General features: G+C 71.8%; 50 protein-coding genes and 1 pseudogene (1 of these 51 cut by a window edge). 36 read left to right on the forward strand and 15 right to left on the reverse strand.

The genetic code is table 11. The annotated features are described in order from the left end of the window. The first annotated feature begins 99 nt into the window (after positions 1 to 99). From ACP4IX_RS31460 to ACP4IX_RS31490, 7 genes are all read left to right on the forward strand, one after another. Positions 100 to 756, forward strand: coding sequence for an HAD family hydrolase (locus tag ACP4IX_RS31460; RefSeq protein WP_426524959.1), 657 nt, complete (start codon positions 100 to 102; stop codon positions 754 to 756). A 67-nt stretch (positions 757 to 823) separates the two neighbouring features. Further along, complete coding sequence (locus ACP4IX_RS31465; RefSeq protein ID WP_426557919.1) at positions 824 to 1996, forward strand: acetoin utilization protein AcuC; 1173 nt, start codon at positions 824 to 826, stop codon at positions 1994 to 1996. Positions 1997 to 2192: 196 nt separating this feature from the next. Further along, positions 2193 to 3008, forward strand: coding sequence for a phosphatase (locus ACP4IX_RS31470; RefSeq protein WP_426524955.1), 816 nt, complete (start codon positions 2193 to 2195; stop codon positions 3006 to 3008). A 130-nt stretch (positions 3009 to 3138) separates the two neighbouring features. Next, positions 3139 to 3351, forward strand: coding sequence for a helix-turn-helix domain-containing protein (locus ACP4IX_RS31475; RefSeq protein ID WP_004984898.1), 213 nt, complete (start codon positions 3139 to 3141; stop codon positions 3349 to 3351). A 171-nt stretch (positions 3352 to 3522) separates the two neighbouring features. Beyond that, complete coding sequence (locus ACP4IX_RS31480) at positions 3523 to 3621, forward strand: 30S ribosomal protein bS22 (RefSeq protein WP_003948845.1); 99 nt, start codon at positions 3523 to 3525, stop codon at positions 3619 to 3621. A 221-nt stretch (positions 3622 to 3842) separates the two neighbouring features. After that, entirely contained in the window at positions 3843 to 4904 is a 1062-nt protein-coding gene (locus ACP4IX_RS31485) for an NAD-dependent epimerase/dehydratase family protein (protein WP_426524952.1), read from the forward strand. Between the two features lie 14 nt (positions 4905 to 4918). Further along, positions 4919 to 6019 carry a lysophospholipid acyltransferase family protein gene (locus ACP4IX_RS31490; RefSeq protein WP_426557921.1) on the forward strand — a complete coding sequence of 367 codons (1101 nt, stop codon included), beginning with the start codon at positions 4919 to 4921 and terminating at the stop codon, positions 6017 to 6019. Between the two features lie 86 nt (positions 6020 to 6105). On the opposite strand, the gene ACP4IX_RS31495 is transcribed toward ACP4IX_RS31490, so the two are convergent. From ACP4IX_RS31495 to ACP4IX_RS31505, 3 genes are all read right to left on the reverse strand, one after another. Continuing rightward, complete coding sequence (locus ACP4IX_RS31495) at positions 6106 to 7350, reverse strand: DUF5667 domain-containing protein (RefSeq protein ID WP_426524948.1); 1245 nt, start codon at positions 7348 to 7350, stop codon at positions 6106 to 6108. Positions 7351 to 7612: 262 nt separating this feature from the next. After that, a complete protein-coding gene (locus ACP4IX_RS31500) occupies positions 7613 to 8407 on the reverse strand; it encodes an ECF subfamily RNA polymerase sigma factor, BldN family (RefSeq protein ID WP_426524946.1) in 795 nt (264 codons plus the stop codon). 348 nt (positions 8408 to 8755) lie between these two features. Beyond that, entirely contained in the window at positions 8756 to 9676 is a 921-nt protein-coding gene (locus ACP4IX_RS31505; protein WP_426524944.1) for an HAD family hydrolase, read from the reverse strand. Positions 9677 to 9910: 234 nt separating this feature from the next. On the opposite strand from ACP4IX_RS31505, the gene ACP4IX_RS31510 reads away from it, so the two are divergent. From ACP4IX_RS31510 to ACP4IX_RS31540, 7 genes are all read left to right on the forward strand, one after another. Continuing rightward, a complete protein-coding gene (locus tag ACP4IX_RS31510) occupies positions 9911 to 10243 on the forward strand; it encodes a glutaredoxin family protein (RefSeq protein ID WP_426524942.1) in 333 nt (110 codons plus the stop codon). Between the two features lie 274 nt (positions 10244 to 10517). Further along, positions 10518 to 11294 carry a redox-sensing transcriptional repressor Rex gene (locus tag ACP4IX_RS31515; protein WP_426524940.1) on the forward strand — a complete coding sequence of 259 codons (777 nt, stop codon included), beginning with the start codon at positions 10518 to 10520 and terminating at the stop codon, positions 11292 to 11294. Next, positions 11291 to 13024 carry a glutamyl-tRNA reductase gene (locus ACP4IX_RS31520; RefSeq protein ID WP_426524938.1) on the forward strand — a complete coding sequence of 578 codons (1734 nt, stop codon included), beginning with the start codon at positions 11291 to 11293 and terminating at the stop codon, positions 13022 to 13024. Before ACP4IX_RS31515 ends, ACP4IX_RS31520 begins: the two co-directional genes overlap by 4 nt. After that, entirely contained in the window at positions 13021 to 13980 is a 960-nt protein-coding gene (gene hemC, locus ACP4IX_RS31525) for a hydroxymethylbilane synthase (protein ID WP_426524936.1), read from the forward strand. Before ACP4IX_RS31520 ends, hemC begins: the two co-directional genes overlap by 4 nt. Then, positions 13977 to 15674 (forward strand): uroporphyrinogen-III synthase, encoded by a 1698-nt coding sequence (locus tag ACP4IX_RS31530; RefSeq protein WP_426557923.1) that lies wholly within the window; start codon positions 13977 to 13979, stop codon positions 15672 to 15674. The genes hemC and ACP4IX_RS31530 overlap by 4 nt, the downstream gene beginning before the upstream one ends. 251 nt (positions 15675 to 15925) lie before the next feature. Continuing rightward, a complete protein-coding gene (locus ACP4IX_RS31535; RefSeq protein ID WP_426557925.1) occupies positions 15926 to 16327 on the forward strand; it encodes a TetR/AcrR family transcriptional regulator C-terminal domain-containing protein in 402 nt (133 codons plus the stop codon). A 496-nt stretch (positions 16328 to 16823) separates the two neighbouring features. Then, the gene (locus tag ACP4IX_RS31540; RefSeq protein ID WP_426524930.1) at positions 16824 to 17618 is read left to right on the forward strand and encodes a hypothetical protein; all 795 of its coding nucleotides are present in this window, start codon (positions 16824 to 16826) and stop codon (positions 17616 to 17618) included. Between the two features lie 136 nt (positions 17619 to 17754). Here the strand turns inward: ACP4IX_RS31540 and ACP4IX_RS31545 are convergent, their stop codons facing one another. Together ACP4IX_RS31545 and ACP4IX_RS31550 are read right to left on the reverse strand one after the other, a co-directional pair. Further along, positions 17755 to 18588, reverse strand: a complete 834-nt coding sequence (locus ACP4IX_RS31545; RefSeq protein ID WP_426524928.1) for an ABC transporter permease — start codon at positions 18586 to 18588, stop codon at positions 17755 to 17757. Further along, entirely contained in the window at positions 18585 to 19559 is a 975-nt protein-coding gene (locus ACP4IX_RS31550; RefSeq protein ID WP_426557927.1) for an ABC transporter ATP-binding protein, read from the reverse strand. Before ACP4IX_RS31550 ends, ACP4IX_RS31545 begins: the two co-directional genes overlap by 4 nt. Before the next feature lie 237 nt (positions 19560 to 19796). Between ACP4IX_RS31550 and ACP4IX_RS31555 the strand changes: the two genes are divergently transcribed. Together ACP4IX_RS31555 and ACP4IX_RS31560 are read left to right on the forward strand one after the other, a co-directional pair. Then, entirely contained in the window at positions 19797 to 20261 is a 465-nt protein-coding gene (locus tag ACP4IX_RS31555) for a hypothetical protein (protein WP_426524925.1), read from the forward strand. Between the two features lie 14 nt (positions 20262 to 20275). Then, positions 20276 to 20608, forward strand: coding sequence for a winged helix-turn-helix domain-containing protein (locus tag ACP4IX_RS31560; protein ID WP_426524923.1), 333 nt, complete (start codon positions 20276 to 20278; stop codon positions 20606 to 20608). A gap of 48 nt (positions 20609 to 20656) precedes the next feature. Here the strand turns inward: ACP4IX_RS31560 and ACP4IX_RS31565 are convergent, their stop codons facing one another. Further along, positions 20657 to 22564 (reverse strand): ABC transporter ATP-binding protein, encoded by a 1908-nt coding sequence (locus tag ACP4IX_RS31565; RefSeq protein ID WP_426557929.1) that lies wholly within the window; start codon positions 22562 to 22564, stop codon positions 20657 to 20659. Further along, positions 22561 to 24297: an ABC transporter ATP-binding protein gene (locus tag ACP4IX_RS31570; RefSeq protein ID WP_426557930.1), complete on the reverse strand. Its 1737-nt coding sequence runs from the start codon at positions 24295 to 24297 to the stop codon at positions 22561 to 22563. The genes ACP4IX_RS31565 and ACP4IX_RS31570 overlap by 4 nt, the downstream gene beginning before the upstream one ends. A 206-nt stretch (positions 24298 to 24503) precedes the next feature. Between ACP4IX_RS31570 and lxmK the strand changes: the two genes are divergently transcribed. The 9 genes and pseudogenes from lxmK to ACP4IX_RS31615 all read left to right on the forward strand — a co-directional run bounded on the left by lxmK (position 24504) and on the right by ACP4IX_RS31615 (position 32652). Continuing rightward, positions 24504 to 25601 carry a class V lanthionine synthetase subunit LxmK gene (gene lxmK, locus ACP4IX_RS31575; protein WP_426524917.1) on the forward strand — a complete coding sequence of 366 codons (1098 nt, stop codon included), beginning with the start codon at positions 24504 to 24506 and terminating at the stop codon, positions 25599 to 25601. A gap of 94 nt (positions 25602 to 25695) precedes the next feature. Further along, positions 25696 to 25956: pseudogene (locus tag ACP4IX_RS31580) on the forward strand (hypothetical protein); the annotation flags it as partial. Further along, complete coding sequence (locus tag ACP4IX_RS31585; protein WP_426557969.1) at positions 25913 to 26698, forward strand: T3SS effector HopA1 family protein; 786 nt, start codon at positions 25913 to 25915, stop codon at positions 26696 to 26698. The pseudogene ACP4IX_RS31580 and the gene ACP4IX_RS31585, both read left to right, overlap by 44 nt. Before the next feature lie 92 nt (positions 26699 to 26790). Beyond that, entirely contained in the window at positions 26791 to 27000 is a 210-nt protein-coding gene (locus ACP4IX_RS31590) for an LxmA leader domain family RiPP (RefSeq protein WP_426524915.1), read from the forward strand. A gap of 74 nt (positions 27001 to 27074) precedes the next feature. Next, on the forward strand, positions 27075 to 27269 hold the full coding sequence (locus ACP4IX_RS31595) for a hypothetical protein (RefSeq protein WP_399878286.1): 195 nt from the start codon (positions 27075 to 27077) through the stop codon (positions 27267 to 27269). A 222-nt stretch (positions 27270 to 27491) separates the two neighbouring features. Beyond that, positions 27492 to 28454 carry an LLM class flavin-dependent oxidoreductase gene (locus ACP4IX_RS31600; protein WP_426524913.1) on the forward strand — a complete coding sequence of 321 codons (963 nt, stop codon included), beginning with the start codon at positions 27492 to 27494 and terminating at the stop codon, positions 28452 to 28454. Then, on the forward strand, positions 28451 to 29047 hold the full coding sequence (locus ACP4IX_RS31605; RefSeq protein WP_426524911.1) for a flavoprotein: 597 nt from the start codon (positions 28451 to 28453) through the stop codon (positions 29045 to 29047). The genes ACP4IX_RS31600 and ACP4IX_RS31605 overlap by 4 nt, the downstream gene beginning before the upstream one ends. Continuing rightward, positions 29044 to 29940, forward strand: a complete 897-nt coding sequence (locus tag ACP4IX_RS31610) for a hypothetical protein (RefSeq protein WP_426557932.1) — start codon at positions 29044 to 29046, stop codon at positions 29938 to 29940. Before ACP4IX_RS31605 ends, ACP4IX_RS31610 begins: the two co-directional genes overlap by 4 nt. Before the next feature lie 21 nt (positions 29941 to 29961). Beyond that, a complete protein-coding gene (locus ACP4IX_RS31615; RefSeq protein ID WP_426557934.1) occupies positions 29962 to 32652 on the forward strand; it encodes an insulinase family protein in 2691 nt (896 codons plus the stop codon). A gap of 166 nt (positions 32653 to 32818) precedes the next feature. Here the strand turns inward: ACP4IX_RS31615 and ACP4IX_RS31620 are convergent, their stop codons facing one another. Further along, the gene (locus tag ACP4IX_RS31620; protein ID WP_426557936.1) at positions 32819 to 34309 is read right to left on the reverse strand and encodes an MFS transporter; all 1491 of its coding nucleotides are present in this window, start codon (positions 34307 to 34309) and stop codon (positions 32819 to 32821) included. Between the two features lie 62 nt (positions 34310 to 34371). Between ACP4IX_RS31620 and ACP4IX_RS31625 the strand changes: the two genes are divergently transcribed. Next, on the forward strand, positions 34372 to 35343 hold the full coding sequence (locus ACP4IX_RS31625) for a helix-turn-helix transcriptional regulator (RefSeq protein ID WP_426524903.1): 972 nt from the start codon (positions 34372 to 34374) through the stop codon (positions 35341 to 35343). A gap of 167 nt (positions 35344 to 35510) precedes the next feature. On the opposite strand, the gene ACP4IX_RS31630 is transcribed toward ACP4IX_RS31625, so the two are convergent. Beyond that, positions 35511 to 35969 (reverse strand): MarR family winged helix-turn-helix transcriptional regulator, encoded by a 459-nt coding sequence (locus ACP4IX_RS31630; RefSeq protein WP_426524901.1) that lies wholly within the window; start codon positions 35967 to 35969, stop codon positions 35511 to 35513. Positions 35970 to 36232: 263 nt separating this feature from the next. On the opposite strand from ACP4IX_RS31630, the gene ACP4IX_RS31635 reads away from it, so the two are divergent. The 4 genes from ACP4IX_RS31635 to ACP4IX_RS31650 all read left to right on the forward strand — a co-directional run bounded on the left by ACP4IX_RS31635 (position 36233) and on the right by ACP4IX_RS31650 (position 42111). Further along, on the forward strand, positions 36233 to 37528 hold the full coding sequence (locus ACP4IX_RS31635; protein WP_426557938.1) for an FG-GAP repeat domain-containing protein: 1296 nt from the start codon (positions 36233 to 36235) through the stop codon (positions 37526 to 37528). A gap of 110 nt (positions 37529 to 37638) precedes the next feature. Next, positions 37639 to 39312: a pyranose oxidase gene (locus ACP4IX_RS31640; RefSeq protein WP_426524897.1), complete on the forward strand. Its 1674-nt coding sequence runs from the start codon at positions 37639 to 37641 to the stop codon at positions 39310 to 39312. After that, on the forward strand, positions 39312 to 40208 hold the full coding sequence (iolE, locus tag ACP4IX_RS31645) for a myo-inosose-2 dehydratase (RefSeq protein WP_426557940.1): 897 nt from the start codon (positions 39312 to 39314) through the stop codon (positions 40206 to 40208). Before ACP4IX_RS31640 ends, iolE begins: the two co-directional genes overlap by 1 nt. A 43-nt stretch (positions 40209 to 40251) precedes the next feature. Next, positions 40252 to 42111 (forward strand): glycoside hydrolase family 15 protein, encoded by a 1860-nt coding sequence (locus ACP4IX_RS31650; protein WP_426524893.1) that lies wholly within the window; start codon positions 40252 to 40254, stop codon positions 42109 to 42111. On the opposite strand, the gene ACP4IX_RS31655 is transcribed toward ACP4IX_RS31650, so the two are convergent. Further along, positions 42053 to 42886 carry a hypothetical protein gene (locus ACP4IX_RS31655; RefSeq protein WP_426524891.1) on the reverse strand — a complete coding sequence of 278 codons (834 nt, stop codon included), beginning with the start codon at positions 42884 to 42886 and terminating at the stop codon, positions 42053 to 42055. The two genes, ACP4IX_RS31650 and ACP4IX_RS31655, sit on opposite strands and share 59 nt — an antisense overlap. A gap of 97 nt (positions 42887 to 42983) precedes the next feature. On the opposite strand from ACP4IX_RS31655, the gene hemB reads away from it, so the two are divergent. Further along, entirely contained in the window at positions 42984 to 43976 is a 993-nt protein-coding gene (gene hemB, locus ACP4IX_RS31660) for a porphobilinogen synthase (RefSeq protein ID WP_426557941.1), read from the forward strand. Between the two features lie 43 nt (positions 43977 to 44019). Here hemB and ACP4IX_RS31665 read toward each other — a convergent pair whose 3' ends face one another. After that, the gene (locus ACP4IX_RS31665) at positions 44020 to 44760 is read right to left on the reverse strand and encodes a DUF4232 domain-containing protein (protein ID WP_426557943.1); all 741 of its coding nucleotides are present in this window, start codon (positions 44758 to 44760) and stop codon (positions 44020 to 44022) included. Positions 44761 to 44970: 210 nt separating this feature from the next. Between ACP4IX_RS31665 and ACP4IX_RS31670 the strand changes: the two genes are divergently transcribed. From ACP4IX_RS31670 to ACP4IX_RS31680, 3 genes are all read left to right on the forward strand, one after another. Further along, complete coding sequence (locus tag ACP4IX_RS31670; protein WP_426557945.1) at positions 44971 to 46488, forward strand: helix-turn-helix domain-containing protein; 1518 nt, start codon at positions 44971 to 44973, stop codon at positions 46486 to 46488. A 377-nt stretch (positions 46489 to 46865) separates the two neighbouring features. Beyond that, positions 46866 to 48107, forward strand: a complete 1242-nt coding sequence (locus ACP4IX_RS31675) for a PLP-dependent aminotransferase family protein (protein ID WP_426557947.1) — start codon at positions 46866 to 46868, stop codon at positions 48105 to 48107. Between the two features lie 60 nt (positions 48108 to 48167). Beyond that, on the forward strand, positions 48168 to 49025 hold the full coding sequence (locus tag ACP4IX_RS31680) for an arylamine N-acetyltransferase family protein (protein ID WP_426557949.1): 858 nt from the start codon (positions 48168 to 48170) through the stop codon (positions 49023 to 49025). A gap of 113 nt (positions 49026 to 49138) precedes the next feature. Here the strand turns inward: ACP4IX_RS31680 and argS are convergent, their stop codons facing one another. After that, positions 49139 to 50896, reverse strand: coding sequence for an arginine--tRNA ligase (argS, locus tag ACP4IX_RS31685; protein WP_426524880.1), 1758 nt, complete (start codon positions 50894 to 50896; stop codon positions 49139 to 49141). Positions 50897 to 51083: 187 nt separating this feature from the next. Between argS and lysS the strand changes: the two genes are divergently transcribed. Further along, a complete protein-coding gene (gene lysS / locus ACP4IX_RS31690) occupies positions 51084 to 52823 on the forward strand; it encodes a lysine--tRNA ligase (protein ID WP_426524878.1) in 1740 nt (579 codons plus the stop codon). A 198-nt stretch (positions 52824 to 53021) separates the two neighbouring features. On the opposite strand, the gene ACP4IX_RS31695 is transcribed toward lysS, so the two are convergent. The 3 genes from ACP4IX_RS31695 to ACP4IX_RS31705 all read right to left on the reverse strand — a co-directional run bounded on the left by ACP4IX_RS31695 (position 53022) and on the right by ACP4IX_RS31705 (position 56411). Continuing rightward, positions 53022 to 54389: a DUF2637 domain-containing protein gene (locus ACP4IX_RS31695; RefSeq protein ID WP_426524876.1), complete on the reverse strand. Its 1368-nt coding sequence runs from the start codon at positions 54387 to 54389 to the stop codon at positions 53022 to 53024. An 89-nt stretch (positions 54390 to 54478) separates the two neighbouring features. Beyond that, complete coding sequence (locus tag ACP4IX_RS31700) at positions 54479 to 55357, reverse strand: DUF3558 family protein (RefSeq protein ID WP_426557951.1); 879 nt, start codon at positions 55355 to 55357, stop codon at positions 54479 to 54481. A 115-nt stretch (positions 55358 to 55472) separates the two neighbouring features. After that, positions 55473 to 56411 (reverse strand): DUF3558 domain-containing protein, encoded by a 939-nt coding sequence (locus tag ACP4IX_RS31705; protein WP_426557953.1) that lies wholly within the window; start codon positions 56409 to 56411, stop codon positions 55473 to 55475. 204 nt (positions 56412 to 56615) lie between these two features. Here ACP4IX_RS31705 and ACP4IX_RS31710 point away from each other — a divergent pair, with 204 nt between their 5' ends. Beyond that, a protein-coding gene (locus ACP4IX_RS31710) for an RtcB family protein (protein ID WP_426524870.1) crosses the window boundary here: on the forward strand, positions 56616 to 56851 show its start. It continues 958 nt past the right edge of the window; 236 of the gene's 1194 nt are visible here — the first part of the coding sequence; the start codon lies at positions 56616 to 56618; the stop codon falls past the right edge of the window.

Here is a 56851-nt window from a genome sequence, read left to right on the forward strand (position 1 = left end):
GGGGGGACCCTGTGGGAGAGTAGGACGCCGCCGAACAATCATTGCGAGAAGACCCCGCACCGGGAACGGTGCGGGGTTTTCTGCGTTTACTGTCTTTGTATGCGCTACGACCTGGTTATCTTCGACAACGACGGCGTCCTCGTCGACAGCGAGCCGATCTCCAATCGGCTCCTGGCCGGCTATCTGACCGAGCTGGGACACCCGACGTCCTACGACGACTCTTTGAGGGACTACATGGGCGCCGCCATGCACCGGGTCCATGACCTCATCCTGGAGCGGACGGGGCGGCGCCTGCCCGCGGACTTCGACGACGTGTTCCACCGGCGGGTGTTCGCGGCCTTCGAACGGGACCTGGAACCCGTGCCCGGCGCTGTCGGCGTGCTGGAGAAGCTCGCGGCGGACGGGGTGGCGTACTGCGTCGCCTCCTCCGGCAGTCATGAACGCATTCGGGTGGGGCACCGGAAGACCGGGCTGGACCGGTGGTTCGACGACGAGCGGATCTTCAGCTCCCAGGACGTGGGGCGAGGAAAACCGGCCCCGGACCTGTTCCTGTACGCGGCCGAGCGAATGGGGGTCGCTCCGGAGCGGTGCGCGGTGATCGAGGACAGCCCGCTCGGCGTGCAGGCGGCAGTCACGGCCGGGATGGATGTGTACGGGTTCGCCGCGATGACACCGGCGGCCAGGCTGACCGGGTCCACTCGGCTCTTCGGCGACATGGCGGAGCTGACCGACCTGCTGATGGGCCGGCAAGGCTGAAAGGCGCCGCTGACGGTCGAGTCCACCGGCTCGTTCCGGGCTCGACCGGGCCGATACGGTGGCGGGCATGAGCGGCCGCGCACAGCTGATGTGGGACGAGGCAGTAACGGGCTACGACTTCGGCCCCGAGCATCCGATGGACCCGGTCCGGCTCGCCCTGACCCGAGGACTGGTCGGTGCCCTGGGGCTCGACCGGGAGGCCGAGGTCGTCGCGGCCCCGGCGGCCGGCGAGTCGACGCTGCGGCTCGTCCACCGGGAGGACTACATCGACGCGGTGAAGGCGGCGTCGGCGGATCCGGGCGCGGCGGACAGCACGTACGGACTCGGGACGATCGACGACCCCGCCTTCGCGGGGATGCACGAGGCGTCCGCGCTGATCGCCGGGCAGTCGGTGGGAGCGGCGGAGGCGGTGTGGCGCGGCGACGCGCTGCACGCCGTGAACTTCGCGGGCGGACTGCACCATGCGATGCCGGGCGCGGCCTCGGGGTTCTGCGTGTACAACGACGCGGCGCTGGCGATCGCGCGGCTCCTGGAGCTGGGAGCCGAACGCGTCGCGTACGTCGACGTCGACGTGCATCACGGGGACGGGGTCCAGGCGGCGTTCTGGGAGGACCCGCGGGTCCTGACCGTGTCGCTGCACGAGCACCCGCGGACGCTGTTCCCGCAGACCGGATGGCCGGAGGAGACCGGTGCGGACCGCGCGCAGGGGTCGGCGGTGAACGTCGCCCTGCCGGCGGGGACCGGGGACGCCGGGTGGCTGCGGGCGTTCCACGCCGTGGTGCCCGAGGTGATCGCGGACTTCCGGCCGCAGGTGCTGGTGACGCAGCACGGCGCCGACACGCACGTCGAGGACCCGCTCGCACACCTGGCGGTGTCGCTGGACGCGCAACGCGCCGTACAGGTGGCGTGTCACGAGCTGGCACACACCTACGCCGAGGGGCGGTGGGTGGCGCTGGGAGGCGGCGGGTACGCCGTGGTGGACGTGGTGCCGCGGTCGTGGACGCACCTGGTGGGGGTCGCGGCGGGGCGGCCGGTGGAACCGGAGACGGTGATCCCCGAGGGATGGCGGCAGGAGGTGTTCGCACGGACGCGGCAGCTCGGGCCGATGCGGATGACCGACGGCCGGTGGCCGGTGTCCTGGGCACCGTGGGAGGCGGGGTACGACCCTGCCGACCGGGTGGACCAGGCGGTGCTGGCGGCTCGACGGGCGGTGTTTCCGCTGCGCGGACTGCTCGCGTGACGGAACCCGCGGAAGCCGGAAGCCGGGAGCCGGAAGCCGGAGTGCGCGTGGTGCCCGCGGCGGGGCCGGCGTACGACTGCCCGCAGCCGAGCGGGGCGGGAACCTCCTCTCGGGTGTCGCGGGACGTTACGCCGACCGTGGGGCGATTCCCGCGTTCCTCGCTCCGCGGGCGGGCGGACGCGGCAGCATCGGTTTCGTGCTGACCCCTGGAGCTCTTCGGGCTCATCTTCTGGACGTTGGTCTCGCCGGACCCGTGGCGACTTCACGGGAGGCGAGTCTGCGGAGTTACCGGTTGTTCGCTGCCCGGGACCCGAGGGCGCTGATCGGAATCGACCCGGAAGGGGACTGGGGACAGCGGGACCTGCTCGGGCTGATGGCGGAGAGATGCGGGGTCTCGGCCGATCCGCACGACACTTCGGGCCAGGATGTGATTGACCCTGATCGGACACTGACGGCTCTGGACGCCTTCGCCGATCGGCTCGCCGTGGTCGCTCAGCGTCGCGGCCCGGTCCTCCTCGGCACCGGGCACCCCCATCGGCTCCTCCGTTTCTACGCCGCCTTGGCCGAGGCGTTGTCGGCGGCGGGATGTGCTGTCCTCACCCCGGCGCAGGGTCGCCGTGTCGACATAACGACCCGGTTCGGTCTACGCACGTACAACCTCGACTACGTCCGGGGAGTCGCGTTGGTGAGGGAACCCGCCGCCGGGCACGCCGGTGGTGAGCCCGGCGCACACACGCATTCACCGCTCCCGGTTCGTACCGCGCTGGCCGCCGCGGCCGAGGCCGGCGGGCCGCTTCCCGAGTTGGTGATCGGGGACCACGGATGGGTCTGCGGAGCAGGTCAGCTGGGGTTCGAGGCCATCGGTCCGGCCGATACGGACGATCCCGCTCTCTTCGTGGGTCAGGCAGAGGGGTCCGTGTCCGTCGTCGTTCCGCTTGATGACGCTGTGCGGTCTGAGTACTACCGGCCGCTTACCCGCTACGTACTCAATCGAGCGTGTCTGTCACGGTAGGGGAGCTGTGGGGTGCACCTCTTCCCCATTCGCATCACCCGCCCCTACATTGGGGAGTGAGCACGCAACGACGAAGAGTCACCGGAAGGGGAAGCCGGTGGCCGTCGAGTGCGGAAGGTTCAGGTGTGTCATGGCTGCAGCAGGCGAAAGGCCTCTGAACGAGGTTCAGTTCCTGACCGTGGCGGAGGTCGCCTCGGTGATGCGCGTGTCCAAGATGACCGTGTACCGGCTGGTGCACAGTGGTCATCTGCCCGCGATCCGGGTGGGACGGTCGTTCCGCGTCCCGGAGCAAGCGGTTCACGAGTACCTCCGTGAAAGCTATGTGGGGGTGGAAACGGCCTGACGGCGGCCCGGGGAGGCTCTCAGGGCTCGTCAGGGCCTCTCCCGGCCTCCGGGACCTCCCTCGGCACCTCGATTACGACCTCAGCGCTCGGGCGGGTAGGCTAGCCCCTCGTAGGTCGTGTGGGCCCATGGCGCCCAACAACCGAGTGATGAGAAGTGAGCGAGGGTAGTCGTGGGCTCTGTTATCAAGAAGCGGCGCAAGCGGATGGCCAAGAAGAAGCACCGCAAGCTGCTCAAGCGCACGCGCGTTCAGCGTCGCAACAAGAAGTAAGCGACGCTGCGCCGTCAGCGTGGTCTGTGGCCCCCCACCGCATCCGGTGGGGGGCCACAGTCGTATCCCGGGTGCGAGGCTCCGGACGTGGGGTACGACCGGGCGTTTTCCGTCACGTGCCGCATCCGGCGGTCATCACAGCGCAACACCGACCGGCTAAGTTGGCCGGCGGGCGGGGAACGCGGCAGGGTACGCAGTAGGGCGGAAGGAAGGCGCTGGTCTTGGGCAAGGTCGTGCTCGTCACCGGAGTGGCCCGTCAGCTGGGGGGCCGGTTCGTGCGGCGCATCCAGCGTGATCCCGACGTGGACCGGGTCGTGGGGGTGGACGCCGTCCCGCCGGAGCACCATCTGGGCGGCGCGGACTTCGTCCAGGCCGACATCCGGCAGTCGGCCATCGGGCGGGTGCTCGCCGAGACGGGCGCCGACACGGTCGTCCACATGGACGTCACGGGTACGCCGCTGGGCGGCGGCAGTCGGACGTCGGTCAAGGAGACCAACGTCATCGGCACGATGCAGCTGCTCGGCGCCTGCCAGAAGTCGCCGACCGTGCGGCGGCTCGTGGTGAAGTCCAGTACGAACGTGTACGGGTCCGCGCCGCGCGACCCGGCCGTCTGCACCGAGACCACTGCGCCCAAGTCCCTGCCCAGCGGCGGCTTCGCCAAGGACGCGGTCGAGGTCGAGGGGTACGTACGGGGCTTCGCGCGCCGTCGGCCGGACGTCGCGGTGACCGTGCTGCGGTTCGCCAACATCCTCGGTCCGGGGGCGGAGACGCCGCTCGCCTCCTACTTCGGGCTGCCGGTGCTGCCGACGGTGTTCGGCTACGACCCGCGGCTGCAGTTCGTGCACGAGGACGACGTGATCGAGGTGCTGCGGCTCTCCTCGCACGAGCCGCGGCGGGGCACGCTGAACAGCGGCACCTTCAACATCGCCGGCGACGGTGTCCTGACGCTTTCCCAGTGCTCGCGCCGGCTGGGCCGCCCGACGGTGCCGCTGCTGCTGCCCGCGGTCACCTGGGCGGGATCGCTCGTGCGTACGCTGGGGATGACGGACTTCTCCCCCGAGCAGATCCGGCTGCTCACCCACGGGCGGGTGGTGGACACCACGCAGATGCGCGAGACCCTGGGATTCCGGCCGAAGTACTCGACGGCCGGGGCGTTCGCGGACTTCGCGCGCGGCCGCGGTGCGGGTCTGCTGCCGCCCGAGGCCCTCGCGGGGGCCGTCGACCGGATCGCGGAGCTGTCCCTGCGGGCCAGTGGCCACCTCCCGACGCAGAGCGCCAACTGAGGAGCGCATCAACGATGGCGGACGCCAAGGTCATTCCGTTCGACGACGACCGGTCGCGGGGGAGCGGCGGGAACGGGGGGAACGCGGCGCAGCGCCCGCCGCGGCGCCGCGGCGGGGGGAGCCGGCGCAAGGGCACGGCGGAGTCCGTGCCGGTACGCGAGGTGCAGCCGCTGCCGGTGCGGGGACCCGCGCCGGACGACGCCCCCGTGACGTCCGAGTCGTCCGGGGCGCCGGAGCCGGCTTCTCAGGGGCCGGGATCGCAGGGGCCGGACGGCGGTGGCCTGGAGCGGCGTATCGCGGGCGGTCTGGCGTTCCTGCGCCGCCGCCTCACCGGCGACTACGAGGTCGACGACTTCGGCTACGACGCCGAGCTCACCGATCAGGTGCTGATGTCCATGCTGCGCCCGGTGTACGAGAAGTACTTCCGGGTCGAGGTGAAGGGCGTGGAGAACATCCCGGCCGAGGGCGGTGCGCTGATCGTCGCCAACCACTCCGGGACACTGCCGCTGGACGGGCTGATGATGCAGGTCGCCGTGCACGACCATCATCCGGCCGGCCGGCATCTGCGCCTGCTGGCGGCGGATCTGGTCTTCGTGCTGCCGGTGGTCAACGAGCTGGCCCGCAAGCTCGGCCACACGCTGGCCTGCGCGGAGGACGCCGAACGGCTGCTCGGTCAGGGCGAGCTGGTCGGGGTGATGCCGGAGGGGTTCAAGGGCATCGGCAAGCCGTTCGGTGAGCGCTACAAGCTCCAGCGCTTCGGGCGCGGCGGTTTCGTGTCCACGGCACTGCGGCAGGGGGCGCCGATCATTCCGTGCTCGATCGTCGGCGCGGAGGAGATCTACCCGATGATCGGCAACGCCAAGACGCTGGCGCGGCTGCTGGGCTTTCCGTACTTCCCGCTGACGCCGACCTTCCCGTGGCTGGGGCCGCTGGGTGCGGTGCCCTTGCCGACGAAGTGGACGATCCAGTTCGGCGAGCCGATCCCGACGGACGGCTATCCGGCGGAGGCCGCCGAGGATCCGATGCTGATGTTCAATCTGACCGACCAGGTGCGGGAGCAGATTCAGCACACGCTCTACAAGCTGCTGGTGCAGCGGCGGTCGGTGTTCTTCTGAGGTACGGCGTTCTTCCGAGGTACTGCGGCACGACAGCGGGGTGCTCCCCTCGAGTGAGGGGAGCACCCCACCGTCGTGCCGCCGGTTCAGTCCTCGTCGTCCGCCTCGATGCCCAGGCCGGGCAGGAGGCCCGGGAGGAGGGGCGGGAGGGTGACGTCCGGCTCGGCGGGCGGGGTGTTGTCGCCCGTCGGCGGGGAGGCGGTGCCGGTGTCCTTCGGCGGGTCGAGCAGGCCGCCCGTGCCGCCGCCGAGCAGGCCGTCGTGCTCGCGGCCGGAGTCGGTCGACTCGCTGGGCCTGCCGCTGTCCGTGTGCTCGCGTTCGGACGTACCGGTGTCACCGGTGCTGGGAGCGGACGAGTGGCCGGAGCCGGGGGTGCCGGTGGTGGCGGACTCGGAGCTGTCCTGCCGGCCGCTGTCTCCGCTGTCGTCGTCCCGGGACGGCTGCTCCGGCAGCATGGACTGCAGCGGGGCCACGTCGTCCTCTATGGCGTCGAAGACCGAGGACACCTGGTCACTGACGTCCCCGAGCTGCACGGGAAGCCGGTCGCGCAGTGCTCCCCAGGTTTCCCGGTGGGAGCGGGAGAAGGTGGAGAGGGCCTGCATGGGGGCGAGTGAGTCGGGGTCGCGGGCGTAGGCGGCGCTGAGCAGGCGGTGGCCCTCGGAGGCGTCGTGCTCCATGCCGGACAGGGCACGGCGGACCTCGCCGAGGGACTCGTGGTCGAGGGGCCCGCCGCGGTCGCGCTCCATCAGCCGGCGTGCTTCGTTGAGCCGGGTCGATGCCAGGTCCAGGTAGGCCCGGCCGCGCTCGTCGTCCCCGTCGGCGAGACCGAGGCGGAAGTCCTCGATGCCGCGCTTGAGACCGTAGAGCGAGTCACCGGGCAGGGCGTCCGAACTGGCGGCGGCGACTCCGCCGAAGGCTCCGGCGGCCACGCTCACGCTCAGTCCGCCCGCGGTGAGGCCCTTGGCCAGCCGCGAGCGTGGCCGGAGCCTGCTCAGTGAGGCCGCCCGGTGGGTGCCGCGCGCCCGGCGTTGCTCCGGTACCGGACTGTCCGTCGCCCCGTCGCCCGCGGTGCCCTCTTGCAGCATGGCCTCGAACGCGGCCACCAGCTGGGCCCGCTGGACGACCTTGACCTCGGGATCCAGCTGGGGCCGGGGCAGCGTCTCCAGGCCGGCGGCGAGGGTCAACAGACGACCCTGCCCGGTCGGTTCCGCGGTGGCCCCGGCGTCGGCCGGTCCTCCGGACTGCTCGGTCGCCGCCCCGGGATCGGACTGCTCCTCCAGAGCCTGGGCGAAGGCGTTCGCCCGCCGGTGCGCCGATACGTTCGCGATCACTGGCGGCACCTCCTCTCGTCATGACGGTCGACTCCCCAGGGGGTCCTGAGGGTTGCACACCCTGATCTGAACCACCCGATGGTGTGATCGGAGTCGGCCAGGGGGTGACCACAGGGAGCCTGCATCCGGCACAACGAGCGGCGCGGCACTTGGGTTACGGACGGTGGATGATCGGACCGCGGGCACAACAGGCTTTCACCGACGGTGATTTGGGGAATGCGGGGAGTTCCGGTGGGTGCGGCGCCTCCGGGGCGCCGGGAGCTCAGCGCGCGTCGTCCGGGAGCAGTCGGGCGAGGGTGCGTACGGCCCGGTACTGGAGCGTCTTGATGGCGCCCTCGTTCTTGCCCATGACGCGGGCGGTCTCGGCGACCGAGAGGCCCTGGAGGAAGCGCAGGGTCACGCACTCCTGCTGCTGCGGGTTGAGCCGTCGTACGGCGTCGAGCAGGGCGGCGTTGGAGAGTGATTCGAGGACGGAGTCCTCGGGGGACCGCTCGACCTCGTTGGCGTCGAGCATCTCGCCGGTGGTGACCTCCAGCCGGAAGCGGCTGGACTTGAAGTGGTCGGCGACGAGGTTGCGGGCGATGGTCACCAGCCAGGCGCCGAAGTCGCGGCCCTGCCAGGTGAAGGTGCCGATGCGCCGCAGGGCGCGCAGGAAGGTCTCACTGGTGAGGTCCTCGGCGGTCGCCTTGCCGCCCACGCGGTAGTAGATGTAGCGGTACACGGTGTCGCTGTACTGGTCGTAGAGCCGCCCGAAGGCGTCGGCCTCGCCGGCCTGAGCCCGCTCGACCAGGTCCATCATGCGGGCGCTGTCGCTGTCCGCCGCGGGGCGGCGGTGGGTGGTGGCGGCGGTCCCGGACGAGGACGACCGCGCGCGTCTGCCGACGGCGGCGCTTCCGTCGGCCAGTGCATAGCACGGGCCTACGGGGGCGGTGGCCGCGGCGAGGGCGGGAAAGGCGTACGCGGTGGGGACGAAGCCGCGCAACAGGTCTTGGGCTGATTTGACCGTTGCGCGCAGCGTAGCCAGGCCCGAGGCGTCAACCCCGACGTGTGGGTACACGGGACTCCCAGAGGCAGAGCTTCCATCACGTGCAGTACGGAACCATTCACCCGTCGTAGCGAAGGTGGGGTGCCGGAATGCGTCTGAGGAGAATAACGCTTCGTACAGGTGCTGCTACGCCCAGTTGCTCAAATCATCGATTACGTCGCTTCTGTGCCCGATTGACGGTCGATCGGTTGCGCCAGAGTGATCGGTTGATGACCGGAACCGTTCAGGTTCGTTGTGACTGCAGAGCGTGTTGTGGTCAATGTGAGAAACGGTGACTGGAGGGGATGCCCCGGGGGTACGTCACATGGATGGCTCGACGAGGACTCGACGGGCGGTCCGGCGGGTGTCTCAGCGGGTGACTCAGCGGCGGCGGCGGTGCAGCGCGATGGCCGCCGCGGTGCCCCCGGCCACGGCGCCGACGCCCGCGGCCGCCGGGATGCCGACCTTGGCAGCCTTGCGGCCCGTGCGGTAGTCGCGCAGCCGCCACTCCAGCTCCCGGGCGTGCTTGCGCAGCTTGCTGTCGGGATTGATCGCGTACGGGTGTCCGACCAGCGACAGCATCGGGATGTCGTTGTGGGAGTCGCTGTAGGCGGCGCAGCGGGACAGGTCCAGGCGCTCCGCCGCCGCCAGCGCGCGCACCGCCTCGGCCTTCGCGGGGCCGTGCAGCGGCTCGCCGACCAGCTTGCCCGTGTAGACGCCGCCGATCGACTCGGCCACGGTGCCCAGTGCGCCGGTCAGGCCCAGGCGGCGGGCGATCACCTGGGCGATCTCCACCGGGGCCGCCGTGACCAGCCACACCTTCTGTCCGGCGTCCAGGTGGGCCTGGGCGAGGGCGCGGGTGCCGGGCCAGATCCGCTCGGCCATGTACTCGTCGTAGATCTCCTCGCCGATCGACTTCAGCTCGGAGACCCGGTGGCCCTTGACGATCGACAGGGCGGAGTCGCGGGCGTCCTGCATGTGCTCCGGGTCCTCGAACCCGGCGAGCCGGAACCACGCCTGCTGCCAGGCGAACCGGGCGAGGTCGCGGGTCTCGAAGAACTTCCGCTTGTACAGGCCCCGGCCGAAGTGGAAGATCGCGGCGCCCTGCATCACGGTGTTGTCGAGGTCGAAGAAGGCGGCTGCCCTGTCGTCACCGTGGACCGGGAACTCGGCTTCCGCGCCCGTGTCGGGTGAGATGTCCTGCGCGGACTTGCGGGCGGCCTCCGCCGAGGCCTCGCCTGCCAACACGCTCCGTGCCGTGGCGGAGCGCCTACGGGGAGTGAGCCATCGAAGAGCGGCCATGTCCGTGAGCATAGCCAGTTTGTTCGGAGGGTTCGGAGCCGAGAGGTTCGGAGGCTGTGAACTCCGGGCGACCGTGTCGTTAAAGGGTGCGGCGGAGGGCCCGGTGACGAGCCGGGTGAAGGCCTCCGTGACGGTCTCGCCGAAGGGCCGGCGCCGCGGGCGCGTCGGCGTGCCGGCCCGGCAGGCGGTCCGGCCGCCGTCGGGGACTCGGCTCGCGCCGTCGTGCGCGCGAGAATGGCCGGCATGAGTCCCCTCTTCCGCCGAAAGTCCTCGCCGACCCCGGGGGCCCCGCAGCCCGCGCAGTCCTCTGAGCACTCCGAGAACCATCTCGTCACCCTCATCCGCAAACCCGGCTGTCACCTGTGTGATGACGCACAGCTCGTCGTCGAGAAGGTCTGTGCCGACCTCGGTGTCCCCTGGGAGGGGAAGGACATCACCGAGGACCGCGAACTCCACGACGCGTACTGGGAGCAGATCCCGGTCGTCCTGGTCGACGGCAGGCAGCACACCTTCTGGCGTGTGAACGAGGAACGCCTGCGCAAGGCACTGACCGACGAGTCCAAGTAGTCCGGATGGTCGCTTAGGATCGATGGTGACTTGGTCTCGGGGGCGTTGATCGTGAGGAGTGTGTGCGGCTTTGCCCCCGATGGGAGAGGAACACGGGTGCGAGTGCGCCGGTTCCCGGTTCGCACGCCGGGCGCGCGTGAGCCCGGTCACGTTGGCCGGGCAAATCGGACACCATCTTTGTGCACGCGTTCACAAAGACATAGCCTGCATTCGACGGGGCGGTCATGTAGGGACGTATGACCGCCTACAGCCCCGCTCTACCCGCAGGAGCACCGTGGCAACTGGCCGAACACACCGACCGGCGACCCGCAGCCGAGGGATTCCCGAGGCCACCGTCGCCAGGCTTCCGCTGTACCTCCGCGCCCTCACCGCACTCTCCGAGCGCTCGGTGCCCACGGTCTCCTCCGAGGAGCTGGCGGCCGCGGCGGGAGTCAACTCCGCGAAGCTGCGCAAGGACTTCTCCTACCTCGGCTCCTACGGGACCCGGGGCGTCGGCTACGACGTCGAGTATCTCGTCTACCAGATCTCCCGCGAGCTGGGGCTCACCCAGGACTGGCCGGTAGTGATCGTCGGTATCGGTAACCTCGGTGCCGCGCTCGCCAACTACGGCGGGTTCGCGTCCCGTGGTTTCCGGGTCGCCGCGCTCATCGACGCCGACCCGGGAATGGCCGGAAAGCCCGTCGCCGGGATCCCCGTGCAGCACACCGACGAGCTGGAGAAGATCATCCAGGACGACGGTGTCTCGATCGGTGTGATCGCGACCCCCGCCGGTGCCGCCCAGCAGGTCTGCGACCGGCTCGTGGCCGCCGGTGTCACCTCCATCCTGAACTTCGCGCCGACCGTGCTGAACGTTCCCGAGGGCGTCGACGTGCGCAAGGTCGACCTCTCCATCGAGCTGCAGATCCTCGCCTTCCACGAGCAGCGCAAGGCGGGCGAGGAGGTCGCGGCCGACGGCGTCGCGCCGCCCGTCGCCGCCCGCCGGCAGCAGCACCCCGCCGACTCCGCCGACAAGGGACCCGACGGGGACGTGCCCGCCGTGATGCCGGCATGAGCCTCCTCGTCGTCGGACTGAGCCACCGCAGCGCCCCCGTCAGTGTCCTGGAGCGGGCCTCGCTGAACGCGGACGCGCAGCTCAAGCTGTTGCAGGACACGGTCGCCGCCGAACCGGCCACCGAGGCCGCGGTGCTGGCCACCTGCAACCGCATCGAGCTGTACGCGGACGTGGACAAGTTCCACGCCGGTGTCGCCGAGCTGTCCACGCTGCTCGCCCAGCACAGCGGGGTCGGCCTGGAGGAGCTCACTCCTTATCTTTATGTGCACTACGAGGACCGGGCCGTCCACCACCTCTTCTCGGTGGCCTGCGGGCTCGACTCGATGGTGGTGGGCGAGGGCCAGATCCTCGGCCAGATAAAGGACTCCCTGGCCAGGGCCCAGGACCTGCACACCGCCGGACGGCTGCTGAACGACCTGTTCCAGCAGGCGCTGCGGGTCGGCAAGCGGGCCCACTCGGAGACCGGCATCGACCGCGCCGGGCAGTCCCTGGTCACCTTCGGCCTGGAGCAGCTGTCCGCCGGAGCCGACGTCCAGGAATGGGCGCGGGGCAAGAAGGCCCTGGTCATCGGCGCCGGTTCGATGTCCTCACTGGCCGCCGCGACGCTGGCACGGGCCGGGGTCGCCGAGATCGTGGTCGCCAACCGCACCTTCGAGCGGGCCGAGCGGCTCGCCCAGATCCTTTCCCAGGGCGACGACACGGACGTGCTGGCCCGCGCGGTACCGATGGACTCGGTGCCGGTCGAGCTGACACGTGCCGACGTGGCCGTCTCCTGCACCGGCGCGACCGGGCTGGTCCTCACGGCCGACGCCGTGGCGGCGGCGCTGGAGGGCCGCACCGGCGCCCCCGCCGTCGAGCCCGGCGCCCGGCGGCCCGTGGCCGAGGCCGGCCCCGAGGGCGTACGGGAGGCAGCTGAAACGCCTCTGCAGGGCGCCGCCGGTGCCGCGACCGACGAGAACTGCCCGCTGGACCTGTCCTCCGTGCCGTCCGGTTTCTCCGTCATGGGGGAGGCCGCGGTGGCCGGCATGGACGCGGCGACGCTGGAGCAGCACGGGGCCTGGGCCGCGGGCGGTGCGACGGTGGAGCGGTCGCGCGAGGCCGGCCGGCCGGGCGCCGAGGCGGACGCCGGGCTGATCACCGCGCTGGCCGCGACGGCCACGCGCGTGGGCCGTGTCCCCGAGCGCCGCCGGCCCGAGCCGGTCGCCGAGGTGCCGCGCCCGCAGCCGGTGCTCTTCCTGCTCGACCTCGCGATGCCGCGCGACGTCGACGCCGCGGTGCACCGGCTGGCCGGGGCCCGCCTGGTGGACATCGAGTCGCTCGCCGACGCCTCGGCCGACGCTCCGATGGCCGCCGACGTCGACATGGTCCGCCGGATCGTCGCCGACGAGGTCGCCGCGTTCGGGGCGGCCCAGCGGGCCGCGCACATCACGCCCACCGTCGTCGCGCTGCGCAGCATGGCCGCCGGCGTCGTGGCGGGCGAGATCGCCCGGCTGGAGGGGCGGCTGCCGGGCCTCGACGACAAACACCGCGCCGAGATCACCCAGACCGTCAAGCGTGTGGTCGACAAGCTGCTGCACGCGCCGACGGTACGGGTCAAGCAGCTCGCCGCCGAGCCCGGCGGCGCCGGGTACGCGGACGCGCTGCGCACCCTGTTCGACCTCGACCCCGAGACGGTGGCCTCCGTCTCCCGCGCCGAGAACAGCACTGAGAAGAACCGAGGGCCGGCATGACTGAGAAGGCACTGAGGCTGGGGACCAGGCGCAGCAAGCTCGCCATGGCCCAGTCCGGGCAGGTGGCGGACGCCGTGAGCCAGGTGACCGGTCGGCCCGTTGAGCTGGTCGAGATCACCACGTACGGCGACGTCTCGCGGGAGCAGCTGGCGCAGATCGGCGGCACGGGCGTGTTCGTGGCCGCGCTGCGCGAGGCGCTGCTGCGGGGTGAGGTGGACTTCGCGGTTCACTCGCTCAAGGACCTCCCCACCGCGGAGCACGAGGGGCTGGTGGTGGCCGCCGTACCGGAGCGCGAGGACCCGCGGGACGTGGTCGTCGCCCGGGACGCGCGCAAGCTCACCGACCTGCCCCGCGGGGCGCGGATAGGGACGGGCGCGCCGCGTCGCATGGCGCAGCTGAACGCGTACGCCCGCACCCACGGGCTGGAGATCGAGACGGTCCCGATCCGGGGCAACGTCGACACCCGCATCGGATACGTCCGCAGCGGTGAGCTCGACGCCGTCGTGCTGGCCGCCGCCGGGCTGAACCGGGTGGGCCGCATCGACGAGGTGACCGACTTCCTGTCGGTCGACACGGTTCTGCCCGCTCCCGGCCAGGGGGCACTGGCGATCGAGTGCACCGCGGACAACGCGGAGCTGATCGCCGCGCTCGCCGAGCTCGACGACCCGTTCACGCGGGTCGCCGTGACGGCCGAGCGGTCACTGCTCGCCGCCCTGGAGGCCGGCTGCAGCGCCCCTGTGGGCGCGCTGGCCGACCTCCTGGCCGACGGGCAGATTGTCAAGGAAATGCGCCTGCGCGGCGTCGTCGGCACGACCGACGGCTCGACGCTGGTGCAGCTGTCCACCACCGGTCCCGTGCCCCAGACGCACGACGCGGCGATGGCACTCGGTCGCGAACTCGCCACCGAGATGCTCGCCCAGGGCGCGGCCGGTCTGATGGGGGAGCGAGCACATTGAGCCCCACCACCTTTCCCACCGGTCCGGAACACGGGCACGTCACCTTCCTGGGTGCCGGACCCGGAGATCCGGGACTGCTGACTCTGCGCGCCGTGGAGGCACTGGCGCACGCGGACGTCCTCGTCGCCGAGCACGAGGTGCTCGACGTCGTACGCACGCACGCGAGGCAGGGCGTGTCGGAAGTGCACACGGACGCCAATCCGTCGGATCCGGGCACAGGCGCGCCCCAGCTGAAGGTTGTTGACGGTGCGTCAACGACCTCGGGCGTCCCCGCCGTGCGGGATGCCGCACATCTTGTCATGGAGGCCGCGCGGGGCGGCAGGCGGGTCGTGCGTGCGGTGACCGGGGACCCCGGGCTCGACACGTACGCCGCCGAGGAGATGCTGGCGTGCGCCGCGGCCGGGGTGCCCTTCGAGGTCGTCCCCGGTATCGCGAACGCCGTCGGCGTTCCCGCGTACGCCGGTGTGCCGCTGCGGGACGCCGAGGGTGCCGACGTGCGGTTCGTGGACGCCCGTACGGCGTCGGACCGCTGCTGGACCGAGGTCGGCGCCTCCGACGGGACGGTCGTCGTGTCGACGACGCTCGACTCGGTGGCCGCGGCCGCCGGTGAGCTGGTGTCGGCGGGCCGCAAGCCGGACACCCCGATGACGGTGACGATCGCCGGTACGACGACGCGGCAGCGGACCTGGGCGGCGACGCTCGGCACGGTCGCGCAGACGCTGAAGCAGGCGAAGGTGCTGCCGTCCCCGGACGGTGGGCGCCCGGTGATAGCCGTGGTCGGCGAGCGTTCCGCCTCTCCCCGGCGCGACCAGTTGTCGTGGTTCGAGTCCAAGCCGCTGTTCGGCTGGAAGGTCCTCGTGCCGCGTACGAAGGAGCAGGCGGCGTCGCTCTCCGACCAGCTGCGGTCGTACGGCGCCGTGCCGAGCGAGGTCCCGACCATCGCGGTGGAGCCGCCGCGCACCCCGCAGCAGATGGAGCGGGCGGTCAAGGGCCTGGTGACGGGGCGCTACGAGTGGATCGCGTTCACGTCGGTCAACGCGGTGAAGGCGGTCCGGGAGAAGTTCGAGGAGTACGGGCTGGACGCCCGTGCCTTCGCGGGCATCAAGGTCGCCGCGGTCGGGGAGCAGACGGCGAAGGCGCTCATCGCCTTCGGAGTGAAGCCGGACCTGGTGCCGAGCGGTGAGCAGTCGGCCGCGGGCCTGCTGGAGGACTGGCCGCCGTACGACCCGGTCTTCGACCCGATCGACCGTGTCTTCCTGCCCCGCGCCGACATCGCCACGGAGACGCTGGTGGCCGGGCTGATCGAGCTGGGCTGGGAGGTCGACGACGTCACCGCCTACCGCACGGTGCGCGCGTCGCCGCCGCCGGCCACGACCCGCGAGGCGATCAAGGGCGGCGGCTTCGACGCGGTGCTCTTCACGTCGTCGTCCACGGTGCGGAACCTGGTCGGCATCGCCGGCAAGCCGCACAACGTCACGGTGATCGCGTGCATCGGTCCGGCGACCGCGAAGACGGCCGAGGAGCACGGTCTGCGGGTGGACGTCATGGCTCCCGAGCCGTCCGTCCACAAGCTGGCGGAGGCCCTGGCCGACTTCGGCCTGCGGCGTCGCGCGGCGGCGGTGGAGGCCGGGGATCCGGTGACGCGGCCGAGCGAGCGGCGGCCGGGGGCGCGCAGGCGGCGGTCGTCGACCTGAGGCCGTAAGGCCGTATGGCCGTATGGCCGTAAGCGCGTACGGCCGGGAGGCCGAGTGCATGTGGTGGCGGGGTGTGCCGTGGGGCGCGCCCCGCCACCGGTGTTCCGCCGCGGCCTTTCGCGGATGACTCCGCGAGGGGCCGCCGGCCCGGCCCCCTGTCCGGGGTCACGCGCGGTTCGTCTTCCGGAGGATGCAGCCGGCAGGGCCCCTCACCGGTCCGTCGGATCGGTGATCCTCTCCGTCGGCGCCGGGTGATTCCGGAATGCCGCCTTCACCGGCAGGGCGACGGAGATGCCCTGGAAGCGGACCTGGCCCGCCTCGCCCGCCAGTTCCTGGCCGCCCTCACCCGGCCCCAGGTCCTTCGGCTGCGGCGTCTGGTCATCGCCGACGCTTTCCCCGGCCTCGGCGCCAGGTGGTACGAGCAGGGCTTCGAACGGGTACGGGCCACGCTGGCGGCCACCGTCCAGCGGCTGACCGGCCAGGGGCTGCTCCGCTGCGACGAACCGCTCCTGGCGGCCGGCCACGTCGCCGGCCTGCTGCTGTGGATCCCCGTGAACAAGGCGATGTTCCACGGCAGCCTCCAGCACACCGAGGCCGGTCTCGACCACTGCGCCACCGCCGGTGTCCGCGTGTTCCTCGCCGCCCACCGCTGACGGACGCCTCGGCGGCGGGCCGCTCGGGCACGCCTGGGGGCGGCGTCCAGCGGGCGCCGCTCCGGGGCAGCCGCAGGGCGGTGTCCATAATCGAAGGGAAATTTCCAAAAGAGAAGACGGCCTTCTTAGTGCCGAGTGGGCAGTGTTATCACGTTGCACTGGCATAGCCGCGGGGTTGCGGCGGGGGCGCCGTGGCAGTCGCCTGCCCCCGCACGGCAAGTGATAAGCGTCACATGTTACTTGCGCGTATCGTGATCTTGGTGCTTGGCCTTGTTCGGGTTTGGCGGGTATGTGAACGCTGTACGTGCATAGGTGTGCTGATGTAAAGCTCGGCGGGGCATGCCGTGTCTTTGCTGTGGTTCTACGATCGGCAGGCGATCGATAACGCAACGCCCCGCGGTGCAACCGAAAACCGGGAGGGCGCGCTCCGGCGGACGCCGCCGGCGGTGCAGTCTGCGCACCCCAGGGGTGGGACCAGCTTCGAACGGGGAAACGCATGAAGATCCGCGACGCGACAACGGCTGACCGGTCCGGGGCGCGGCCGGACGGGGGACAGGCCGGGGTGGAGGTGCTGAGCGGCGCGCAGTCGATCAGAGGGGAGGTCGAGAAGATGGTCTCCCGCACGCGGTACCAGGCCTTCGTCTGTATCGACCCGGGAACGTGGGGACCGGAGGAATTCGACTGCTACCACTACTTGTCCCTCGTGAGCCTGCGCCGGGGTGTCGCTCTGCGACTGCTCGTCTCCCGGACCGCGCTCGACGACTCCGTCACACTGTCCTTCCTGAGCCGCATGAGGAGGGAGGGGGCCGAGATACGGGTCACCGACGGCCCCGACAACGCTCTGCTGCTGTGCGACGGACGAACGGCGATCGTGTCGCACCGCGGAGGCCCGCGGGCCTCGGAGGGCGTCGTCGTGGAGGAACGCGGTGTGGTCGCCAGTCTGTCGGCGCTGTTCCAGCAGGCATGGGAGGGCGCGGCGGACCTGAGGATGTTCGCCGACCGGCAGGTCGGGCTGCAGAAGGAGGACCGGCGGCTGCTCGCCCTCATCATCAGCCCGGGCAAGGATGTCTTCCGGGCCCGCGAACTCGGGGTCTCCGTAAGGACGTTCCACCGCCGGGTCGCTGACCTCTACGAACGGCTCGGCATCGGCAACCGCGCGGAGGCCGCACTCGTGGCCCGCGACTACCGCGTGCCGCCGGCGGACCCCGCCGCGGGCATGAGCGGTGTGCCGCACTCCGCGCCCCAGCGGTGGGACACGCCCAAGACGGGGCACGCCCGCATCGGTACCTAGCCTTCTCCGGCTGACACCACCGGTCTGAGGACCGGGCCTCGGCCCGTGCTCCCGCGGCGACGCGCAGAGCACCGGGCCGAGGCCCGAAGGCTGTCCGGGCGCCGTGCGTCGTGGACCGACACGGCGGGGAACACGGTCAGTACGCCGTTTTGGCCATGCGCTGCTGCTCGCGCGCGGAGAGCCTGCTTCCGGACTCACGGCGGGTCATCCGCTGGAGCAGCCGCGGAGCCAGTACGAGCCCGGCGACGGCCCACAGCGCGAGCACGCCCCCGACGGTCAGGTGCTGCCACGCGCCGGACACCTCCAGTGCCTCGGCGCTGTCGGGCAGCAGGGTGGAACGGATTCCCTGAGCGATCCAGCGCAGCGGGAAGACGGACACCAGGTTCTGCAGCCACTCGGGCAGTTCGCGCAGCGGGAAGAACGTGCCGGAAGCGATCATCAGGCCCATCATGGGCAGCATGTAGATGCCGAGCGCCTCCCGGGCGGCGGGCAGCAGCGACCCGACGGCCGCACCGATCGGTACGACGGCCATGATGCCGAGGGTGACGACCCAGAGGAGCGTGAGCCAGCGCTGGGGCGTGTCGGGGAGTCCGGCCCCCAGGAGCGCCCAGCCGCCCACCAGCAACAGCGCTATGGACACCGCGATGTTCACAAGGACGAAGAGGGTCTTGCCGGTCAGGTAGACGGTCATCGCGCCCGGTACGCCGCGCAGGCGCAGCAGCGTGCCGTCCTCGCGGTCCCCGAAGAGGAACTGAGGGACGGTCAGCAGGCCGAACATGAAGATGGTGGAGGCCATGCCGCCGGCCAGGGAGAGCTGCGCGGTGGCGTCGTCGCCGTCCCGCGACTGCCAGTAGGAGACGGCGAGGAACAGCAGCGGGGTCGAGAGGTAGGAGTAGATGTCCTTGCGGCTGCGCAGTACCTGACGCAGTTCGATGGCTCCGCGGGACAGACCGAGTCGGTAGAGGTTCACGCGGCGGACTCCTCGTGGCGAGCGGCGGACGGTTCGGCGGTGTCCGACCCGTTTTCTTCCGTGGCACCCACCGCTGGTGCGCTGTCCTCCGCGATCATGCGCAGGTAGGTGTCCTCCAGCGTGGGGCGGCGTACCTCCAGGTCGGGGATCGGCCCCTGGAGCTGCTGGTGCAGTTCCCAGACGACCTTCGACGGGTGCGCGGTGAGCCGTCGCTGAGGCAGGCCCTCCGCGTCTGTCCAGAGGACCTCGGAGCGGGTCCTGGCGGCGGCCGAGAGTTCGGCGAGGGTGCCGCAGGCGGTGATGCGGCCGTGCTGCAGGATGCCGATGCGGTCGGCGAGCTGCTGGGCCTCGCTCATGTCGTGGGTGGTGAGCAGCATCGTCGTACCGAGGTTGTCGCGCAGCCCCCGGATGAGGTCGTGGAAGTCGCGGCGTGCTTCGGGGTCGAAACCGGTGGTCGGTTCGTCGAGGAAGAGCAGTTCGGGCCGGCCGACGATGCCGAGGGCGACGTCGAGGCGTCGCCGCTGGCCGCCGGAGAGGGTGCTCACCTGCTGGGTGGTCTGCGGCGTGAGGCCCACCAGCCGGAGCAGTTCGGACGGCTCGAAGGCGCGCGGGTAGAAACGGGCGAAGTGGCCCAGCAGGTCGCCGACCCGCCAGCGGCCGTGGTCGCGGCTGGCCTGGAGGACGATGCCCAGGCGGCCCCGCCACGCGGCGTCCTCGTGCGCGGGGTCGTGTCCCAGGACCTCGGCGTCGCCGCCGGAGCGAGCGCGGTAGCCCTCGAGGATCTCGATGGTGGTGCTCTTTCCCGTGCCGTTGGGGCCGAGCAGGGCGAACAGCTCGCCCCTGCGCACCTCCAGGTCGAGTCCGCTCAGTACATCGCGTGTGCCGTAGCGCATCCGCAGCCCGCGGACGCGGATCGCCGGTTGCGGCGTGGAGGCATGGCCGGCCTCCGGCGCCGTCTCCTGCAAAGTCATCAACTTCCCCCAGGGATCGAAGCGTCGTGGACTGCGCGTCGCAGCCCGAACGTCGTGACACGGCCGCGTGCCGGGACGCGGACCGGATGACGCGTACCCCGGATGGCGCCACAGCCCGAGGGCGGGAGACGCCCTGCCGTGCCGGCCTGTTCTTTCCTTGAAACTAGCACTTGCCAGTGCGGAAAGTAAATGCAAGGATTGCAATCAGATGCCGATCCCGATGCTCTGGAGGACCCGATGCACGACACTCCCGCTCACGGCGCCGTCGACGCCGCTGCCGCGCTGCGTGCCGCCGAGGCCGCACGGGACGCGGCCGCCCGGCCGGGCGCCGCCCTGCCCGCCTGGTACCCGGCCGTGAACGGCGGACTGATGGCCGCCGGGCTCGTCCTGATCGGCCTGCGGTGGGCCGTGGACGGCCCCTCGGCGCTGTCCGTCGCGCTGCTCCTGGCGGGTGCCCTCCTCGTGGCCGCCCAGGTCGTGCTCGCCCGGCGCTTCGAGCACAAGCCCGGCATCGTCCAGGCCTTTCCCCGTCACACCGGCCGCCGGCAGGTGATGCTGACGTACGCCGTCGCGCTCGTGGTGGCCGTGGGCGCGGGTGCGTTCTTCGGGGCGGCAGGCCTCTTCATCGCCGGCGGCGTCGGCGGGGGCCTGGCCAACTGGTGGCTGCTGACCCGGGAGCGCGTGGGAGACCAGCGGTCGTGAACGGCGAGGAAAGGGTGCAACCCGCACTGGACGAGCGCATCCACCACCCCACCCGGCTGACGGTCATGGCGTTCCTCTCCGGGTGCGCCGAGGCCGAGTTCCGTGCCGTGCGGGAGGGATGCCACGTCTCGGACTCGGTGCTGAGCAAGGTGGTCAGCGCTCTGGAGGCCGCCCAGTACATCGAGGTGCGCAAGGGATACGTGGGCAAGCGACCGCGCACCTGGCTGCGGCTGAGCCCGGAAGGCCGCCGGGCCCTGCTCGCCCACCTCGAAGCGCTGCGCGACCTGGCCTCCCAGGCGGCATCGCTGGGCGCGGGGGCCGACGAAGCCCCCACGACGGAACCGTAGTTCCACCCCTTCGCGAGCTGCCGCCGCCCGCGCGAAGCGGGCGGCCGCTCAGCGCGTGCCGGCCACGGGTCCGGTGAACTGGGCCGCGTGCAGTCGCGCGTAGGTGCCCCCGCGGGCCAGCAGCTCCTCGTGCGTGCCCTGTTCGACGACGCGGCCCCCGTCCAGGACCAGGATGACGTCGGCGTCGCGCACCGTCGAGAGCCGGTGGGCGACGATCACGGACGTACGGCCGGAGCGCAGCCGTGCCAGTGCCTCCTGCACGAGGAGTTCGGTGCGTGTGTCCACCGAGCTGGTGGCCTCGTCCAGGACCAGGACGGCCGGATCGGCGAGGAAGGCCCGGGCTGTGGTGACGAGTTGCCTCTCGCCGGAGCTGAGGCCCAGTCCGCCCTCGCCGATCACGGTGTCGTACCCGTCCGGCAGCGTGCGGACGAAGTGGTCCACCCGCACGGCCTTCGCCGCGCGGACGACCGCTTCCCGCGAGGCCCCCGGCACACCGTAGGCGATGTTGTCGGCGATGCTGCCGTCGAAGAGCCAGGGGTCCTGGGCCACCAGACCCATCCGTGAGCGCAGCTCTCCGCGGGGCAGTACGGAGATGTCGGTGCCGTCCAGCACGACGCGGCCCTTCGCCGGCTCGTAGAACCGCATGAGCAGGTTGAGCAGCGTCGTCTTGCCCGCCCCCGAGGGCCCCACCACGGCGACGGTCTGCCCCGGTGCCACGGAGAAGGAGACGCGGTCCATGAGCGGGGCGGACTCGTCGTAGCGGAAGGACACGTCGTCGAAGGTGATCCCGCCGCGGACGTCCGGGAGCGGGACGAGCGGTGCGGCGTCGGGCACCTCCTCCTCCTCGTCCAGGAGCTCCAGGACCCGCTGCGCGGAGGCCGCGCCGGACTGCACAAGGGTCGTCAGCGTCGCCATCTGCGTCAGTGGCTGGCTGAACTGCCGTGCGTACTGAACGAACGCCTGGACGTCGCCCAGCGTGAGCGAGCCGGACGCCACACGGAGACAGCCGACGACGGCCACGAGGACGTAGTTGACGTTGGAGGCGAAGACGGTGGCCGGCTGGATCACCCCGGAGGCGACCTGCGCCTTGAACGCGGCCTTGCTCAGTGCGGCGTTCTCCTCACGGAAGCGGCGCAGTGCGCGTTCCTCCTGGGCGTAGACCTTCACCAGGGCGTGGCCGGTACAGGTTTCCTCGACGTGCGCGCTGAGCCGGCCGGTGCTCTGCCACTGGGCGACGAACTGCGGCTGGGCCCTGCGTCCCGCGTACACCACGATGACCGCGAAGGCGGGAACGACGGTCAGGGCCACGAGCGCGAGGATCCACGAGATCCAGAACATCATCGCCAGCACCCCCGTCACCGTGAGCACGGACGTCAGCAACTGGCTCAGCACCTGCTGCGCACTCTGCTGGATGTTGTCGATGTCGTTCGTGGTCCGGCTCAGGACCTCGCCGCGCGGCTGCCGGTCGAAGTACGCCATCGGCAGCCGGGCCAGTTTGCCGGCGATCCGTTCCCGCAGCGCGAAGACGGAGCGCTGCACGACGGCGGTGACCACGCGGGCCTGGAGCCAGCCCACGACCGCGAGGCCCGCGTAGGCCGCGGTGGCCCACAGCAGGACCGTCGCGACCGCTGAGAAGTCGGTGCCGTGCCCGGGGACGACATCCAGCGCGGACACCATGTCCGCCAAGGAGTCCTGGCCCTGGGCCCGCAGTGCCGCGACCGCCTCGGGCTTGCTGAGGCCGTCGGGCAACCGGCGGCCGATGATTCCCGCCACCACCAGGTCGGTGGACCGGCCCAGCAGCTTCGGTCCGAGCACGGACAGCGCCACCGCCGCCGCGGCGAGGGCCGTCGACGCCAGGACGAGCGTCCGCTGCGGCCGCAGGACCCCCCACAGTTGGCGCGCCGCGCTCCCGAGGTCCTTGGTGGTCTCCTTGGACAGGGATGTGCGCGCGCTCACGCGAGGGCCTCCTTCTCGGACGGGGACAGCGCCAACTGCCGGTAGGCCTCGCAGGAATCCATCAGCTCCGGATGGGTTCCGCCGGCCACGACGGCTCCTTGGTCGAGAAGGACGATCCGGTCGGCGTGCCGGACCGTCGAGACCTGCTGAGTGGTGAGGACGACGGCCGCGTCCGCGGTCTCCTCGGCCAGGGCACCGCGCAGCCGTGCGGCGGTGGAGTAATCCAGGGAGGCGAAGGTGTCGTCGAAGAGGAAGATCCTCGGGCGAGGGACCAGGGCACGGGCGATCGCCAGACGCTGACGCTGGCCGCCGGAGAGATTGGCCCCGCCCTGGCTGACGGCGGCGTCCAGTCCCAGTTCCGCGACGAATTCCCGGGCCTGGGCGACGTCGAGGGCGTGCCACAGCTCCGCGTCGCTCGCCTCCGGATTGCCGTAGCGGAGGTTGGAGGCGATCGTGCCCGAGAAGAGATACGGCTGCTGGGGGACGTAACCGATCAGACGGGCCAGGGAACGGGGCGCCACGTCCCGTACATCCGTGCCGTCCACCACGACCGACCCTGCCGTGGCGTCGTACAGCCGGGCCACGAGCCCGAGGAGCGTGGACTTCCCGCTGCCCGTCGAGCCCACCACCGCGGTGACCTCACCGGCGCCGACCCGCAGGTCCAGATCCCTGAGCACGGGTTCCTGGGCGCCCGGGTACCGGTATCCGGCGCCGCGGACCTCCAGCAGCGCCCTCCCGTCCGACGCCCGGTCGCCGCGCCCGCCGGTACCACCCGGCCGGGCGGCGGGCCGCGTGGCGAGTACCTCCTGTATCCGCTCGGCGCTCACCTCCGCCCGCGGCACGATCATGAAGATGAGCGTGGCCATCATGACCGAGCCCAGGATCTGGGCCAGATACCCCAGGAACGCCGTGAGCGCGCCGATCTGCAGATCGCCGTCGTCGATCCGGTGGCCGCCGAACCAGACGACCGCCACGGAGGACAGGTTCGCGACCAGCATCACGGCGGGAAGCATGAGCGCCGCCAGCCGCCCGGCGTGCAGGGACACGTCACGCAGGTCCGCGCTCGCCCGGCCGAACCGCCGCCGCTCGTCGGCGTCACGCGCGAAGGCCCGTACGGTACGGACCCCCGCGATCTGTTCCCGCACCACACGGTTCAGCTCGTCGACACGGTCCTGCATCCCCCGGAAGACACCGCGCATCCGCTGGCTGATCAGCACCGCCACCACGCCGAGCGCGGGCACGCAGACCAGCAGGAGCGACGACAGCGGCACATCCTGGTCGAGCGCCATCACCACACCGCCGACGCACATCAGCGGCGCCGGCACCAGCAGGGTCGTTCCCATGGCGACGAGCGCCTGGACCTGCTGCACGTCGTTGGTGGTCCGAGTGACCAGCGAGGCCACGCCGAACCGGCCCGACTCCTGTGCGGAGACCGCGAGCACGTGCCCGAAGACCTCCTCCCGCAGCGCGCGTCCCACCTCCGTCGCCAGCCGGGCACCGAGGTACAGGGCACCGAGCGAGCACAGGGCCTGGAGCAGCGTGACCGCGCCCATCACCCCGCCCAGCCGCCCTATCTCCCCGGTGTCGCCGACGAGCAGTCCGTCATCGATGATGGCCGCATTGATGTCCGGCAGATAAAGGGCCGCTGCGGTCTGCGCGCATTGCAGCAGAACGAGCAGTGAAAGGCGGCCGCGGTGCTGCCGCAGATGTCTGAGAAGAATGTGGCGCAGCATGCGTCTTCCTCGGCGTGTTGTAAGGGATGTGCGTGACTGTACGCGACTCGGCTCTTCCGTCTTGGCGGTTGACTGTCAGCGTCCTGGCGACCGGATGCCAGTCGTCTGGCAGTGGAATGTCAGGGGATTCCCTGGCATCCGGCGGCGAACTTGTGCATGATCGTCATCGAGCCGGAACGGGCGGTCACATTCGGGGGGATGCACACATGAGCTCTGTCGCTGCGCAAGACTTGGATGCGTTCCCCGAGGTCGACGGACTTCTCGGCCGTCTGGGCCTGGGGGCCTTCGACCGGGACGCGGTGACCTCGCGCCCGGGACGCAACGAGGCCTGGCTCGGCACCACGGCGAGCGGCGAGCGGGTGTTCGTCAAGCACCTGCGGGGCGGCGCCGACGACACCGGGGCGCGGCTGCGCCGACTCCTGGACTTCCAGGAGTTCGCCGGCCGCGTATCCGCTGGAGAACTGCGGTATCCGCGTCTGCTCGGCCATGACGTGCCGGCGCGGCTCGTCGTCTTCGAAGCGGTGGACGAGGCCCGCAGCGGGGCGGAGCTCATGGTCGACGAGACCTTCGACGACGTCCTGGCGCACACCGCGGGGCGGGCTGTGGGCCGGCTCCACGCGTCGGGCCACGACGGGATGGAGCTCCACGGGGGAGTGCCGCCGTTGCCCTCCCGGGAACTGCTTCGCGGAGTCTCGCAGAGCATGTTCGAGCAATCCAGTTTCGGCCAGCTGTCCGCTCTTTCCCTCATGCAGCGCGACGGTGAATTGGCCCATGGGGTCGACGCACTTCTCCATGCGGAGCAGGAATCCGAGAAAGTCCCCTCCCATTGTGATCTGAGGGTCGATCAATTCCTGGTCCGCGAGGATGGTGTGTTCATTGCCGACTGGGAGGAATTCCGGCTTGCCGATGCGGCTCGGGACATCGGGAGTTTTGCCGGAGAATGGCTCTACAGGTCGGTGCTGGACATTGTTACCCATCGCGGTGACGAGGGTTTCGTCGACTTCGAACTGAGCCACGAGGTCATCGTGTCCCGTGGTGCCGAAAAGCTGGAACGGCTCCGGCCGCGCATCGAGAACTTCTGCCGCGGCTACCGGGAGATCCGCCCGCACACCGACCCGGGACTGTGGGAACGGGCCACCGCGTTCGCGGGCTGGCACGCCCTCGACCGGCTCATCGCCAGTGCGGCCAGGAGCGCCCGGCTGTCCGGCATCGAACGGGCCGCGGCCGGTGTGGGGCGCAACGCCCTGCTCCACCCCGCGAAGTTCGCCCCGGCCCTCGGGATGGAAACGATGGTGACCGCATGACCTCCGTGACGCAGACCTCCGTGACGCAGACCTCCGTGACGCAGACCGCTGCGAGGCGGACCACCGCGGAGCATGCCTCCGTGACGCAGACCTCCGCGGAGCATGCCTCCGTGACGCAGACCTCCGCGGAGCATGCCTCCGTGACACAGGCCGCCGTCCTGCCGGACCGCCTGACCGAGGCGATGCGGCGGACATGGGTGAGCGAGGACCTCCTGGCCGCACGGGTGGGGGGCCGGGAACTCACCGCCGAACACCCCCGCGAACTGCGGCGCCTGCTGTCGATGGCGCTGTACGAGGAACTGCACGCCGGAATGGCACAGAAGCCGCCCGGTGCGGTCCCCTTCCACCTGCGTGACCTGCGCTTCGAAGAGCAGCTGGCCGCGGCGGTCCCGCACCGGACGACGACCCGGTCGGCGACGGTCCGCGCCGTGCCGGCGGACGGTGACGGCCGCGTCCTGGTGGAACGGGAGGGCGTCCGGGTGTGGACGCCGCGGGCGGACGTGCGGGACGAGGGGCCGTTCGCGCTCGGCCAGCGGGTGACCGTGACCGTCGCCGCCGCGCGGCCCGCCCTGTCCCCGGGTTTCTTCCTGGTGGACGGAGCGCGGCCGGCCGAGCCGGAGCCGGGGGCGCTGCTGCGCGTGTACGTGCATCTGACGGGGGCGGAGGCGGCCGTCGACGTCTGGTCGGACGCGCTCCGCTTCCTGGAGGAACGGCACGCGGGCTACCGGGCGAAGGTGCTCTCGGCCCGGTCGCTGTACCCGCGGCGCGACGCGCTGGTCGTCTACCTGCGGCAGGGGTCGTGGGACCTGGCGCACGACCTGGCCCAGGCCCTGCGGGGACATCCCGCGCTCGGGGACACCGTCTCGCTGTTCGCCAGGCGGCTCGTGCCCGGGATCGCGGCGGCCTGGGAGCCCGCGGACCGGCGGCCCGGCATGCGCGGCCTCAGTTTCGGGCAGCACCGGGCCGGCGCCCTCGCCCAGGCCCTGATCGAGCAGCGCAGGACCTCCGGGGATCTGACGGAGATCGTTGCGCACCACTTCGCGGAAGCCGGTATCTCGGCGACCGACCCAGCGGACAACGCCGTCCCGCCGAGTTGAGGCGCTTGCAGGGAGTGAGTGCACGCACTCCCTGTTTTCATCCCAAACCGGCGTGCTGCCGGCCGGCAGCGCACCTTCGACAAGGGGACATCATGAACAACCACACCATCGCCATGGACCTGGTCGCCGGCTACGGCGCCTACGCGGACACCGAGGAGCTCACCGCTTCCGCCGTCTCCGACGCCCCCGCCACCACGTGGGTCTGCGTCACCGTGGTCAGCCTCGAGAGCTCGGCCGGCTGCGCCGCCACGGCGTCGGCCGCCGTCAGCGCCGTCGGCGGCACCATCGCCGAGGGCTGCTGACCCTCCGTCCGTCACCGAACAGCCAGACAGGCCCGGACAACGGGCCCCAGAGAAAAAGGGAGTGTGAGCTCGCCATGTCCCAGCACAAGGTCGCCATGGACCTGGTCGCCGGCTACGGCGCGTACGTCAGCGTCGAGGGCATGACCGTCGACGCGCTGTCCGACGCCCCGGCCACCACGCCGGCGTGCATCATCAGCGCCATCGAGAGCGCCGCGGCCAGCTTCGCCAGCGCCACCGTCGTGTCGGCCACCATCAACGACGGCTGCTGACGTACGACCTGCCGACCGTAACCGCTGACGTACGACAGACGTACGAGAAACACCGGACGTACGACCGATCGTACGAAGCTGCGGCATACGAAGAAGCCGCAGCGGGTGCCGAGAGAAGCGGCACCCGCTGCGGCGGCTCGTGCGCGACCGCATGACCGGCGCGGACCTGAGGGCCCACGCGACGGATCGTGCCGCAGTGCCAGACTACCTGGGAGTGCACCCGTGGCCACAGTGTCCGTCCTCGTCCCCTTTGTTCCGCACCGGCCGGAGCAGATCGTGCCGTTCGCCGCCTATGTCCAGTGGAGCCCGGCTCACCGCCTGTGGCAGGGGCAGGCCACGCTGGTGGACCCGCACCAGTCGTTCTCCTTCGCCGCGGGCGCCGGGTTCCGGGTACCGGCCGGAACCGGAGTCACCCTGATGCCGCTGCGGCATCCCTACGACGCGGCCATGCAGGCACGCTCCCTGGCGGCGGCGACCGGACATCCCGTGGTCGCCGGCCTCGGCCCCGCGGCCAAGTCGTTCCAGGAGGGTCTGCTCGGGGCCCCGTACGCCAGCCAGCTCACCGCCGTCCGCGAGTACGTGCGGGTGGTCCGCAAGCTGCTGGACGGGGACATGGTCGAGGAGCGGGGCGAGTACTTCTCGGTCAGCACCATGCTGAACACCCTGCCAGCGCCCCCCGTCGAGGTGGGCCTCGGCGTGCTGCGCCCCGGCATGGCGCGGGTGGCCGGTGCCCTCGCGGACGTGGCGATCACCTGGCTGACCCCCGCGGACTACCTGCGCGGCCACGTCCTGCCCGCCCTGCGCGAAGGCGCCGAGGCCGAGGGCCGGGCGATGCCCCGCGTGACCGCCATCGTTCCCATGGCACTGAGCAGACCGGAGCGCGACCCGGCCAGGACGGCGCTCGCCAGCAACATCGGGCATCTCAGGCTCCCCCACTACCAGGACATGCTCAGGCGGGCCGGAGTCGACACCGACCCGGGGAACGTCGAGGACGGCGCCAAGGCGCTGGTCGCGGGCGGCGCCTTCCTGTACGGAACGGTCACGGAGCTGGCCGACCGGATCCGTGACTTCTGGGCGGCGGGCGTCGACGAGGTCGTGGTGAACCTGTCCGGCGTCCACCAGCTGCACGGCCTGCAACCCACCCTCGCCGAACTCGACGAGATCGTCCGTGAGGCGGCACGATGACCACTCCGCTTCCCGGCCCTCCGGGGGCAGGCGGCGCCCCCGCGCTCGGCATCGAGCGGCTGCTGCTGGTGATCACCGGATCGGTGTCGGCCGCGCACATGCCGTTCTGGCTCAACTGGCTGGGCATGTGCTACCCCGGCCTGGAGACCCAGGTCGTCCTCACCCGCAGCGCCGGGCGGTTCGTCACCCGGCAGGCCCTGTCCACGGGGCCGGAAGGCCGCGAAGTCCGCACGGACAGCTGGCCGGAGGAGGACACCCACGCCCGGCACGTCGAATGGGGCGAGTGGGCGCAGGCCGTCCTGGTGTACCCGGCCTCCTTCCACTTCCTGGCCCGGCTGGCCCTCGGCATGGCCGACACTCCCGCGCTGCTGGCGGCGCAGTGCACGACCGCTCCCGTGGTCGTGGCGCCCGCCCTGCCCCCGGGAGGGTGGCAGAGCCCCGCGTGCGTCGGTCACGTCACCGCCCTCGAGGCGCGGCCCAACACGGAGGTCCTCACCCCCCTCCAGGGTGTCAGCCGGGCGACGGGCCGCCAGGAGGCATGGGCACCGGCCCTGCTGCCGGACGCCCTGCGAGCCATCGAGCGGCTGCGATGACCGGCCGTGCCCCGACCGCCTGCGTACGCCGCTACGGCACCGGCCTGCTGTCCACGGAGGTGCACACCGCAGGCGCGGGAGCGTACCTGTGGCGCCGGGCCCCCGGACCGTCCGCGCCCTGCCCGTTCACGCCCGTACCCGCCGCCCTGGCGCAAGCGATACGGGACCTGCCGCGGGACGGGCCGGGCCGCTGCGTCCTGGGGCGGGAGGAGGGCGGAACGCGTGTCTACCGCGTGGGCGGCGCAACCTCGGTGGCCGAACGGGTCCTGCGGGAGGGCCCGGGCCGAGGACTCGGCGACACCCTGTACGCCGTCGGCCGTCTGCTCGGCCTGCTCCACGCCCTGCCGGAACAGCCGGCCGCCCGCGGCCTGCCCGTCGGCTCGGCGGGCATGTCCAGACTGTCGGCCTGGTGGTCGGGACGGACCACGAACGACCGGGCCGCAACCGCGGGGGAACTGCTCCGCGCCGAGCTGGGCACGGACACCTGGCAACGGCCGCGGCGGTGGCTCACCGAGGCGCTGGCCGACAGCCGGTCGGCGGTCGTCTCCCACGGAGCACCCACCCTCGGCTCGGTCATCCGCACCGGACCGGACGACGCGGTCGAACTGCTGACGGGTGAGAACCTCTGCCTCGCTCCCTGGTACGCCGACCTCGGCTGGCTGGTGGGCGAGGTCGTCGAACTGGCGTGGCACCACGGCGACGACCACCCCCAGTGGCAAGCCGCGCTCAACGCGCTGTTCGAGGGCTACGGACGGGACCTCGGCACCCACTGGAACCGGGCGGCGGTCCTGCGGATCGCGCTGCACCTGCACGACTACAGCGCCTACGTGGCACTGAACCCCCTCGAGATACGCCGGTACGCGAGCTTCCTTTCGCGCCTCATCACCCTGTGACGGAACGCGGTGACGCAAACAGTGACGACCACGCGGAGACAGGCGCCCAGCGCGACCGCGAACCCCAGCCCGCTGCGCGCGGAACTCCCCAACGGCCTGCGGGTGCTGATGGAGCCCGTCGCGGGCGCCCCCCGGGTCGCGGTCTGCGTCACCTACGGCGTGGGCTTCCGCTCGGAGCGGCCCGGGCAGGAAGGCCTGGCCCACCTCTTCGAGCACCTGATGTTCCGCGGCAGCGAGAACCTGCCACCGGGACGGTTCTACGACCACATCCACCCCCTGGGCGGCGAGGCGAACGGAACGACGCACCAGGACTACACGGACTACTACCAGACCGTGCCGTCGGCGGCACTGGAACCCGCCCTGTTCGCCGAGGCGGACCGCATGCGCGCCCCCCTGCTCACCGAGGCCGTGCTGGCCGAGCAACTGGCCGGCGTGGAGCGGGAGATCAGCGACCGCATCCTCGACCGGCCCCTGGGCGACGTCCCCTGGCCACTGCTCCCGCGGGCCCTCTTCGACCGGCACGCCAACGCGCACGACGGATTCGGCGACATCACCCGGCTGCGAGGCGTCACGCAGGCCGAGTGCGCGACGTTCTTCCACCAGAACTACGCACCGGGCAACGCCGTACTCACCCTCGTGGGCGGCTTCGAACCGGACACGGCACTCGGCCTCGTCGCACGCCACTTCGGTGACGTGGCCGCCCGGCCCGTCCCGCCGCGGCCGGACCTGACCGAGCACACGGACGACGAGGACCGGTGGCTGCGCTGCACGCAACCCCGCATCCCGGCCACGGTCGTCGCCCTCGGACACCGGCTTCCCGGCCCCGACCTGGACCTGGACCACTACGTGGCCACGATGGTCATGGCGCGCATCGTCGCGGACCGAGGAGCGTACGCCGCTCCGGGCCGCCCCCTGAGAGTGAGCAGCGGCTGCGGATTCTTCGGCCCGCTGGACGCGCTGACCCCCGACGCCCTCATCACGACGAGTGTGCTGCCGGACGACGTCTCCCCGGAACGGTTCGTCGAGGCGGTCGCGGACGCCCTCCCGGCCGGCCGCGACGCCCTGGAGCCCGCCGTGGCGCGGACGCGTCTGCGTCTCGCCTCGGAACACGCGCGAGCCCACGGCGACCTGACGACGCGCTGCCGCTCCCTGGGGCGTCTGGAGCAGTTGTTCGGCAGAGCGGAACTGGTCGACGAGATACCCGCACGACTGGCGGCCGTGACGCGTGCGCAGGTGGCCGCGGCGGCGGAGCACCTCCGGAAGGCACCCCGCGGAGTCCTGGTCGTCGAGCCGGGGCCCGTGCGGTCGCGTCCGGTCGACCGCCAGGCCGGGGAGGCCAAGGAGGCTGCGGAGGCCAAGCAGGCGACCGGGCAGGCCAGGCAGGAGACCGGGCAGGCCAGGCAGGCCGGGGAGGCCCGCGCCGCCGGGAGGGAGCGCCTGCGACACGTACGGGCGGCGGCAGCCCGTCCCCCTGCCCCCCGTGCGCCGAGTCCGCGGCCCGCCCCCACGCCGGGCACGCCGGGCAGCCCGGTGCTCCGCTCCGCCGCGAGCGAGGTCCTCGACACGGGGCTGCTCGTGTCGGTGGTCGAGGACCACCGCACTCCCCTCGCCGAAATCCGGCTACGGGCACCGCTCGGCCCGGCCGGGCTCCTCGCCCCCGCGGCGGTCGACACGCTCGTACGCTCGCTGTGGCCGCCGGCTGCCGAAGCGCACCGGGGGGCCGACCCGCTAAGTCTCGTGGTCCGGCGTTCCCCGGACGGACTGTGCGTCGAAGCCACCGGATACGCCTCCGCGGCGGCCCTCGCCCCGCTGCTGCCCGCCGTGGCCGAACTGGCCACGGTGCTCCGGGCGGCGGCACTCCCGCCGGGGACGGAGACGCCGGAGGGGCTGCCGCCCGGCGGTACGCCGGACGGCGCGATGGACGCCTTGCTGTGCGCGACGACGACCCGTCGGCCCGCCGGACGACGGCCTGCCGGAGCGACGACCCGGATCCCGCTCACGGCCGGCGCCGGCTGCCTGACGATCGTCGGCCCGACGGGCGCAGCCGACGTGCTGGACACCCTGCGCGCCCACGGCGACGCGCGTTCCCCCCGCGCCGCGGACCACCGGCCCGCGTGGGGGGAAGCCGCGGCCGTGGTCCGCCGGGAGCGGCCCGGCGGATCCGGGCACGGACGCTCCGCCGCCCGGGCACTCCTGTGCGCGCCCGAACCCGCGGCAGGCGACGACGAGGCAGCACGCTATCTGGCGGCGGCCGTGCTGGGCCTGCACCTGCGTAAGCACCTGCCCGAGGCGTTGGGACGGCTCGGCGGGGACGCACCGGCGACCTGCGACATCCGTGTCGGGCGCGATGTCTTCCTCGGACTGCCGCGCGCCTGGGTCCGCGCGTACGCGCCCGGCACGGAGCCCGACCTGCTGCTGACAGCGCTACGGACGGTGACGAACGGGCTCGGTGACGGTCCGGACGCGTCGGACGTCCGGCGCGCGGCCACGTTCTGCGCGGCGCAGATGCTGGCCGTGTTCGACTCTCCCGCGGCCCTCGCCGACGCCCTGGCGCGCTTCGGAACGTCGGGCTGGCGGGCATCGACGCTCGCCGGCTTCTCCGACCGCCTGCGGACCGTGTCCCCGGCCCGGGTCTCCGACGCCGTCGCGCACCTGTACCGGCCGGCCATGAGCGCGCCCGTACACCGCTTCGATCACGGAAGGGGGACGTGACCACTCGCCCGTAAGGCCGCCACGACCGCCGTGCGACCGGCGGTCTTGCCGGACCGCCCCTCCAACGAATGGCATCGTCGTCAGGAGTGACCAGTGACCGTGCCGGGCCACGGCCTGACGCCTTCGCCGCCCTCGCGGTCGGCCGAAGTCGCGACGGGCGCAGCGGTCAGGCGCTGTGTCCGTCGCGGCCACTGGCGTGCGCCTTCGGCAGGGCGAGCATCACGAGCCCCGCCGCGAGGTAGAGCACGGCGGAGATGACGAGGACGACACGGAGCGCGTGACTGTAGTCGGCCGGTCCGGGTGCTCCGGTCGCCGGTCCGTCGACGGCGGCGAAGAAGACCGTGCCGAGAACGGCGATGCCGATGGCGCCGCCGATCTGGTTGACGGTGGAGAGGACGCCGCCCGCGGCGCCCGCGTTGCGTCCGGGGACACCGGCGAGCACGACGTTGACGAGTACGGGCGCGGCGAGGCCGAGTCCGAGGCCGCCGATGAACAGGGCGAGCGCGAGAGGCCAGTATCCGGGGTCGCTGCCGTCCTCGACGACGGCCAGGAGCACGAGCTGAGACGCCGCGACGGTGAGCGAGCCGGTGACCAGCAGGGCTCTGCCCGCCTTGGCGGCGAGAGCGACGCCGACTCCCGACGTGGCCACTGAGCCGAGGGCGTAGGGCAGGATCACCAAGCCGGTCTCCCACGCGGTCCGGCCGGTGCCGGCCTGCAGGTAGACCGACAGGGTGAGGAAGAACGAGCCGATGCCGCCGAAGAAGAGCAGGGAAGCGCCCAGACCGACGGCGAAGGCGCGGATGGTGAGCAGGGCCGGGTCGAAGGCGGGTTCGCCTCCCCGTCCGGCGAGGCCGCGTTCGTACACGAGGAAGAGCGTGAGCACGGTGACTCCGGCTGCCAGGAGAGCGTAACTGGCCGCGGTCCACCCCCATGTCTCGGTCTGGATGATCGGCAGGAGGAGGAGCAGGATGCCCGAGGCCGCGAGAAGGGCCCCCACGACGTCCAGCCGCGCGGTGGAGGAGGAACGGGACTCCGGCAGGACCTTCGCCCCCACGACGAGGGCCAGGAGCGAGAAGGGGACGTTGATCCAGAAGATGGTGCGCCACCCCAGACCGAACAGGTCGGCCTCGACGAGGAACCCGCCCAGCAGTGGACCCGCGACCGAGGCGAGCCCCTGGACGGCCCCGTAGGCGCCGAATGCCTTGGCGCGTTCCGCCGGAGCGAACGACGCCCGGATCATGCCGAACACCTGCGGGACCATGATTCCCGCGGTCAGCCCTTGCGCCGCCCGCATGCCGATGAGCATCGACGGATCGACGGCGAGCGCGCAGAGCGCGGAGGTGACCATGAACCCGGCCAGTCCGGTCATGAACAGGCGCTTGCGTCCGAACTGGTCACCGAGCCGTCCGCCAGTGATCAGTCCCGCCCCCAGGGCGAGGGTGTAGGCGGCGATCGTCCACTGGATCTGTGCGTCGCCGGCTCCCGTGTCACGGGCGATCGCCGGAGCTGCGACGGTGACGATCGTCGCGTCGACCAGGTCCATGAACGAGCCGGACAGCACGACCAGAAGTGCCACGTTCGCGCTGACGCCGGAGACGGGTGCCGGCGGTGCGTCGGGGGTGAGTGTGCCCTCTCGGGGGGCTTGTGAAGCGGTCATGCCGAGCAGGGTCACAGCTATAGTTGCCACCGAATGACCGCTTTCGGAAGGGGCGGGAGCCCATGGCCCTGACCTCCGCGCGAACGCTCAGGCTGCTGTCCGTCTTCGGTGTCGGCGCCACCCTGACCGCCGAGGACCTTGCCGAGAGGCTCGGAGTCTCCGTCCGGACCGTGCGCCGTGACATCGACACGCTCAGGGACCTCGGATACGAGATCGAGGCCGTGCGCGGGGTGGGCGGAGGCTACCGGCTCGGCCGCGCCACCCGCTTGCCGCCGGTCGTCTTCGACGAGGACCAGGCGGTCGCCGCGGCCGTCGCGCTCCAGACGGTCCCCGCGGTCCTCTCCGGCATTCGCGAGAACGCCGCCCGCGCCCTCGCCACGCTGCGGCAGGCGATGCCTGCCCGCAGCCGCATCCGCATCGAACCGTTCACCGTCTGCGCGGCGCGCAACTACTGGGAATTCCCCGCAGCACCCACCGACGCCGAGGGCGTCAGGGTCATCGGTGGCGCGATCAACCGGCAGCACGTCCTTCGTGTGGACTGCGTCGGTGAGGAGGGACCGACGTCCCTCACACTGGAACCGCACGCTCTCGTCGTGTGGGCGGCACGGTGGTACCTCGTCGCCTTCGAGCCGGCCGCGGACCGATGGCGCGCGATGCGCGTCGACCGTCTCGAACCCGGCATGCCCACCGGGAGAGTCTTCGACCGCCGCGACATCCCGCACGGTGATCCGGTCGCATTCGTCATGAGCTCGCACGACCGCGGTGACATCCCGGCGGAATGGCCGTGCCGCGGCTCGGCGCTCGTCGCACTGCCTGCGCCCGTCGTAGCCCGGTTCGCCCCCGGCGGGTCGACGGTCGAGTACGCCACCGACACCAGCTGCCGGCTCACCCTCGGTGCGTGGTCATGGGCGGGGCTGGCCGGTCTGCTGCTGACTTTCGACGCCGACCTCACGGACATCGAACCGGCCGAGCTGAGACAGGCACTGCGTTCCCTGCGCACCCGCATCGACGAAGGGCTCGGGCACGCCGAGTGAGTTCGCGGCGTATCGGTCGATCCGGTCGATGAACGCGTCATGCCGCCAAGGTGACTGGACGACAGAAACCCCCGGGCCGACGGCCTGGGGGCTCGGTTCCTGCCGGACCGCCGCGTTCGCCGACGTGCGGTGCCGTCTGCGGCCACGAGGCACCGGACACAGCCTGGCTAGTGGTGCCAGGCCTCTCCGCCCGTGTTGTGGATGAAGCGCTGGAGCACCTTCACGGTGGTCAGGTACTCCTCGTCGGAGATGCCGGCGTGGCGTTCCGCCCACAACTCGCTCTGGAGGGCTGCCGCCTTCTCGTAGAACGCCCTGCCCTCGGGAGTGAGGGTCAGGTGCTCGTCGGAGGTCCGGGCGATCCAGCCCTGGGCGATGGTCGCGTCGATCTCCGACTCCATCGTCTCCGGACCCGTGTCGAGGTAGTTCCGCAGGAGGCGGGACACCTCGTCGCGGGTCTTCGGGGTGTCCGCGCGGGCGACCTGGGCGAGGATCCACCACTGGGGCTGGGACGTGCCGATCTCGGTGAGGGCCGCCCGGATGCGGGTGACGACGGCCTTGTAGGCCGCCCAGCTCCAGTAGCCGATGGGCTGCTGGATCAGCTCGGCGTCGGGGTGTGAGTACTGCACGGTCGCTCCCTCGTTCGGTGGCTGTGGGAGTGACCGTAGAACCTCCAGCAAGGTTGAGGTCAAGCGGACGGGGGAGGGCATGCCGAAGAAGGCGGGGAGGGGGCGGCGGTGGGTGCTCGGCGCTGTCCGCCGGCTCGGTGTCCGCTGTTTCCGGGTGAATTTCCGCTGCCCGCGTCTACTCCCCGTTCGGGTCGGTATGTATGAGCGCGTCCCCGTCGGCGCCCCGGTCGACGGGTGAGGTTCCGCGACCGGGAAGTGGATTCATGAACCATGCCGAGCCCGTGTTCCAGCGGTCGGTGATCGACGACGATCCCCAGGACGGGTACTTCCTGCGGGCCGTCGACGTGGACGGCGACGGGCGTCCCGATCTCGTCGCCTCCGGCCTCACCCGCGGACAGGTCGTCTGGTACCAGAACCCGTCCTGGACCAAGCGGACGATCGTCTCCCTCGGCGACCGCAAACCGGTCGCCCTGGACGCGGCGGACCTCACCGGCGACGGCCTGCCGGATCTCGTCCTCTGCCACGACTACGGCAACTGCATGTTCGACTGCGGGCCGCGGGACGGCGTGATCTCCTGGCTGCGCAATCCCGGCCCGGACGGCTGGGACGGGCCCTGGACCCGCTCGCACGTCGCCGACCTGGTGGCCTGCCACCGGGTGCGGCTGGGGCGGTTCACGACGGACAACCGCCTCCAGCTGGTCGCCCTTCCGGTCGTCGGGCCGCAGGGCGGGGCGGAAGGGGTCGGCTCCGCCGTCCGCCTCATGCTCTACGACGTGCCGGACGATCCGGTGGCGCACGCCGGCGAGTGGCGGGGGCAGCCGCTCGACACCACCGACTTCACGATCGTGCACGGCGTGGTCGCCGCTCGTTTCCCGGGTACTCCCCACCCGGAACGGGAGTCGTTCGTGCTGGCCACGGGGGAGGGGATCAGCTGGCTGGGCGCCGGAACCGGTTCCGGCCCGGGCGGTGGCTGGCAGGTCAGGAAGATCGGCGACGGCGTGCCGCCGCAGGCGTCCGTGGAGAACCCCGAGCACCGTTTCAGCGGGAGCGGGAACCTCGGCGTCGCCCGGATCGGCGGGCGGCCCTGCGCCGTGATCCTCGCCGTCGAGCCGTTCCACGGCAACACCCTCAGCGTCTACGTCAGGCCGCCCGGCACGGTCTCGCCCTTCGACATGCCCTGGGAGCGCCGGCAGCTGCGGGTCCTCGACCCGCCGGACGCGACGCACGACGCCGTCGGCCACCACGTGGTCGTGGCGGACTTCGACGGCGACGGGGACGACGAGTTCCTGGTCGGCCTGCGCGGGCCCGCCCCGGCACAGGGCGTCTTCTACTTCAAGTTCGACACGTCGGGCAACGTGCTCGTCGAGAAGCAGGTGAGCACGGACTCCACGGCACGCATCGCCGTGGCCGACTTCGACGGCGACGGCCGCCTGGACTTCGCCACCACCGCCTACGACACGGTGGGCTACTACGAGATCCCGGACCCCAAGGTGTGCCTGTTCACCAACGCCTTCGGGGTGCCCGGGCCGGTCATGGCCCCGCCCGGCGCGGACGGCTGACCGAACCCGAAGCCGACCCCGAACCCGAGGCCGGGCCTGCCGGAACGGACCCCCTCGCACGGAAGAACCGCTGCCTCGCTCCGGGCAGCCCTCACCAGCAGGAGAACGCAGTGGCACAGAACACCGTCCGGGTCGACACCCTCGTCGTCGGTTCCGGACCCGTCGGATGCGCCTTCGCCCGCGAGCTCGTGGCGGCCGGCCGGCACGTCTGCATGATCGACGCCGGGGCCCAGCTGTCGGACCGGCCCGGGGAGCACCTCAAGAACGCCTACCTCTACCAGCGCGACCTCAACCTGTTCTCGCCCGTGATCCGCGGCCATCTGAGCCTGCTGTCGATCCCGTCGAGCGACAAGGCCGAGGTGACCCTGGACCCGGCCGCCTTCCGGATCGACCTCAAGAAGTACGACGGCTTCGTACTGAACAACCAGAACCCCGACCAGGACCCCGCCGTCAACCTCGGCGCCGCCGCCGCGACCTACGGCGTGGGCGGCATGGCGACCCACTGGACCTGCGCCACGCCCCGGCACCATCCCGTCATCGAGCGCTCGGACCTGCTGACCGGCGACGAGTGGGACTCCCTCTACCGGGAGGGCGAACAGCTGCTGCACACCCGTACCGACGCCTACGCCGGCTCGGTACGGCAACGGCTGGTGCGCGGGGCGCTGGCCAAGGAGTACGGGGAGCTCCAGGAGCCTTACCAGGTGCAGAACCTGCCGCTCGCCGTGGAACGCCGCGAGGACAACCCCGAGTTCGTCCACTGGAGCGGCGCGGACACCGTGCTCGGCCCGCTGGCCGACGGCGGCCACGACAGGTTCGAACTGCACCCCGAGCACCTCTGCACCCGCCTGGTGCGCAGCGCCGACGGCAGCCGCGTGGAGTACGCCGAGATCCGCGACCTGCGGCGCTGGCGGACCCTGCGGGTGGAGGCGGAGACCTTCGTGGTGGCGGGCAACGCCTACCTCACCCCTCAGCTGCTGTACGCGTCGCGGATCCGCCCGAGGGCGCTCGGCCGCTACCTGAGCGAACAGCCGATCTCCTTCTGCCAGATCGTGCTGAGCCAGGAGCTGGTCGACTCGGTCGCCGCCGACCCGCGCTTCGACGACGTCGTGCGCGAGCACCGCGCGTCCGCCCCGCAGGACCCCGTGCCCATCCCGCGGAGCGACCCGGAACCCCAGGTGTGGATCCCGGTGTCGGAGGGACGGCCGTGGCACTGCCAGATCCACCGCGACGCCTTCCACTACGGCGACATCGCGCCGAACGTCGACGGCCGGCTCATCGTGGACCTGCGCTGGTTCGGGATCGCCGAGCCCCGGTTCGACAACCGGATCGAGTTCTCGGACCGGCACGAGGACGCGCACGGCATGCCGCAGCCCACCTTCGTCTTCCGCCTCAGCGAGCAGGACCGGGTGAACCAGCACGCGATGATGCGGGACATGCTGCGCGCGGCGAGCACCCTCGGCGGCTTCCTGCCCGGCTCCGAACCGCAGTTCGTCGAGCCCGGCCTCGGACTGCACGTCACCGGCACGACCCGGATGGGCGACGACCCCGAGACCAGCGTCGTGGACACCGACTCCCGGGTGTGGGGTGTCGACAACCTCTACCTGGGCGGCAACAACGTCATCCCGCGCGGCACGGCGAGCAACCCCACGCTGACCAGCGTCGCGCTGGCGCTGAAGGCGGCCCGGCACATCACCGGCCGGACCGCCGGAGGCCGGACCGCGTCCGGCGGGGCCGCGTCCGGCGGTCCGGCCTCCGGCGGGGCCGTGCCGGGCCGGGACGCCTGATGTTCGCGCCCGGCGCCGTCTCCCTCGGCATCACCCCCACCTGCTGGACCAACGACGACTTTCCCACCATCGGGGCGGACATCTCCTTCGAGCAGTGCGTCAGCGAGATCGCGCTGGCCGGTTTCGAGGGCTGCAGCGTCGGCCACAAGTTCCCCGCCGACCCGCGGGCCCTGTCGCGGGCGCTGGACCTGCGCGGCCTGCGGGTGTCCGAACCCTGGGCGAGCACCTACTTCACCGTCCGCGACATGCGGGAACGCACCCTCGCGGGCTTCCGCGAGCAGCTGGACTTCATCCAGGCGGTCGGCGGCGACCGGGTCGTCGTGGCGGAACTCGGCCACGCGGTGCACCAGCAGGCGGTCGCCCTGGCCGCGAACAAGCCGGTGTTCGACGACTCGGCGTGGGACGCGCTGCTGACCGGTCTCGACGAACTGGGACGGATGGCGGCCGGCCGCGGCATGCTCCTGTGCTACCACCACCACATGGGCACCGGCGTGCAGTCCCGGGCCGAGGTGGACCGGCTGCTCGCGGGCACCGACCCGGACCTGGTGCACCTGCTGCTGGACACCGGCCACCTCACCCTGGCCGGCGACGACCCGCTCGACCTGGCCCGCGACCACGCCCGGCGGATCGCCCACGTGCACCTCAAGGACGTACGCGCCGAGGTCCTGGAGTACTTCCGGCGCGAGGACCCCAGTTTCCACGACGCCGTGCTCGCCGGGATCTTCACCGTGCCCGGTGACGGGGCGATCGACTTCGGGCCCGTGCTCCGCGCCCTCGCGGACGCCGGGTACCGGGGGTGGCTCGTCGTCGAGGCCGAACAGGACCCGGCGAAGGCGCACCCGCTGACGTATGCCAAGAAGGCGCGCGAGCACCTGCGTGCCCTCATCGGACGGTGAGCACGCCCGTCACGACCTCCGCGACCAAGGGAGCAGCACTGCCATGAGTTACCGACCGATCGAGGACTACGGCGTGATCGGCGACCTGCGCACCGTGGCCCTGGTGGCCCTCGACGGTTCCCTGGACTTCCTGTGCCTGCCCGACATCGACTCGCCGACGGTGTTCGGCGCGCTGCTCGACGACGCCCGAGGCGGCAGTTTCCGGATCGGCCCGGCCGTCGAGGGCGCCCGCCTCAAGCAGCTCTACCTGCCCGACACCAACATCCTGCTGACCCGGTTCCTGTCCGAGGACGGGGTCGGGGAGGTCGTCGACTTCATGCCGGTCGGCTCGATCCGCCACACGCACGCGGTCGTCCGCCGGGTGAAGGGGGTGCGGGGCACCTTCCGGTTCCGGCTGTGCTGCGCACCCCGCTTCGACTACGCCAGGCTGCCGCACCGGATCGAGCAGCACCCCGGCGAGGTGTTCTTCGTACCGGAGGGCGGGGCGGAGGGCGGGACGGGAGCCGAGGACGCGGTGGCCCTGCGCCTGCAGAGCCCGGTGGAACTGCTCGTGGTGGGCGACGACGTGGTCGCCGAGTTCGAGCTGGGGCCGGACGAGACGATGGACTTCGTCCTCGAAGCCGTCCCGCCGGGCGAGCACAGCCCGGCGTCCGGCCCCCGGTGGGCCGAACGGGCGCTCCGGCACACCCACGCCTTCTGGCACGAGTGGCTGAGCAGCTCGACGTACCGGGGCCGCTGGCAGGAGGAGGTGTCCCGCTCGGCGCTGGCGATGAAGCTGCTCACCTCCGTCCGCCACGGATCGATCGCCGCGGCGGCCACCTTCGGCCTGCCGGAGCTGGTCGGCGGCGAACGCAACTGGGACTACCGCTACACCTGGATCAGGGACGCCTCGTTCACCGCCGCCGCGTTCATCCAGCTCGGCTTCCACGACGAGGCCCGCGCGTTCGTACGGTGGGTGGAGCAGCGCTACCGGGAGAGCACCGAACCGGGGCGGCTGCAGATCATGTACGCCATTGACGGCCGCCACGAACTGACCGAGGAGATCCTGCCTGACCTGAGCGGCTACGAGGGATCGAGCCCGGTCCGCATCGGCAACGGCGCCTACGGCCAGCTCCAGCTCGACATCTACGGCGAACTGCTGCACCTGGTGGACCTGTACGACGAGCACGTGGAAGCCGTCTCCCACGAACTCTGGTCCCGGGTGAGCGACTCGGTGAACTGGGTGACCGACAACTGGCGGCTCGCCGACGAGGGCATCTGGGAGACCCGCGGCGGGCGCCAGGAGTTCCTGTACGCCCGGCTGATGTGCTGGGTCGCCCTGGACCGCGGGCTGCGCATCGCCCTGCGGCGCTCCCTGCCCGCGCCCCGCGAGCTGTGGTCCGCGGTCCGCGACGAGATCCACGCCGAGATCCACAAGGAGTTCTGGGACGAGGGGCAGGGAGCGTTCGTCCAGCACCGGGGCGCCACCACCCTCGACGCCGCGAGCCTGCTCATGCCGCTCATGGGGTTCATCTCCCCGGTCGACCCCCGGTGGCTGAGCACGCTGCGCGCGATCGAGGACTCCCTGGTCGAGGACTCCCTCGTCTACCGGTACCGCAGCGGGGACGGTGCCTCGGACGGGCTGAGCGGTACCGAGGGCACCTTCTCCATGTGCTCCTACTGGTTCATCCAGTGCCTGACCGAGGCCGGCGAGGTGGACCGGGCCCAGCTGTTCTTCGAGAAGATGCACAGCTACGCCAACCATCTGGGCCTGTACGCCGAGGAGATGGACGGCACCGGACGCAACCTCGGCAACTTCCCCCAGGCGTTCACCCACCTCGGGCTGGTCAGCGCCGCGCTCTGCCTCAACCGGGCGCTGGCGGAGCGGGCAGCTCCCGCAGCAGGTCCCGCGTCGCCTCGGTGAAGGCGCCGGGGGATACGGAGAGCGCCCCGGTCAGCGGGAACTCCAGGAGGACGACCAGGAAGAGGTTGACGCCGATGACCAGTGCCACACCGGTGATCATCGCGTAGTGCAGCCAGGCGGACTCCAGCCCGAACAGCAGGCTGAACAGCAGGATCACCGCGCTGGTCAGGCAGACCGCGATCCACATGGGCGTACTCAGGTGCGCCGTGCCGGCCCGGCGGTGCCGGTCCGCGTTGAGCGCCGACACCGCCACCAGTTCGTCCGTCGCCACCTCCACGTACGCCCGCTGCGGCTCGTTGACGGGGCGCAGCTGCCCCACCGTGTCGAAGAGGTGCCGCAACGCCCGCCGCTCGGCCGGGCTCGGCCTGTTCAGGCCGACGTCCTTCGGCCACCACGCGACGACCGCGTGGTTGTAGGCCACCACCGCTCCGATGATCTCGCGCCGGTCGCCGGGGCCCATGACGGCGCTGCCCCGGGCGACCGCGGCGGCGATGTACGCCTCCTCGGCGGCGTACTGCCTGACCTCGGTGAAGTTCTCCCACTGGTCGTCGACGGAGAACCCGATCGTGACGGCGTAGACCACCCCGATGACCGCCACCAGGAAACCCGCGACATCGTTGTTGGCCTTGGCCCGGGGCGGCGGCACGAGCCTGCGCATCAGCGCCTGCAGCAGGACGGCGACCACCGGGACGCCGCCGAGGATGAGGAGCGCGGCCGCCCACAGCGGCAGTTCGGCGATGAGGAAGTGGTACACGGTCACCTCGGCTCTGTTCACCGAGCTCAACGATCACCCCGGTTCCCGCGCAACGGCCGGGGGCGGGCCGACTCGGCGTCGGCAAAGGCACGGGTGGCGCGGGCGTAGCGTAGGTGGTATGACGACGTACGGATCCTTCCCCGGCACCCGGCCCCGTCGGCTGCGGACCACCCCCGTGATGCGTCGGATGGTCGCCGAGACCCGGCTCCACCCCGCCGACCTCATCCTCCCCGCGTTCGTGCGCGAGGGCGTGGACGAGCCGGTGCCGATCACGGCGATGCCCGGGGTCGTGCAGCACTCCCGGGACACGCTGAAGAAGGCCGCCGCGGAGGCGGTCGAGGCCGGTATCTCCGGGATCATGCTGTTCGGCGTCCCGGAGGAGGAGAAGAAGGACGCGCTCGGGACGGCCGGTACCGACCCGGACGGGATCCTCCAGGTCGCCCTGCGCGACGTGCGGGCCGAGGTCGGGGACGACCTGCTCGTCATGTCCGACCTGTGCCTCGACGAGTTCACGGACCACGGGCACTGCGGTGTGCTCGACGCCGAGGGGCGCGTGGACAACGACGCCACCCTCGAGCGGTACGCCGAGATGGCGCAGGTGCAGGCCGACGCGGGCGCCCACGTGGTCGGCCCCAGCGGGATGATGGACGGGCAGATCGGCGTCATCCGCGACGCCCTGGACCAGATCGGGCGGGAGGACGTCGCCGTCCTCGCCTATACGGCCAAGTACGCCTCCGCCTTCTACGGGCCCTTCCGGGAGGCCGTCGGGTCCTCGCTGAAGGGGGACCGGAAGACCTACCAGCAGGACGCCGCCAACGTGCGGGAGTCCATGCGGGAGCTGGCCCTGGACCTGGCGGAGGGTGCCGACATGGTGATGGTCAAGCCGGCCGGTCCCTACCTCGACATCCTGGCCAAGGTCGCCGAGGCCGTGGACGTGCCCGTCGCCGCCTACCAGATCTCCGGCGAGTACTCGATGATCGAGGCCGCCGCCGAGAAGGGGTGGATCGATCGCGACCGGGCCGTCCTGGAGGCGCTCACCGGTATCAAGCGGGCCGGCGCGCGCAACATCCTGACCTACTGGGCGACCGAGGTCGCTCGCACGCTGCGCTGAGCATCCTGGGCCGGCCCTTCGTGCAGCGGGTGCGTGGATCCCTTCAGTAGGTGAGGGCGTGGTCGATGCCGGTCTGCCAGTAGGTCACCGCCAGCTTGCTGTCGACGTGCACGCCGGCGGGCAGGGCGACCTTGGCGATGGAGTCGTCGTCGAAGGGGATGCTGAGGGTGCCCACGCTGATGGGCTCACCGCCGCTGCCGTCGGCCATCGTCAGCCGCACCCCGGCGTAGGCGGTCTCACCGGGACCGACCCCGGCCACCGCATGCGGCTGGGACTCCTCGATGACCGGCGGCACGGACTGGGCCTCACCGAAGCGGGCCACCGGGTACGGCGGCAGCATGCACGTCTTCGAGCCGGTGCCGGTGGCGGTCAGCAGCAGGTGGTTGATCGGGCGGGACACCTTCGTCGCGGTGATCTTCACGTCGGACGCGGAGCACTTGCCCGGCATCTCCGCGTCGTCCTGGCCACCGGTGTTCGAGCCGGCGTTCGAGCCGGAGCCCGACGAGCCGGAGCCCGACGAGCCGCCACCCGACTTGTCCGATCCGGTGGAGCCGGTGGAACCGGTGGAGCCGTTCGCGCCGTCGGTTCCCTTGTCGCCGTTCGAGTCGTTCGCGCCGGTGGACGGCTTGGCCTGTTCGCCCGCCGGGGCGGAGGAGGCCGGGGCGGAGGAGGCCGCGGCGCCCGTGTCCGTTCCCTCGTCGCCCTCGCAGGCCGTCAGAGCGAGCGCGGCCAGTGCGACCGTGGTGGCGGCGAACAGGCGGGTGCGGGTGGTGCGTACGGACATGAGGTAAGCCCCTTCGGGTGGAGTTGAGGTCAGCCGCTCGGCGGTTCGCCGGGGGCGGCTGCTTGGATGACCACAGCTTGGGTCCAGAGCCGTCCCAGTCGCCAGGGGCGCCTGGACATGCGGGATACTGGGACACTGGGAACGGCTCTGACCTGCGGGAACGGTGTCCCGCTGGGATGCTGTACGGGGATACGGGAAGAGGGAGAAACGGTGGCGGGGGACGACTTCGCGGGACTGCTGCGGGAGCTGAAGGAGCGATCCGGACTCAGCTACGGGACGCTGGGCAAGCGATTGCACATGAGTGCGTCCACACTCCACCGGTACGTCAGCGGGGAGGTCGTACCCGTCGAGTTCGCGCCCGTCGAACGCCTCGCCCGGGCCTGCCGGGCGACCCCCGAGGAGCTGCTCGAACTCCACCGCCACTGGATCCGGGCCGACGCTCTGCGCGGGGTGAAGAAGCCTGAGGAGGCGCGGGAGGCTCAGGAGACGGCGGAGACGGCGGAGACGGAGAAGGGCGGGACGGAGAAGGGCGGGACGGAAAAGGGAGAGATGGCGGAAGCCGTCGTGCCCGAGGCCGCCGAGGCCGCCGAGGCCGCCGAGGTGCCCGGGGCGCCCGCGGTGCCCGAGGCCTCCGCCGCGGAGAAGGACGCACCGCCCACACCTGACGCACCGCCCACACCTGACGCACCGCCCACACCTGACGTGACGTCCCCATCCGACGTGGCGTCCGCATCTGACGTGGCGTCCGCGTCCGACGTGGCGTCCGCACCCGACGTACCGCTCGCGCCCGAAGCGCCCTCCGCCCCCGTCGGACGACGTCGCCGGGTACCGCGCGCCGCCCTCTACGCCGCCACCGGCGTCGCCGCCGTCGCTCTCGCCGTCAGCCTCCTGCCCGGCGTGGGCGACGGAGGGGAGAAGCACGGTTCGGCCGGAGCCGCCGCCGGAACCTCCGTGTCGGTGACCGGGAGCGGCACCCGGTCGGCGTCTGCGTCTGCCGGCGCGAGTGCCTCTCCGTCCCCGTCATCCGCGTCCCCGTCCGCGTCCGCGTCCGCGTCGTCCGTCCCCTCCCCGTCCGCGACGCGCCGGAGCACCGCCGCGCCGAGTGGCCGGGCCCCGGGCAACAGCGGCCCCCCGCTCACCTTGTCGACCACCCCGTACTTCTGGGACGTTCCCTGCGAGCAGTCCTTCCTGGTGGACCGCAGCCCGCAGAACGTGCTGGACCCGCCCACCCAGCCGGACGTGGTCGGCTGGGTCACCGCCTTCGGCGCGGTCGCCGCCGACCGGCAGATGACCGTGTTCACCGTGCAGGGCACCGGTCCGGAGACCGTGGTGCTGGAGAACCTGCACGTCCGTGTGGTGGACAGCAAGGAGCCGCTGGACTGGAACGAGTACGCGATGGGCGTCGGCTGCGGCGGTGACGCGAGCACCAAGTCCTTCGACGTCGCCCTCGACCTGGGCAACCCCCTGGCGATGCCGATCGCCGGACAGAAGCCCTTCCCGTACACGGTCACCGAGTCCGACCCCGAGCTCTTCTACGTCAACGCGCACACCAGCGACCACGACGTCACCTGGTACCTGGAACTGGAGTGGTCCAGCGGCGGCCGCAAGGGCATCATGCGGGTCGACGACCACGGCAAGCCGTTCCGCACCAGCGCCTCCAAGGGCAGCTCCTACTACGGTCAGATGCTGGGCGCCGAAGGCGTCTGGGAGTACTTCCCGGGCGAGTGAGCCGAGGCGGGGGCGGTGGGCCGGGCGGGCGGCCGGGCGCCGCCGAGTGGGGCCGAGTGGGGCCGGAGGACAGGTTGTTGCCCATACAGCCCCTGCCCCGCGGACCGCGACGCGGCCGCCGCCCGGCTCGCCGCCGGTCCGCGCGGCTGCCGCCCGGACCACGCGGCACCGGGTGCCCGAGCAGCCCGAGACGTCCTGTCCGGCGGGCCGCGACGCCATCGAAAGGGTCCGCTGCAAGGGCATCAACGACGTCCCGGACGGCCGACATCCACGTGTACGGCGGGCTGGACGTCAAGGTCTGACGGCCCGCCATCCGCACGGTGTCCGGATCGCGGAAAGTCTCTTGTAGACGGCACGTACTTCCCTAGGGTGCGGGCATGACCGTGACTGAGAACGTGGCCGCCCCGCCCACCCCGCCGGCCCCCTCCGCCCCGCCGGCCCCGCTGCCGCCGCTCGCCGCGCGGGCCCGGTCGATCGGCGGGTCGCCCGTACGGGACATCCTGGCCGTCACCGCCCGCCCCGAGGTGATCAACTTCGCGGGCGGGCTGCCGGCCCCGGAGCTGTTCGACGCGGAGGGCATCGCCGCCGCGTACCGGGACGTCCTCGCCGAGGCGCCCGCGCGGGCGCTCCAGTACTCCACCACCGAGGGCGAGCCCACCCTGCGGGCCGCGCTCGCCGCCCGCACCACGGCGCGCGGACTGGAGACCGGCCCGGACGACGTCCTCGTCACCACCGGCTCCCAGCAGGCCCTGTCGCTCCTCGCCACCGCCCTGCTCGAACCCGGCGACACCGTCCTCGTCGAGAGCCCCTGCTACCTGGCCGCGCTCCAGGCCTTCGGTCTCGCGGGCGCCCGTGTCGTCGCCGTGCCCGGTGACGAGGACGGGATGGACCCCGAGGCACTGGAGGAGCTGGTGGTGCGCGAGCGTCCCAAGCTGCTCTACACCGTTCCCACCTTCCAGAACCCGACCGGCCGGACCCTGCCCGCCGCCCGCCGGGCCGCCGTCGCCGAGGTCGCCGGCCGGCGCGGGCTGTGGATCGTCGAGGACGACCCGTACGGCGAGCTGCGCTTCGAGGGCGAGCGGGTGCCGTGGATCGCGTCGTACGACGGCGCCCGGGACCGGACCGTGCTGCTGGGCTCCTTCTCCAAGGTCATGGCACCCGGCCTGCGCCTGGGCTGGCTGCGGGCGCCCGCGGAACTGCGCCGGGCCTGCGCGGTCGCCAAGCAGGCCGCCGACCTGCACACCCCGACCGTCAACCAGCTCGCCGCCGCCCGCTACCTCGCCGACCGCGACCTGGACGCCCACGTCGCGCGCGTCGCCGCGGCCTACGGCGCACGCCGGGACGCCATGCTCGCGGGCCTGGCGGACGCGCTGCCGGCGGGGTCGGTGTGGACGCGTCCCGAGGGCGGCATGTTCCTGTGGGCGCGCCTGCCGGAGCGCTACGACACCACCGCCCTGCTCCCCGGGGTGGTCCGGCACGACGTGGCGTACGTCCCCGGCGCCCCCTTCCACGCCGGGGAGCCCGACCGCGCCACGCTGCGGCTGTGCTTCGTCACGCAGACACCGGACGAGATCGCGGAGGGGCTGCGGCGGCTCGGGGGAGCGCTGCGGGAGGCGTAGGCCCCGTCCCGGGACCAAAGACCGATGCAGGGGCGCCGCACCCGCTCGTACGGTGGGGCCATGTCTGCCAGCACACGGATGACGACGCCCTTCGACCTCGACGCGTACCTCGGCCGGATCGGCTGGGCGGGTGAGCGGCGGCCCGACGCGCACACCCTGCGGGGCGTGCACCTCGCCCACCTGAGGGCCGTCCCGTTCGAGAACCTCGACGCGCTCGGCGGTACGGCCCCCTCCCTCGACCTCGCCGACCTGATGGCCAAACTGGTCCACGGCCGGCGGCGCGGCGGTTACTGCTACGAGCACAACACGCTGTTCGCGGCGGCCCTGGAGGCGCTGGGTTTCCGGGTGACCCGGCTGGCCGCGCGCGTCGTCCTCGGCGCGGACCGCTTCGAGGACCGCCCGCGCACCCACATGGCCCTCCTGGTGGAGATCCCCGGCGACCCGCGGCCGTACCTGGCCGACGTCGGTTTCGGAGCCATCGGCTCCCTGCTGGAGCCGGTGCCGCTGACGGCGGACACGGAGTTCCATGACGCCGGACGCCGCCACCGGCTGGTGCACGTGCCGCACCCCGGGCCGCTGGAGATGTGGGTGCTGGAGGCGTACGAGGGCCGCGGAGGGCCTTCGCAGGGCGGCTGGGTGGCGCAGTACGCCTTCACCCTGGAGCCGTTCGAGCAGTCCGACTACGAGGTCATCAACTGGCACATCGCCACCAACCCGCGCTCTCCGTTCTCCCGGCGCCCGTACGTCCAGTTCCTCACGCCGGACGGACACGCGCTGCTCGACGGCGACCGGCTCACCGAGACCCGCGCCGACGGCACGGTGACCGAGCGGAAGCTGACGGACGAGGCCCGGGTCCGGCGCCTGCTCGCGGAGGACTTCGGCATCGACGTCCCCGAGGGCCTGGTGCTGCCGGGCTGAGCGCGGCAGGGGCGCGCGGACCGCTGCCCCGTCGCCGCAGACGGCACGCGGCCCGTCCTCCCCCGGGGGAGGACGGGCCGCGTGCCGCGTGCCGTGCGCCTGGCGCGCCGGCGTCAGAGCCGCTCGGGCGTCCTGATGCCCAGCAGGGCCATGCCCTGGTGCAGCGTGCGGCCCGTGAGGTCGCACAGGAACAGGCGGTTCTCCACCTGCTGGGGCGTCTCGGCCTTCAGCACCGGGCACTTGTCGTAGAACGACGTGTACAGGGACGCCAGCTGGTACAGGTACGCGGTCAGCTTGTGCGGGGCGTACTCCGCGGCCGCGTCGAAGACCGTGTCCCCGAACGCGTCCAGGTGCAGGCCCAGCGCGCGCTCCGCCTCGTGCAGCTCCAGCTCCGGGTGAGCCGCGGGGCGGACCTCGCCGGCCTTGCGGAGGATGGACCGGATACGGGCGTAGGCGTACTGGAGGTACACGCTGGTGTCGCCGTTGAGCGAGACCATCTGGTCCAGGTCGAACTTGTAGTCGCGGCTCGGCGACGTCGACAGGTCCGCGTACTTCACGGCGCCGATGCCGACCTGCGCGGCCCGGTCCTGGATCTCGTCCTCGGTGAGGTCCTGCGCCTTCTCCCGTACGACCTCCGCGGCCCGCTGCACCGCCTCGTCCAGCAGGTCCTCCAGCCGCACGGTCTCGCCCGCACGCGTCTTGAAGGGCTTGCCGTCCGCGCCGAGCACCGTGCCGTAGCCCATGTTGTGCGCGGTGACGTCGTCGCCGAGCCAGCCGGCCCGGCGGGCCGTCTCGAAGACCATCTTGAAGTGGAGCGACTGGCGTACGTCGACGACGTACAGCAGGGTGCTCGCGTGCAGGTCGAGGACGCGGCCCCGGATCGCGGTCAGGTCGGACGCCGCGTAGCCGAAGCCGCCGTCGGCCTTCTGCACGATCAGCGGGACCGGCTGGTCGTCCTTGCCGCGGATCTCGTCGAAGAACACCACGAGCGCGCCCTCGGAGCGCACCGCGACGCCCATCTCCTCCAGGAGGCGGGCGGTCTCGGGCATGCCCTCGTTGTACGCGGACTCGCCGACGATCTCCTCGTCGCGGATCTCCATGTCGAGCTTCTCGAAGACGGAGTAGAAGTAGACCTTCGACTCGTCCACGAACCGCTGCCACAGTTCGAGCGTCTCCTTGTCACCGGACTGGAGGGCGACGACCCGCTTGCGGGCCCGCTCCTTGAACTCCTCGTCCGCGTCGAAGACCGCGCGCGACGCCTTGTACACCCGGTTCAGGTTGCTCATGGCCTGCTCGCCGTCGACGTCGGCCGCGGGGGCCAGCTCGCCGGGGTGCTCCAGCAGGTACTGGATGAGCATGCCGAACTGGGTGCCCCAGTCGCCGATGTGGTGGCGGCCGATCGTCTTCTCGCCGGTGAAGTCGATCATGGAGCGCAGGGCGTCGCCGATCACCGCGGAACGCAGGTGGCCGACGTGCATCTCCTTCGCCACGTTCGGCTGGGCGTAGTCGATGACCGTGACGCCCGGGTTCTCCTTCAGCGGCACGCCGAGGCGCTCGCCGTCCGCGTGCCGCGCGGCGAGGTTCTCGGTGATGGCCCGGTCGCCGATCGTGATGTTCAGGAAGCCGGGCCCGGAGACCTCGACGTCCTTGACCAGGTCGCCGGTGGTGATGTGCGCGACGACCTCGGCCGCCAGCTCGCGCGGGTTCGCCTTGGCCTTCTTGGCCAGGGCGAGGATGCCGTTGGCCTGGTAGTCCGCCCGGTCGCTTCGGCGCAGCAGCGGGTCCGCGCCGGCGGCCTCCGGCCGGGTGGCCGTGAGGGCGGACGCGAGGTGCTGCTGGACGGAGTCGCTGAGGGACGTGACCGAGGCCATGGAGTGGTTCGCCGTTCTGCTCGGGGTTCCGGGAGTGAGGCTGTGACTAGCTACGGAAACCGAGTATCCCACGCGGTGAAAAGCGGTTTTCGCGGATGCGGGCCGGGCTGGGAGAATGGAGCGGTCAGCCGTGCGACCGTACGGGCTGCCTCAGGAGTAGTTCCAGAGAAGTTCCAGGAAAGAGGACGTGCCGATCGTGGCTCAGAGCACAGAGACCACCGACTGGGTCTCCCGTTTCGCGGACGAGGTCATCGCCGAGTCGGAGCGCCGTGCCCCGGGCAAACCGGTCGTCGTCGCCTCCGGGCTCTCCCCGTCCGGCCCCATCCACCTGGGCAACCTGCGCGAGGTCATGACCCCGCACCTGGTCGCCGACGAGGTGCGCCGCCGGGGCCACGAGGTCCGGCACCTGATCTCCTGGGACGACTACGACCGCTACCGCAAGGTGCCGGCCGGTATCGCCGGGGTGGACGAGACGTGGGCCGAGCACATCGGCAAGCCGCTCACCTCGGTCCCGGCCCCGAAGGGCTCCTCGTACCCGAACTGGGCCGAGCACTTCAAGGCCGCCATGGTCGCCTCGCTCGCCGACATGGGCGTGGAGTTCGACGGGATCAGCCAGACCGAGCAGTACACCTCCGGTGTCTACCGCGAGCAGGTCCTGCACGCCATGAGGCACCGGCGGGACATCGACGCGATCCTCGCCCAGTACCGCACGAAGAAGGCTCCCGCGAAGAAGTCGCAGAAGCCGGTCGACGAGGCCGAGCTGGAGGCCGCCGAGGGCTCCGGCGCCGCGGCCGAGGACGACGGCTCGGGCTCGGCCGCCGGGTACTTCCCGTACAAGCCGTACTGCGGCAACTGCGAGAAGGACCTGACCACGGTCACCGCCTACGACGACGACTCGACCGAGCTCACCTACGCCTGCACCGAGTGCGGCTTCTCCGAGACGGTCCGCCTCAGCGAGTTCAACCGCGGCAAGCTGGTCTGGAAGGTCGACTGGCCGATGCGCTGGGCGTACGAGGGGGTCGTCTTCGAGCCCAGCGGCGTGGACCACTCCTCTCCCGGGTCGTCGTTCCAGGTCGGCGGGCAGATCGTCGGCATCTTCGGCGGCAAGCAGCCGATCGGGCCGATGTACGCCTTCGTCGGCATCAGCGGCATGGCGAAGATGTCCTCCTCCAAGGGCGGGGTGCCCACCCCGGCCGACGCGCTGCAGATCATGGAACCGCAGCTGCTGCGCTGGCTGTACGCCCGCCGCCGGCCCAACCAGTCCTTCAAGATCGCCTTCGACCAGGAGATCCAGCGGCTGTACGACGAGTGGGACCGCCTCGACGCCAAGGTCGCCGACGGCAGCGCGCTGCCCGCCGACGCCGCCGCCCACGCCCGCGCCGTGCGCACGGCCGCCGGCGAGCTGCCGCGGACGCCCAGGCCGCTGCCGTACCGGACCCTCGCCTCCGTGGCCGACATCACCGCCGGACACGAGGACCAGGCGCTGCGCATCCTCAGCGAGCTCGACCCGGCGAACCCGCTGACGGCGCTGGACGAGGCCCGGCCGCGCTACGACAAGGCAGAGGCGTGGATCAACACCCACGTCCCCGCCGACCAGCGCACCATCGTCCGCGACGAGCCCGACGCCGAGCTGCTGAAGTCCCTGGACGAGCAGGGCCGGCAGTCCCTGCGGCTGCTCCTCGACGGGCTCGCCGACCACTGGTCGCTCGACGGTCTGACCCACCACGTCTACGGCGTGCCCAAGGTCCAGGCCGGCTTCCCCGCCGACGCCACGGCCAAGGAACTGCCGCCGGAGATCAAGACCGCCCAGCGGTCGTTCTTCGCGCTGCTCTACCACCTGCTCGTCGGCCGCGACACCGGCCCGCGCCTGCCCACGCTGCTGCTCGCGGTCGGGCAGGAGCGGGTACGGCACCTGCTCGGCGAGTAGACCGCGTCACACGGCAGGGGCGCCCGGTGTCCGCCGGGCGCCCACGTCGGCGTGGGACGGGTGAGCACATCCCCTTCGGCCGGGCCCGCGCGTACGCGGGTCAGCGCGAAGCCGGCGAACAGGACGCCGACCACGCAGACGGCGAGGAAGGCCTGGTGCCTGCGCGGGACCTTGAGGACCCGTCGTGATCACCGCCGGTCAGGCGATGTGCTCCTCCTCCAGCTCCGCGCTGTGCCGGTTGGTGAAGCGGCTCACCAGCCGCTTGGCCTCGGGGTCGGTGAGCGGCGTGCCGAACGTCGCCTCCACGTTGTCGCCGAACTGGCGGGGCGTCGGGTAGCTGCCGTTGATCGACTGCTTGAAGACCTGGTAGTAGGCGTCCTCGTCCGGGTCCTGGGACCGGGGTTCCGGATGGGCTTGCGGATGGGCTTCCGGACGGGCTTCCGGATGGCCGCCCTCCCCCAGCTCGCGGGTGCGGCCCGGGACGACCGGTATCGGGAAGTTGCCGGTCTCCTCCGGCGACGGTTCCTGGAGCGGGGGCTCCTCCTCGTACTGGTCCCGGTACTGGTCGGCCTGCCGCTGCTCCTCGTACCAGTCGGCGTACTGCTCGGCCGGGTCGTAGGCGGGGTCGTAGCCGCCCTGGTAGTCGATCTGGCGGGGAGTGTTGAACCAGGGGCTCTGCTCGGGCCCGGCCTCCTCGCCCGCCGCCTCGTCCGCCTCCGGTGGCCGCCGGTCCGCGTCGGGCGCCTTGCCCAGTTCCGGACGCTGCCTCGCCGCGGGCGCCGCCTGCGGAGCGATGCCCTGCGGCCCCGTCTCCTGCGGTCCGGTGTCCTGAGGGCCGGACGCCTCCGGCCGCGGGGCCGGCGGCAGCAGGGCCGGCTCGATGCCCGCCGCCGCCAGGCCCGCCGGGGCGGTCTGCGCCAGGGGGACGCCGTAGCGGGCCAGGCGCAGCGGCATCAGGGACTCGACGGGGGCCTTGCGGCGCCAGCCGCGGCCGAAGCGGGAACGCAGCCGGGCCTGGTACACCAGGCGCTCCTGCTCCAGCTTGATGACCTGCTCGTAGGAGCGCAGCTCCCACAGTTTCATCCGGCGCCACAGCAGGAAGGTCGGCCCGGGCGAGAGCAGCCAGCGGGTGAGGCGGACGCCCTCCATGTGCTTGTCGGCGGTGATGTCGGCGATCCGGCCGATCGCGTGCCGGGCGGCCTCGACGGAGACCACGAACAGGATCGGGATCACCCCGTGCATGCCCACGCCCAGCGGGTCGGGCCACGCCGCGGCGCCGTTGAACGCGATCGTCGCCGCCGTCAGCAGCCAGGCCGTCTGCCGCAGCAGCGGGAAGGGGATGCGGATCCACGTCAGCAGCAGGTCCAGGGACAGCAGCACGCAGATGCCCGCGTCGATGCCGATCGGGAAGACGTAGCTGAAGTTCCCGAAGCCCTTCTGCAGGGCCAGTTCCCGCACCGCCGCGTAGGAACCCGCGAAACCGATCCCGGCGATGATGACGGCACCGAAGACGACCATGCCGATCAGAACGCGATGCGTCCGTGTCAGCTCCAGTGGCGCGGCCACCCGTACTCCCCTCCCAGTGCCTGTTGTTGCGCGCAACAGAGTGGCACATGTGTGCGGGGGACGGGTGGCCGGTGGGCCGGTACGGCCCGTCAGCCCGTCTTCGACAACGCCTTGGAGCGCGACTTCCCGCCCGAATCCGAGTCGGAGTCGGTGTCCGAGCCGGAGCCCGAGCCCGAGCCGGCGCCCGAGCCGGACGGCGCCGACGCGCCGCTCGACGTGCCGCCGCCGTTGGCCTTCGTCACCGCGTCCACGGCCTCCTTGGCCGCCTTCTGGGCGTCCTTGGTCAGGTCGTCGGCGTCCGGCGTCTTGTCGCCGGCCAGGCCCGCGCCGTTGAAGTCGACGGTGACGACGACGTTCTCGACGCGTGCGACGACCGTCTGCTGCTTGAAGGTGCCTTCCTCCTTCTTCAGGTCGTAGCGCACGACCGCGGCCTCGTCGCCGGTGCCGCTCACCGGCGTGGTCCGCAGGCTCTTCGCGCCCTGCGCGGACTGGGCGTCCTTCAGCTGCTTCGCGTAGTAGTCGCGCGCCAGCTTGTCGCCCTCGCCGCGCGTCACGTCCGACTCGAAGCGCAGCATCGACACGCTCAGCCAGCGGAACTGAGAGCCCTTCACGCCGTTGTCGTCCAGGCTGTCCCAGGAGCAACCGGCGCGTGTCGCGGTGTCGTTGGTCGCGCCCTCCTTGCCGGACTTGGCCTTCGGCACCAGGTCGTCCAGCGTCTTCTTCGACAGCACCGAACACGGCTCCGGAAGTTTCCCGTACGCCGCGGGCCGCACCGTGGGGGACGGGCTCGCCGACTTCGACGGGGACGCCGTGGCCGCGGCCTTGCCCTCGCCGTCGGATCCGGAGTCCGAGGAGCAGCCGGCTGCCACCAGCATCACGGGTACGGCGGCCGCGCCGACAAGGACGCGGGTGAGTCGCTTCGCTCGCTGATCACGCTGGGCTCGTCGCTGCATGGTTCCTTCACTCATGGCACTCGTGGTTCCTGCGGTCGGAACGGGTCCGAGGGGCCACGGTACGCGTTGGGAAACCGCGCGGTCCGCTCCAGGAGCTTCGTGCGCGGACGCCGCCGGGTCCGGGCGGGGCTCAACCGCTCAGTGAATCCGCCAGCTGCGACGCCAGTTTCCGCGCCGTGTCCTGCATTTCCTCGCTGTCCGGCGCGACTCCGAGCGCCGCCGGCTGCTCCGCGTACTCGATGGTCACCATGACGTTCGACGTGCGGAACGCCACAGTCACCGTGCGCCGTTTCGCCGTCGAACCGGAGCTGCCCAGCTCGTCGTCCACGAACGCCTCGTCGCCCAGGTCGTCGAGCAGACGGGGCTGGAGGTCGGTGGGCGTGGCATCGGCGGACGGGCTCGACGAGGGGGCGCCGGACGACGCGGCGCCGGAAGCCGTGGCGGAGGGCGTGCCGGGGGACGCGGTGCCGGACGGCGAGGCGGACCCCGGCGCGGCACCGGACGCGGAACCCGCACCCGACGCCGGCTTCGACTCCGGTCCCGACTCGGGTTCGGACTGCGACTCCGCGTCCGACGCCGACTCGGATCCCGACGCCGGCCCCGACGCGGAGACGACCGGCTCGGGCAGGTCGGCCGCCTCCACCTGCTGGGCGAAGAGCTGCTCGGCCTCGCTGTCGTCGCTCACCTCGTTGTCGTAGGAGACCACCCGCTCGAAGTCGACGAAGAGGTGGTTGGTGGCGTCCGCCGACTCCACCTTCCAGCGGCAGCCGACCTTGCGGTCCGTGTCGTAGGTGAGCGTCGCCTCGCCCGCGTACGCCTTCTCCCGCTGCTCCTGGTCCGCGATCTCCTCGATGCCGGGCAGGAGCGAGTCGAGCGACTTGTCGCCGACCGCGCCGCACGGTTCCGGAAGGAAGCGGTACTTGCCGGGTTCGGCCGCCTCGGCCGCGACGCCGGGTTGTCCCGGGTTGGAATCGTCCGACGTGGCGCCGTCGTCCGAGCCGCCGGTGCAGCCGGCCAGCAACGCCGCCAGGAGGGCGGCGACGCCGGGTACGTAGGCCTTCCGCTGCACGGTGCGGCTCCTCTCGCCGGTGTGGCTGTGGGTCGGTACTCCAGTGTCCCCGCTCGTTATTCGCTTGCCGCGACGGGGCGCCCCCTGCAGACAATGTGTATCGCACGCGCTGCCGTGAACGCCGGTCGGTTGTCTCTTTGGTCGACCTTGGCGCCGGTTTTGCGCATTGGGACTTCTGTTTGTTTCCGGGGGAATGAGGACGATATGTCGTACGTGGAAATGCCGGGCGCGAAGGTGCCGATCCGGATGTGGACCGACCCGGCGACCGTGGAGGACGTGGCCCTCCAGCAGTTGCGCAACGTCGCGACCCTGCCGTGGATCAAGGGTCTGGCGGTCATGCCGGACGTGCACTACGGCAAGGGGGCGACGGTCGGGTCGGTCATCGCCATGCAGGGCGCGGTGTGCCCGGCGGCGGTGGGCGTGGACATCGGCTGCGGGAT

Origin of the sequence: Streptomyces sp. WG5 (genome assembly GCF_049974565.1) — a bacterium.
GTDB lineage: Bacteria > Actinomycetota > Actinomycetes > Streptomycetales > Streptomycetaceae > Streptomyces.

Excerpts from the sequence above, each read along its gene's own strand:
- ACP4IX_RS31680 (WP_426557949.1), top strand. The coding sequence starts at position 48,168 with ATGTCTGCCAGCACACGGATGACGACGCCCTTCGACCTCGACGCGTAC.
- ACP4IX_RS31635 (WP_426557938.1), top strand. The coding sequence starts at position 36,233 with ATGAACCATGCCGAGCCCGTGTTCCAGCGGTCGGTGATCGACGACGAT.
- ACP4IX_RS31675 (WP_426557947.1), top strand. The coding sequence starts at position 46,866 with ATGACCGTGACTGAGAACGTGGCCGCCCCGCCCACCCCGCCGGCCCCC.
- ACP4IX_RS31570 (WP_426557930.1), bottom strand. The coding sequence starts at position 24,297 with ATGCTGCGCCACATTCTTCTCAGACATCTGCGGCAGCACCGCGGCCGC.
- ACP4IX_RS31555 (WP_426524925.1), top strand. The coding sequence starts at position 19,797 with ATGCACGACACTCCCGCTCACGGCGCCGTCGACGCCGCTGCCGCGCTG.
- ACP4IX_RS31460 (WP_426524959.1), top strand. The coding sequence starts at position 100 with ATGCGCTACGACCTGGTTATCTTCGACAACGACGGCGTCCTCGTCGAC.
- lxmK (WP_426524917.1), top strand. The coding sequence starts at position 24,504 with ATGAGCTCTGTCGCTGCGCAAGACTTGGATGCGTTCCCCGAGGTCGAC.
- ACP4IX_RS31665 (WP_426557943.1), bottom strand. The coding sequence starts at position 44,760 with ATGTCCGTACGCACCACCCGCACCCGCCTGTTCGCCGCCACCACGGTC.
- ACP4IX_RS31625 (WP_426524903.1), top strand. The coding sequence starts at position 34,372 with ATGGCCCTGACCTCCGCGCGAACGCTCAGGCTGCTGTCCGTCTTCGGT.
- ACP4IX_RS31520 (WP_426524938.1), top strand. The coding sequence starts at position 11,291 with ATGAGCCTCCTCGTCGTCGGACTGAGCCACCGCAGCGCCCCCGTCAGT.
- ACP4IX_RS31610 (WP_426557932.1), top strand. The coding sequence starts at position 29,044 with ATGACCGGCCGTGCCCCGACCGCCTGCGTACGCCGCTACGGCACCGGC.
- ACP4IX_RS31505 (WP_426524944.1), bottom strand. The coding sequence starts at position 9,676 with ATGGCCGCTCTTCGATGGCTCACTCCCCGTAGGCGCTCCGCCACGGCA.
- ACP4IX_RS31550 (WP_426557927.1), bottom strand. The coding sequence starts at position 19,559 with ATGACTTTGCAGGAGACGGCGCCGGAGGCCGGCCATGCCTCCACGCCG.
- ACP4IX_RS31585 (WP_426557969.1), top strand. The coding sequence starts at position 25,913 with ATGGCACAGAAGCCGCCCGGTGCGGTCCCCTTCCACCTGCGTGACCTG.
- ACP4IX_RS31650 (WP_426524893.1), top strand. The coding sequence starts at position 40,252 with ATGAGTTACCGACCGATCGAGGACTACGGCGTGATCGGCGACCTGCGC.
- ACP4IX_RS31465 (WP_426557919.1), top strand. The coding sequence starts at position 824 with ATGAGCGGCCGCGCACAGCTGATGTGGGACGAGGCAGTAACGGGCTAC.
- ACP4IX_RS31540 (WP_426524930.1), top strand. The coding sequence starts at position 16,824 with ATGAAGATCCGCGACGCGACAACGGCTGACCGGTCCGGGGCGCGGCCG.
- ACP4IX_RS31510 (WP_426524942.1), top strand. The coding sequence starts at position 9,911 with ATGGCCGGCATGAGTCCCCTCTTCCGCCGAAAGTCCTCGCCGACCCCG.
- ACP4IX_RS31590 (WP_426524915.1), top strand. The coding sequence starts at position 26,791 with ATGAACAACCACACCATCGCCATGGACCTGGTCGCCGGCTACGGCGCC.
- hemB (WP_426557941.1), top strand. The coding sequence starts at position 42,984 with ATGACGACGTACGGATCCTTCCCCGGCACCCGGCCCCGTCGGCTGCGG.
- hemC (WP_426524936.1), top strand. The coding sequence starts at position 13,021 with ATGACTGAGAAGGCACTGAGGCTGGGGACCAGGCGCAGCAAGCTCGCC.
- ACP4IX_RS31490 (WP_426557921.1), top strand. The coding sequence starts at position 4,919 with ATGGCGGACGCCAAGGTCATTCCGTTCGACGACGACCGGTCGCGGGGG.
- iolE (WP_426557940.1), top strand. The coding sequence starts at position 39,312 with ATGTTCGCGCCCGGCGCCGTCTCCCTCGGCATCACCCCCACCTGCTGG.
- ACP4IX_RS31595 (WP_399878286.1), top strand. The coding sequence starts at position 27,075 with ATGTCCCAGCACAAGGTCGCCATGGACCTGGTCGCCGGCTACGGCGCG.
- ACP4IX_RS31605 (WP_426524911.1), top strand. The coding sequence starts at position 28,451 with ATGACCACTCCGCTTCCCGGCCCTCCGGGGGCAGGCGGCGCCCCCGCG.
- ACP4IX_RS31475 (WP_004984898.1), top strand. The coding sequence starts at position 3,139 with ATGGCTGCAGCAGGCGAAAGGCCTCTGAACGAGGTTCAGTTCCTGACC.
- ACP4IX_RS31620 (WP_426557936.1), bottom strand. The coding sequence starts at position 34,309 with ATGACCGCTTCACAAGCCCCCCGAGAGGGCACACTCACCCCCGACGCA.
- argS (WP_426524880.1), bottom strand. The coding sequence starts at position 50,896 with ATGGCCTCGGTCACGTCCCTCAGCGACTCCGTCCAGCAGCACCTCGCG.
- ACP4IX_RS31700 (WP_426557951.1), bottom strand. The coding sequence starts at position 55,357 with ATGAGTGAAGGAACCATGCAGCGACGAGCCCAGCGTGATCAGCGAGCG.